The sequence below is a fragment of the Candidatus Pantoea persica genome (assembly GCF_013753875.1).
In the GTDB taxonomy this organism is placed as follows: domain Bacteria; phylum Pseudomonadota; class Gammaproteobacteria; order Enterobacterales; family Enterobacteriaceae; genus Pantoea; species Pantoea persica.
In genome coordinates, this window is sequence record NZ_SMDS01000010.1 from 228,351 (window position 1) to 286,021 (window position 57,671).

The window sequence follows — 57,671 nt, forward strand, 5'->3', positions numbered from 1 at the left end:
GATATTCCTGGTCTGGTGATGGACGGCGTGGTGGACCTCGGCATCATCGGCGAGAACGTGCTGGAAGAAGAGCTGCTGACGCGCCGCGCGCAGGGCGAAGATCCGCGCTACCTGACGCTGCGCCGTCTCGACTTCGGCGGCTGCCGCCTGTCGCTGGCGATGCCGGTGGATGAAGAGTATAGCGGCCCGCAGTGCCTGAATAACGCCCGCATCGCCACCTCCTATCCTCACCTGCTGAAACAGTACCTCGACAAAAAAGGCCTTAACTTCAAACCCTGCATGCTGAACGGCTCAGTGGAAGTCGCGCCGCGCGCCGGCCTGGCGGACGCGATTTGCGACTTGGTCTCTACCGGCGCCACGCTGGAGGCCAACGGCCTGCGCGAAGTGGAAGTGATCTACCGCTCCAAAGCGGTGCTGATCCAGCGCGACGGCGAAATGGCGGTGGAGAAGCAGGAGCTGATCGACAAGCTGATGACCCGTATTCAGGGCGTTATCAAGGCGTGCGAATCCAAATACATCATGATGCACGCGCCGAGCGAGCGTCTGGAAGAGGTGATCCAGCTGCTGCCGGGCGCGGAGCGCCCAACCGTGCTGCCGCTGGCGGGCGATCAGAGCCGCATGGCGATGCACATGGTGAGCAGCGAAACCCTGTTCTGGGAAATCATGGAAAAACTGAAAGCGCTGGGCGCCAGCTCGATTCTGGTGCTGCCCATTGAAAAGATGATGGAGTAAACCATGTCATTAATGACCCCCGTCAACTGGCAGAAGTGCAGCGAGGCGCAGCGGCAGGCGCTGCTGCAGCGCCCGGCCATCGCGGCCTCTGAAACCATCGCCGCCACGGTGCGCGACGTGCTGGACCAGGTGAAGTCGCGCGGCGACGCGGCGCTGCGCGACTTCAGCGCGCGCTTTGACAAGGCGCAAATCGATGCGCTGCGCGTCACGCCCGCGCAAATCGCTGCCGCCGGCGCGCGGCTGAGCAACGATTTGAAAAAGGCGATGGCCGTCGCCGTCGCCAATATCGAAATCTTCCACAACGCGCAGCAGCTGTCGACGGTGGATGTCGAGACGCAGCCCGGCGTGCGCTGCCAGCAGATCACCCGTCCGGTGCGGTCGGTCGGGCTCTACATTCCCGGCGGCTCCGCTCCGCTCTTCTCCACTGTGCTGATGCTGGCCACCCCGGCGCGCATCGCCGACTGCGGCCGTGTGGCGCTCTGCTCGCCGCCGCCGATTGCCAATGAGATCCTCTATGCAGCCCAGCTGTGCGGCGTCGAAGAGGTGTTCCAGGTGGGCGGCGCGCAGGCGATCGCCGCCCTCGCCTTCGGCACCGAGAGCGTGCCGAAAGTGGACAAAATTTTCGGGCCGGGCAACGCCTGGGTCACCGAGGCGAAGCGCCAGGTGAGCCAGCGTCTCGACGGTGCGGCGATCGATATGCCCGCTGGTCCGTCGGAAGTGCTGGTGATCGCCGACGCGGGCGCGACGCCCGCCTTTGTCGCCTCGGACCTGCTGTCGCAGGCGGAACACGGCCCCGACTCGCAGGTGATCCTGCTGACGCCGTCCGCTGAGCTGGCGCAGGGCGTCGCCGAGGCGGTCGAGGCGCAGCTGCAGGCGCTGACGCGCGCCGCCACCGCGCGTCAGGCACTGGCGAGCAGCCGGTTGATCGTGACGCGCGACCTCGAGGAGTGCGTGGCGATCTCCAACCAGTACGGCCCGGAGCACCTGATTATTCAAACGCGCCAGCCGCGCGAGCTGGTGGACGCCATCACCAGCGCCGGCTCGGTGTTTCTCGGCGACTGGTCGCCGGAGTCGGGGGGCGACTACGCCTCCGGCACCAACCACGTGCTGCCGACCTACGGCTACACCGCCACCAGCTCCAGCCTCGGCGTGGCCGATTTTCAGAAACGCATGACGGTGCAGGAGCTGACGCCGCAGGGCTTCCTTAATCTCGCCGCCACCATCGAAACGCTGGCCGCCGCCGAGCAGCTGGAGGCGCATAAAAACGCCGTTACCCTGCGCGTTGCCGCGCTGAAGGAGCAAGCATGAGCTGGAATATTGAAGAGCTAGCGCGCGACAACGTGCGCGCCCTGACGCCCTATCAGTCCGCACGCCGCCTCGGCGGCAACGGCGACGTCTGGCTCAACGCCAACGAATTTCCGCTGCCGGTGCCCTTTGAGCTGTCGCAGCAGACGCTGAACCGCTACCCGGAGTGCCAGCCGAAAGTGGTGATCGCGCGCTACGCCGCTTACTCCGGGCTACAGCCGGAACAGGTGCTGGTGAGCCGCGGCGCGGACGAAGGCATCGAGCTGGTGATGCGCGCCTTCTGCGAGCCATGCAAAGACGCGATTCTGTTCTGCCCGCCGACCTACGGCATGTACAGCGTCAGCGCCGAGACCATCGGCATTGAGTACCGCACCGTGCCCACGCGGGAGAACTGGCAGCTCAATCTGCCCGCCATCGCCGATCGCCTCGACGGCGTGAAGGTGGTCTATATGTGCAGCCCCAACAACCCGACCGGCAACCTGATCGACCCGGACGATATCCGCGCCCTGCTGGAGATGACCGCCGGCAAAGCGCTGGTGGTGGCCGATGAAGCCTATATTGAATTCTGTCCGCAGGCGAAGCTGAGCGGCTGGCTGAAGGATTACCCGCACCTGGTGATCCTGCGAACGCTGTCGAAGGCGTTTGCGCTGGCTGGTCTGCGTTGCGGCTTTACCCTCGCGAACAAGCCGGTGATCGATCTGCTGATGAAGGTGATCACGCCCTATCCGCTGGCGACGCCGGTGGCTGACATTGCCGGCCAAGTGCTGAGCGATCGGGGCATTGCGCTGATGCGTCAGCACGTCGCCGAGCTGAACGCCAACCGCGCTTGGCTGCTGGAGCAGCTCTCCCGGCTCAGCCTAGTACAGCAGGTTTTTCCCAGCGAGACCAACTATATTCTGGCGCGCTTCGCCGATTCGCCTGCGGTGTTTGAATCCCTGTGGGATCAGGGCATTATTCTACGCGACCAGAACAAAAATCTGGGCCTTGCGGGATGCCTACGCATTTCTATAGGCACGCGTCAAGAGTGCGAGCACCTAGTGGCCGCACTGCAGGTTTTATCTGTGGAGAACGCATGAGTCAGAAGACCCTTTTTATCGATCGCGACGGCACCATTATCGCGGAGCCGCCGGAAGACTTTCAGGTAGACAGCCTAGAGAAGCTGGCGTTTGAGGAGAACGTGATCCCGGCGCTGCTGGCGCTGCAGAGCGCCGGCTACCGACTGGTGATGATCACCAACCAGGATGGGCTCGGCACCAGCAGCTTTCCGCAGGCGGATTTCGACGGCCCGCACAATCTGATGATGCAGGTGCTGAGCTCGCAGGGCATCCGCTTCGACGACGTCCTGATTTGCCCGCACAAGCCGGAAGATAACTGCGACTGCCGCAAGCCGAAGACCAAAATGGTCGAGGCCTGGCTGGCGGAGGGCGCCATCGATATGGCCAACAGCTACGTGATCGGCGATCGTCTGACCGATATCGCACTGGCGCAGAATATGGGGATTCAGGGCATTCGCTTCGGCCGGGAAGGCGAGGACTGGAATGCCATTCAGGCGCGCCTGACCAAACGCGATAGCCATGCGCTGATCAACCGCAACACCAAAGAGACGCAGATTCAGGTCGAGGTGTGGCTGGACCGCGAAGGCAACAGCAAAATCAACACTGGCGTCGGCTTCTTCGACCATATGTTGGATCAGATCGCAGTACACGGCGGCTTCCGCATGAATATCGAGGTGAAAGGCGATCTCTATATCGACGATCACCACACTATTGAAGATACCGGGCTGGCGCTCGGCGAGGCGCTGTGGAAGGCGCTGGGCGACAAGCGCGGCATCGGCCGCTTCGGCTTTGTGCTGCCGATGGACGAGTGTCTGGCGCGCTGCGCCCTCGATATCTCCGGCCGTCCGCACCTTGAGTTCAAGGCGGGGTTTCGCTACCAGCGCGTCGGCGATATGAGCACCGAGATGGTGGAGCACTTCTTCCGTTCGCTCTCCTACGCCATGATGAGCACCCTGCACCTGAAAACCAAAGGCAAAAACGATCATCACCGCGTCGAGAGCCTGTTCAAAGCCTTTGGCCGCACGCTGCGCCAGGCGATCCGCGTCGATGGCAATACCCTGCCCAGCTCGAAAGGAGTGCTGTAATGAACTTGGTGATCCTCGACACCGGCTGCGCCAACCTCTCGTCGGTGAAATGGGCGGTGGAGCGTCTCGGCTACGCGCCTGACGTCAGTCGCGACCCTGACGTGGTACTGCGCGCCGACAAGCTGCTTCTGCCGGGCGTCGGCACCGCGCAGGCAGCGATGAATCAGCTGGAAGAGCGCGATCTGGTCGACCTGATCAAGACCTGCACCCAGCCGGTGCTGGGCATCTGTCTCGGCATGCAGCTGCTGGGCGGCAGCAGCGAGGAGAACGGCGGTATCAACACCCTCGGCATTATCGATGCCACCTGCGGGCTGATGAATACCCAGGGACTGCCGCTGCCGCATATGGGCTGGAACCAGATTATCGCCCAGGCGGGCAGCCACTTGTTTCGCGGCATCGACGAGGAGAGCTACTTCTACTTCGTGCACAGCTACGCCATGCCGATTAACGCCAGCACCATCGCGCAGTGCGACTATGGGCAGCCCTTCACCGCCGCCGTGCAGAAAGATAATTTCTTCGGCGTGCAGTTCCACCCGGAGCGCTCCAGCAAAGCAGGCGCGCAGCTGCTGAAAAACTTCCTGGAGATGTGATGATTATCCCCGCGTTAGATTTGATTGAGGGCAAGGTGGTGCGCCTGCATCAGGGCGACTACGACCAGCAGCGCAACTACGGCAGCGATCCGCTGCCGCGCCTGCAGGATTACGCGCGCCAGGGCGCGACGGTGCTGCATCTGGTGGATCTCACCGGCGCAAAGGATCCGGCGAAGCATCAGATCGCGCTGCTGCAAACCCTGCTCAACGGCGTCGACGCCATCGTGCAGGTCGGCGGCGGTATCCGCACGCGCGACGACGTGAAAGCGCTGCTGGACGCGGGCGCCAGCCGCGTGGTCGTCGGCTCCACGGTGGTGAAAGCGCCGGAAGAAGTCAATACATGGTTCAGCGAGTTCGGCGCCGAGGCGATCGTGCTGGCGCTGGACGTGCGCATTGATGCGGCAAACCGCAAAGAGGTCGCCATTGGCGGCTGGCAGGAAGCGGCCGGCGTAACGCTGGAAGAGGTGATCGTGCAGTTTGCGCCGGTAGGGCTGAAGCATGTGCTCTGCACCGATATTTCACGCGACGGTACCCTGAGCGGCTCTAACGTCGCCCTCTATCAGGAAGTGACCGCGCGCTTTCCCGACATTGCGTTTCAGTCTTCAGGCGGCATCGGCGGCCTAGAGGATATCGCGGCGCTGCGCAGCAGCGGCGTTAAAGGCGTCATCATCGGACGCGCCCTGCTGGAAGGTAAATTCACGGTTTCGGAGGCTATCGCATGCTGGCAAAACGCATAATTCCCTGTCTTGACGTGCGCGACGGCCAGGTCGTCAAGGGCGTCCAGTTCCGCAATCACGAAATCATCGGCAATATCGTGCCGCTGGCGCGGCGCTACGCGCAAGAAGGTGCGGATGAGCTGGTGTTCTATGATATCACTGCCTCCAGCGACGGCCGCGTGGTGGACAAAAGCTGGGTGTCGCGCGTGGCGGAGGTGATCGATATTCCCTTCTGCGTGGCGGGCGGCATTAAAAGCGAGGAGGATGCGGCGCGCATTCTGGAGTTCGGCGCCGACAAGATCTCCATCAACTCGCCGGCGTTGGCCGAGCCCGGGCTGATTACCCGCCTAGCGGATCGCTTCGGCGTGCAGTGCATCGTAGTGGGCATCGATACCTGGTTCGACGAGGCGAGCGGCAAATATCACGTCAATCAGTATACCGGCGACAAAGCGCGCACCCGCGTGACCGAGTGGAAAACGCTGGCGTGGGTTGAAGAGGTGCAAAAGCGCGGCGCGGGCGAAATCGTGCTGAATATGATGAATCAGGATGGCGTGCGCAACGGCTATGACCTGACGCAGCTGCAGAAAGTGCGCGCCGTCTGCAGGGTGCCGCTGATCGCCTCCGGCGGCGCGGGCACGGTGCAGCACTTCCTCGACGCCTTTGAGCAGGCGAACGTCGACGGCGCGCTGGCCGCCTCGGTGTTCCACAAGCAAATTATCAATATCGGCGAACTGAAGAGCTTTCTGAAAGAGAACGGAGTGGAGATTCGCGCGTGCTAACTACAGAGCAACTGGCTCGCCTCGATTGGGCCAAAACAGAGGGCATGATGCCCGCTATCGTGCAGCACAGCGTCTCCGGCGAAGTGCTGATGCACGGCTATATAAATCAGGACGCGCTGGCAAAAACCCTAAGCGACGGCCGCGTCACCTTTTTCTCGCGCACCAAACAGCGTCTGTGGACCAAAGGCGAAACCTCTGGCCACTTTCTCAAAGTAGTGAGCATCACGCCCGACTGCGACAACGACACCCTGCTGATGCTGGCCGACCCCATCGGGCCGACCTGCCACCGCGGTACCTCCAGCTGCTTCTCACCTGCCGCCCCCAACTGGGTATTCTTGCACCAGCTTGAGCAGCTGCTGGCGTCGCGCAAAAGCGCCGATCCCGCCAGCTCCTATACCGCGCAGCTCTATGCCAGCGGCACCAAGCGCATTGCGCAGAAGGTGGGCGAAGAAGGCGTGGAGACCGCACTGGCGGCCACGGTCAACGACCGCCAAGAGCTAACCAACGAGGCGTCCGATCTGCTTTATCACCTGCTGGTGCTGCTGCAGGATCAGGATCTCGACCTCAGTGCCATTATCAATAATCTACGCGCGCGGCATAAGTAGCAGCGCGCCATGCTGCTCAACGTCGGAAAGCGAACAAGATGTTGAGCGGCACGGTTCTTCTGTTCGCTTCAGGACCCGGCTATGACCACTTATGACAAACTGATCGCCCTGCTAGATCAGCATCAGGCGCGCTATCGCCTGATGGCGCATGACGTGATCGGTAAGTGCGAGGCGGTGGCGGCTATGCGAGGCACGGCGTTGGTGTGTCACGCCAAAGGCAACGGTGAGAAACAGCATGTGCTGGCGGTACTGCCAGCGGATCGGTAGGCGGATTTAGGCAAAGTGGCGGAAGCGGTCGGCGGCCGACGCGCCTCGCTCGCCAGCCCTGCAGAAGTCGATATGCTGACCGGCTGCGTGTTCGGTGCCATTCCGCCCCTCTCGTTTCATCCCGATCTGACGCTGGTGGTCGATCCGCTGCTGTTCGTGCGCTATGAGGAGATCGCCTTTAACGCCGGCCGGCTGGATCGGTCGGTCATCGTGAATACTGAGGACTACCGCCGCCTCTGTAATTCTAAATTATTGAAAATAAAACATTAATTTTCATAACTAGCGCAGGCAGGTACTTTGCTTATTCAACATCACGATAAAAGAAGAGACTATAGCCACTCCTGTTTTCTAACGTCTGCGTACCGCGCTGATGACCGCCGTACTGGCAGGCTGCGCCTTTGGCTCGCAGGCAAAAATCGCTCAGGTACGTTTCGCGGTCGATCCGACCTATCCCCCTTTTGAGTCCAAAACCCCGCAGGGCAAGCTGGTGGGCTTTGATATCGACCTGGGCAACGCGCTGTGCGCGCAGATGCAGGTGAAATGCGTCTGGGTGGAAAGCCAGTTCGACGGCATGATCCCGGCGCTGAAGGCGCGCAAGTTCGGCGCCATTCTCTCCGATATGGATATTACCGAAGAGCGCCTGAAGCAGATCGACTTTACCATGCCGCTCTATGACACCCATACCCAGCTGATTGCGCGCAAAGGCTCCGGCCTGCAGCCGACCGCCGAGTCGCTGAAGGGCAAAACCGTGGGCGAGGAGCAAGGCACGGTGCAGGAGCGCCATGTGCGCGCCAATTGGCAGCCGTACGGCGTGACTATGGTGCCCTACGGCGATCAGGCGCAGGTTGAGAGCGATCTGATCTCCGGTCGTCTCGATGTGGTGTTTACCGATGCGGCGCAGGCGGCCAACGGTTTTCTGAAGCATCCGCAAGGCAAAGATTTCGAGCTAACCGGCCCGATAGTGCAGACCCGATTATCGGTCCGGGAACAGCCATCGGCCTGCGTAAGGGCGATAGCGAACTGAAAACCGCGCTGGACAGCGCCTTCGCCGAAATCAAAAAGAACGGCACCTTCGACGCGATTCAGAAGAAGTATTTCGCGACCGATATCTCTATTCAGCAGTAACCCTGAGGCGACCTAAGTGGCCGCCTGCTTTGATTCGGCACGATACTTTTCTTCATTTTCTGGTCGCAACCTGCGCCCTATTCTAATGACAGGACAATCAGCGCCCCATGCATCAACAACATCATTCCCTAATCAGCGCCTCGCTGGGCACCCAGCGCGAGATCATCAGCTTCCACTTCGGCGAAGAAAAATATAAGCAGGTCTATATTCAGACTGCTCTGCACGGCGACGAGATCCCCGGCATGGCGGTCTCCTGGTATCTGAAACAGAAGCTAATGGCGCTTGAGTCCGCAGGCCGGCTGCGTGCGGGCTTTACGCTAGTGCCGGTGGCCAACCCGCTGGCGCTGAGCCAGCACTGGCAAGGCACACATCTGGGCCGCTTTCACAGCGAGTCCGGCCAGGATTTCAACCGCCGCTTCCCCTCGCTGGGTGAGAAGCTGGCGGCGGAGCTGGATGGTTCTCTGACGCCGAACGAAAGTGAAAACAAGCGTCTGATCCGTGACGCCATCGATCGCCACTATCACGACGTGATCGCCCGAACCGAGCTGGAGGCGCAGCGCTTTACCCTGATGCGCATGGCAAGTCAGGCGGACCTGATGATCGATCATCAGCGCGCTGCGAGCGCGGCGGAAGAGCCGGCGATTTCAGCCGAGGTGGCGGCGCCGGTTATCGGCGGCGACGAGCTGGCGCTGGTCACGGCGAACGCCGAGGATATTGCAGCGCCGCGGCGAGAGCGCTGGAGGCGGTCGAGGTATCGAAAGAGGTCAACGTGATTACCTTGCGCCATACGGAGCATGCGCCTCTCTCCCCTGCGCTGAAAAAACCGGCGACGCCGCTGGCCGCCTGCAAATATATCCATTCGCCGGTGTCCGGTTTGATTCTGCATCGCAAAAAGCTGGGCGCGTGGATCCGTCCAGGCGAAGTGGTGGCAGAGGTGGTTGATCCGGTGACAGATTTCGTTACGCCGCTGGTGGCGGAGTATGGCGGCGTGCTCTACGCGCGGCACTGGGCGAAGTTTGCAACGGCGGGCATGCTGGTAGTGCGGCTGGCGGGAGAGGATGAGGTCAGGAGCGGGGATCTGCTGGTGGGATAAAAAAGGCTTCCTGACGGAAGCCTTTTTCATAATTAGTCCAGCCACTCGGTGTGGAATACACCGTCTTTATCAATGCGCTTATAGGTATGCGCACCGAAGTAGTCGCGCTGCGCCTGAATCAGATTGGCAGGCAGCACTTCTGAACGGTAGCTGTCGTAGTAAGCGATAGCGGCAGAGAAGGTCGGCGTCGGGATACCGTTCTGCACCGCATCGGCAACCACGTCGCGCAGCGCCTGCTGATATTCGTTAGCGATGTTCTTGAAGTAAGGCGCCAGCAGCAGGTTCGCAATGTCCGCATTTTCCGCATAAGCATCGGTAATTTTTTGCAGGAACTGTGCGCGGATGATGCAGCCAGCGCGGAAGATTTTCGCGATTTCGCCGTAGTGCAGATCCCAGCTGTACTGTTCAGAGGCGGCACGCAGCTGAGAGAAGCCCTGAGCATAGGAAACGATTTTGCCCAGATAGAGCGCACGACGCACTTTCTCTACGAATTCCGCTTTGTCTCCGGTGAACGCCTGCGCCTGCGGGCCGCTCAGCACTTTAGAGGCCGCCACGCGCTGCATCTTTAGAGAGGAGAGATAGCGGGCAAATACTGATTCAGTGATCAGTGACAGCGGCTCGCCAAGATCCAGGGAGCTCTGGCTGGTCCACTTACCGGTGCCTTTGTTCGCCGCTTCGTCCAAGATGACGTCAACCAGGTCGTTACCCTCTTCATCTTTCTTGGTGAAGATATCTTTGGTGATGTCGATCAGGTAGCTGCTCAGCTCGCCATTGTTCCACTCGGTGAAGGTTTTCGCCAGCTCTTCGTTGCTCAGACCCAGCGCGCCTTTCAGCAGCGCATAGGCTTCAGCGATCAGCTGCATATCGCCATACTCGATGCCGTTATGCACCATTTTCACATAGTGGCCAGCGCCGTCCGGACCGATATAGGTTACGCAGGCTTCGCCATCTTCCGTGCGCGCAGCGATTTTGTCCAGAATCGGGGCAACCAGTTCGTAAGCTTCTTTCTGACCGCCAGGCATGATAGACGGACCTTTCAGCGCGCCCTCTTCACCGCCGGATACGCCGGTGCCGATGAAGTTGAAGCCCTGCTCAGACAGCTCTTTGTTACGACGAATAGTGTCTTTATAGAAGGTATTACCGCCATCGATCAGGATGTCGCCTTTGTCAAGGTGCGGCGTCAGGGAAGCGATGGTTTTATCCGTCGCTTCGCCCGCCTGAACCATCAGCAGGATACGACGCGGTTTTTCTAGCGAGTCGACAAATTCTTCGATGGTGTAATAAGGCGCCAGTTTCTTGCCCGTATTTTCAGCGATAACTTCATCAGTCTTTTCGCGTGAACGGTTAAAGACAGAGACGGTGTAACCGCGGCTTTCAATATTGAGAGCCAGGTTACGGCCCATTACTGCCATACCTACAACGCCGATCTGTTGCTTGGACATTACATACTCCTGTCTGTGGTCTCGCAGAATATTACCAGTAACACCCTTCACTAAGTGGCCGATATGTTAACTCAGGATTGCCGATAAGAGGTAATGATTGGTGCGATAGCGGGTTGAAAAAATGAAAAATCATAATTATCAGTAACTTATTGATGTTATTATAGCTAGCGACCATTTTTTTAGCAGTGAAAAGCGATTCGAATCTGTTGTAAGCCGCTTCGCCATAGCTTTTTGCCTGTTCGGGATTTTGCCAGATTTCATCCATTGCCCTACATAATGCCGCCGGATCGGAGGGCGGAACGACCAGACCCGTTTCTCGGTGTATATTAATATAGGTTGTACCGGTTCCGATTTCGCTTGAGATAAGAGGCTTGGAGTAAAGCGCGCCTTCCAGCAGCGAAATGCCAAATGCCTCTGAACGCAAGTGAGACGGGAATACCAGACATGTACTTAATTGTAATAATGCTGCTTTGTTACTGTCGCCAAGCGCACCGAGAAAATGAATATTATTAACCGATAGCTTTGTTGCCTGTGCTTTCAGTTCCGTTGCAATCAGACCGGCGCCGACAACAACAATAGGGTAGCGGCTATTTTTAGCTGCCTCGATTAAAATATGTAAACCTTTATAATAGCGGAAAGTACCTATAAACAGAAAGAACCCGTGAGGGTAAATTGCTTTCCATTTTTCAAGTACCTCTGCGTCATTATTTTGATAAAAAGTCTTATCGAGACCGTAAGGAATAACATCAACTTTTTCTTTAAACTGCTGCAAGACAGGACTACTTTCAACGTGATTTGACGATGCAACAACCATGTGTTCAACTGATTTAAGAAAGCAAGTCATAAATGGTTCATAAAGTTTAAGCAAAGTCTTTTTTTAACAATATTAGAATGATAACTGACCACTGAAAGTTTTTTATATCTGCAGCAAAATGCATAAGGTGCATAAATGAATAAGGGAAATGATAGTTAATAATATCGGTAGATTGCGAAAACCTTCGAAAGGTCGGCACCGCTTTAAAAGAAAAAGGCGTTGATGCAAATTCGCAGAACGTTTTCACACGATGAATCGTATGATGGTCAAGTATTGAAACTTCCTCTTTAAAATCCGGGCTGTGGGTAAGAACGGTGGAATGTATGCCTTCTTTTACCCCACCTTCGGCAAGTTGATAGATTACCTGCTCAATGCCGCCGAATGTATCCGGATAATATGTTTTATAGCAGTGTAGAACATTGATCATATAAATTTAGCAACCTGCTCGTAAGCTTCTATTGTTTTATCTGCACAGAGTGACCATGAGAATTGCCGAGCATGAGCAAGCCCTGAGGCTATCATTGCCTGCTTTTTTCAGCATCTTCGGTCATACTCTGAAAATAAGATGTCAGCGTTTCAACATCTTCTGGCGAATGCATCAAAGCCTCATCGCCTACTACTTCTGGAAGTGAGGTAGCATTGGAACAAATAACCGGCGTACCTGACGCCATAGCTTCCAGAACCGGCAATCCAAATCCCTCATAAATTGAGGGGAACATAAAACTGGTCGCCGCGCTGTAGAGAACATGCAGATCTTTTCCTGATACAAAACCCAATTATTTCAACCACCCTTATCTTTCGCCTTTATCAAACAGGCGAAAAAGCTCTGTATTTCCCCAGCCTTTATAACCGCTTACCACAAGAAGGAAGTTGAGTTTTGTATTGCCAAGTAAACGGTCGTAGGTCTGTAACAGAGTGAGAATATTTTTTCTTGGCTCAATGGTGCTGGTATAAAGAAAAAAACGACACGACTGAAGCTGATACTGTTCAAGAACAGCTTGTGTTTCTACCTCAATGCGAGGATGAAATAACTCATTTCAAGCTAATGGAGCAACGGTAATCTTATCTTCAGACAGATCGAAGAATTCAATCAGTTAACGTTTTTTATAGTAATAGTCGGTAATTAACCTTGCCGATCGATAAACCGTTTTTCTCAACTCTTTCTGCATCAAATGGACGCGACCTGCCGGATAAAACTGTGGCTAGTGAAATACTGATAAATCATGAAATGTCGCAACGCTATGCTTTACGCCCGGAGGAAAATAACAGTTTGGACTGTGAAAAATGTGATTTTTGTAATTAGGCAGCGGCTATGGCTTCAGACGTGGGAATGTAAGACGATAAATTTAACTGACCGTTTTACTATTCTGTAGCTTCCTTTTCACGGACTGGATAGATTGTGACGATTCACTAGCAACCGCCAGTGAATCTCGCATTTTTTTACCATGAAGCCAGGTCAGCGCTACTTTTTCCTCACGCTGCTGGAGTTCATGCGCAAGTTCAAACGCGTAACGCCCAATGCCCGTTAAAGGATATTTGATGAAGTCAGTGGAAAATAAAACATTGAGCTTTACACTTCTAACATCCATTTCAGATTTTCCCTCAGTGGAATGATGCGTAATTGATGATGCGTTAATTGATTAAGCAGGCTAATATCGCCGCAAAGCTCTTTAATTTCATTTACTCTGGCAAACTGCGGATTTATTTCAATACGGATAGAGTGAACAGTAATTTCTTCGCACATATTGATAATTTCAAGCAAAGAATGCATTTTGCCAGAAGCTACGTTAGCGGTCAGGCCGAATGCGTTGGATTCAAATAAGGCTGCATAGCTTTTGACCAGGTAACGCACATCTGAAAAGTCGTGCCAGACGTCGATATTACCCAGTTCGATAATTTCTCTGCGCGATTTGAAATGGCTTACGATTTTCAGAATTAAAATTTTTCTGCCTGCCCAACAGCAGTATAATTAAATGGCTGAGCGATTATCAGCGGCAGCTTATCCTGAAAAAGTTTGGCCACATACTCCATCAGCCAGCTTGCTGACAGCATAATAGTTTGCAGGATTAGCGGGAGTAATTTCGCTGAGTTTACCTAGCGTATTATTTCCATATACGTTTGCACTACTGGCCCTCAACACGGCATTGGGTTTCTTATCCGAATCAACTAGCGCCCGAAGCAAATATCAGGATGAAAGCCCATCCCTAACTCAAGTAAAGCAGCTACTCGTCCATGAGTCGTTATGTTACCCATTGTTGGCTTCGTCGTGCCCGTTAATAATTTGCTTTTACCTGTGCCATTAATATCAACAATGCCTACCGATTCTCCTGCAGCGATATCAAAAGAGATATTTTAAAAGCCTACTTCTTTTTATGCTGTTAAGCTTTTCTTAGCAGAAATCTTTCAACGATCCTGTGCCATTTGGAAGTTTATGATTTATATAATTTTGATATATTCTGTACTGAAATACTTAAAGTCATAACTCATCTACTATATCAGCAGAATGTTTTCTGAAGAGTACCTATCCCAGCACAAGCCATATCAACGAAATCAAGGTGATTGGTATAAGCGCATACCAGTCCGGAGCATTGCCAAATAAAAAAATTATAGTGACTTTTCATTATTGTTGACATTGGATTATATTTTAATGCGTCTTGCGCCCAATCAGGATGTGTTTTGCTTACATACTATTGGGGAAAACCAAAACAGCAATAGTATGGATAGAAACTGGCTTACATCTCTTACAAATACATTCATTACACCTAAAATCACACCCAATCCAACTGTAAACAAAATTTGCATAAACAATACAGGTATAATGGTCAGTACAACCCAGACTAGGAATGTATTGATTATTACGAGAAACATTAAAAATAAAGAAAAGGTGATAGAAAAATTGATAATAGAAGATAGTGTTACGATTATTGGCAGATATATCCTTGGAAAACTAACTTTTTCAAAAAATTAGTATTTCCTAAGAATACGTTAACCAGCCCATTGAGGGTCTCCGCAAATAACCCCTATGTCAATACACCTAGTATAAGTAAATACTGTAGGCGTGTGGCATAGACATATCAGGAATGCGCGCGCGCATCAACTCTGAGAAGACTAATGTATAGACTGAAATCATGGCTACAGGTTGAAGTACTAGCCACAACGCACCTAAAAAGCTGCTTTGATAGCGCGACTTCCAGTCGCGCTTAATACTATCAAGAATAAATCCCCAATAGCGACTGATACTAGCTAGCAAACTAAAAATCATTAATTATTCGCCATTTAGTTTATCAAGCAATTCTTCCGTTTTTTCTCGCATGAGCTCGCTATCCGCTTTAGCCTCTACATTGAGCCTGACTAGTGGCTCGGTATTTGAATGCGCAGATTCAATCTCCACTCTTTATAAGCGATACTGATTCCATCATTCAGTTCGAGAGTGCATCCTTCCACCTCGTATTCATTCCTGATTTTATTGATTTTTTCGTGTGCGTTGTGAATTTTCGAGTTGATCTCACCGCTACACGGAAACGCCGTCATTCGCTCTTCAACCTGCTGAGACAGCGTCTGCCCTTTCACCGCCAGCAGCCATGGGATCATGCCGCTGTCGCAATAAGCAAAGTCACGGAAGTAATGATGCGCGCTAATTTCGCCGCCATAGACCGCATCTTCTTCGCGCATACGCTCTTTAAAGGCATGGCCGGTCTTTGACATAACGGGGATGCCACCCGCTTTGGTAAAGACGTCAACGGTGTTCCAGGTCAAAAGCGGGTCGTGAATAATCTTTTCGCCAGGCTCTTTCTTCAAAAACGCTTCCGCCAGCAAACCGACGATATAGTAGCCTTCGATAAATTCGGCGTGCTCATCAAACAGGAAGCAACGATCGAAATCACCGTCAAAAGCGATACCCATGTCAGCCTGATGGTTGCGCACCGCGTCTGAGGTATCCTTACGACACTCCAGCAGCAGTGGATTAGGGATCCTGTTCGGGAAGTTGCCATCAGCCTTATGATGAACCTTGATAAAGCTCACCGGCATATTAGCCTGCTGGAAGAGTTTTTCAATCTCGTCAATAACGTGACCAGCCGTGCCATTGCCTGAGTTGATTACCAGCTTCATCGGCTGAGTGAAATTCACCAGATCGATATAGCTCATCAGGCGGTCGACATAGGCATCCAGCACGGAAATCTGCTTATAGCTGCCACGTGCGGCCTCATGACGCTGCACATCGCGCAGGCCGGTATCGCCGCTGATAGGACGCGCGCCTTTGCGCACAAGTTTCATGCCGCTATAATTCATCGAGTTATGGCTGACGGTGACTTCAATCCCGCCGTCAATGCCCAGATGGAAAGTCGCGAAATAGATCTCTTCCGTCCCGCTCAGTCCGATATCCAGCACGTCAGTGCCTTAATCCATCAGTCCCTTTGCCAGCGCCATTTTCAACGCTTCGCTGGTGAGGCGGACATCACCGCTAACATCGCCAAGATAAGCTCCCGACTGGATTTCCAACAGTTCGAGAGGGATCTTGCCCGGGTTTTCCAGCGTATGCTGATGGCCAATCGGAATAAACGTCGACTGGTTTTCTGTCAACAACAGCGTCTTGTCCTGAATCGTGACTTTGGTGGTGCCGGAAAGGATTACCCAGTGCTCTGTACGGTGATAGTGCATTTGCAGCTTAAAGGCTTCACCAGGTTTTACCGTGATACGGTTAATGTTGAAGCGCCCGGTATTCACCACTAAATTGCAGCGGCCCCAGGGCCAGTAGGTCTCGCAGTGGCGGCGGTACTCGCTGCGACATTCGCTTTTCAAAAACTCCACGACGCGTTTCACATCCTGTATCTGATCTTTACGCGCCACCAGCACGGCATCTTATCGTGTTGACGATAATCAGATTTTCTACGCCGATCGCCGCCACCAGCTGATCTTCGCTGTTGATGTAGCAGTTTTTCGTGTTGTGCAGGAAGGTATCGCCCTTCAGGAAGTTGCCCGCAGCGTCTTTGTCATTCACTTCCCACGGCGCTGGCCAGGAGCCTACGTCGCTCCAGCCGGCATAATCCACTGACTCATCGGGACAGGCGATAAAATCGTCTTTATCGATGCTGATAAAGTCGTTGCCTTCTTTTACGTTGGCCATCGCACGACGGCAGGCTTCCAGAATATCCGGGCGGAATTTTTCAGTTTTTGCAGATAACGCTTGGCGCTGAACATAAACATGCCACTGTCCCAATAATATTCGCCTGACGCCAGATAGTCCTGCGCGGTGCTGAGGTTCGGCTTATCAATGAAGCGCTGCACGCCAAACGGCGCATCTTTCGCGCCCGGCAGCTGCTTACCACGGTGAATGTAGCTATAGCCAGTTTCGGGTCCGGTAGGCACGATACCTAAGGTAACCAGATGATGGCCCTGCTTGGCATATTTGGTTGCGGTCTTGATGGCGTCATGGGAAGCGGCGCGATTATCAATGACGTGATCGGCGGCAAGCACCAGCAGTACCGGATCGTCGCCCTGCTCCACCACATTGATCGCTGCCAGCGCAATAGCCGGCGCGGTATTGCGCCCCACCGGCTCAAGAATAATGTTATGTGACAGCTTTTTAATCTGGCGCAGCTGTTCTGCGACCAGGAAACGGTGTTCTTCGTTACAGATGACCAGTGGCGCACGCGCTTCAACGCCGGACAAACGGTTTACGATCTCCTGCAGCATGGAATGTTCTCCATGCAGACTAATGAACTGCTCGGGATAAAGTTCACGTGAAAGTGGCCACAAACGACTGCCGGTTCCTCCGGCCATGATTACGGGAAGTAACATTCCACATCCTCTAACGATTTCAGTTTGTGCTAATGCAATTCTCAGCGGGTTACTTTTTTTAGTCAAAACAGAAAATAACCACGCTATCGCCCTTGGCTTGCAGCAACCAATCTGCTGTGTGATTAAATAGCCGTCAGTTGTTCTTGTTATTAAGCGCTGATTAATGAATAATGCAGCCGCAACAGTCTCTGACCATCACAAATACCACATTTTGTGCAGCAGAATTAACATGGTTATTGGTTGATTGTTTACGCAATAAGCGCAATCGATACTTATTTGATTCTTACGCCTGGGAAAGGCAATTTAAATAGCGGCAAAACAGCATAATAGTAGGAGAAAGGTGTTTTTGCTTTGATATGCCGCACAGCGGCTTAAAACAGGCAGTTTGGTCAGAAACAGAGGCACTGGCGCGGCCAGGAAAAATCTGTTTTCGCTGGGCGCTTTATCCGCGCGCCGGGCTGGCGCGCGTCAGAGGGTTTGTTGTCTCTGTGCCATCCTAAAGCACGGTTTGGGCAAAAAAAACGGCCAAAGCCGGGTAGGTTATCGTCGCTGAACTCAGCGGAACCCGTTCGGGTTCTTACTCTGCCAGTTCCAGGTATCGCGCATCATCTCATCGATGCCGCGCGACACGCGCCAGTCCAGCTCTTTATCCGCCAAACCGGCATCGGCCCAGAACGCCGCGAGGTCGCCGTCGCGACGCGGTTTGATCTCATAAGGGATCTGCTTGCCGGAGGCGGCTTCGAACGCCTTGATCATCTCCAGCACCGAGTAGCCTTTGCCCGCGCCCAGATTATAGGCCTTGTAACCCTCAACCTGCGGTAAATGGTCCAGCGCTTTCAGGTGCCCTTCCGCCAGATCGACGACGTGGATATAGTCGCGCTGACAGGTGCCGTCCGGCGTCGGATAGTCGCCGCCGAACACGCCCAGCTGCGGCAGACGGCCAATCGCCACCTTGGCGATATAGGGCAGCAGGTTGTTGGGAATGCCCGTTGGGTCTTCGCCAATCTCGCCTGACTCATGCGCGCCAACCGGGTTGAAGTAGCGCAGCGCAATCGCCCTGAATTTAGGGTCAGCCAGGGCGAAATCGCGCATCACGAATTCAACCATCAGCTTGGAGGTGCCGTAAGGGCTGGTGGTGCCGCCGATAGGGGTGGTTTCCACATAGGGCACCGGCGCATTGGCGCCGTAGACGGTGGCGGAAGAGCTGAAGATAAAGTCACAGACGCCCGCGGCGCGCATCTCTTCCAGCAGAACCACGGTGCCGGCGACGTTGTTCTCGTAATACTCCAGCGGCATGCGGGTGGACTCGCCTACCGCCTTCAGCGCGGCGAAGTGGATCACCGCGGAGATCGGGTTGCTGGCGAACAGGTCGCGCAGGTAGGCGCGATCGCGAATATCGCCCTCGACGAAGGTCGCCTTTTTACCGGCCAGCTTCTCGACGCGGTTGATCGCCTCGCGCGAGGCGTTGCACAGGTTATCCAGTACTACAACGTCATCGCCGCGCTGCAGCAGCGCCAGCACGGTATGCGAACCGATATAGCCCGCCCCGCCCGTTACCAAAATAGCCATGTGAGCTCCTGTCAAAGCTGCCGCGACGCTGCGTAGCAAAAATCATGGGAAACGGTTATTTTGCCAGAATTTTTTCGATTGCGGCGCGGAATTCCTGACCCATGCCGTTGCTGCGCAGACCGTAGGAGACAAACACCTGCATATAGCCGAGCTTGCGTCCGCAGTCGAAGCTGCGACCGCTTCAGCAGCGCGGCGTTTACCGGCTTCTTCTAGCTCAGGCTGGCGATGGCGTCGGTCAGCTGAATACGGCCCCAGGCGCCCGGCCCGGTGCGCTCCAGTTCGCCCCAGATATCGGCGGAAAGCACATAGCGACCCACTGCAGCGAGATCGGAGTGCAGCGGCGCCGGATCTTCCGGCTTCTCAACGAAGTTGGTAATGGTGCTGACGTCGCCTGGGTTGTCCAGCGGCTGTTCGATGGTGATCACCGAGTACTCGGAGAGATCGGTGGTCGGCGTATACCGCGCCAGTACCTGCCTGTGGCCGGTCTCTTCAAAGCGCGCCACCATGGCGGCAAGGTTGTAGCGCAGGTGGTCGGCTGTGGAATCATCCAGCAGCACGTCCGGCAGCACCACCACAAACGGGTTGTCGCCGATCATCGGGCGGGCACACAGGATGGAGTGGCCGATGCCCAGCGGCTGCGCCTGAAGCACGTTCATAATGGTCACGCCCGGCGGGCAAATAGACTGCACTTCGCTCAGCAGCTGGCGCTTGACGCGCGCTTCCAGCTCATAGTTGGTGCCGAAGTGGTTTTCCACCGCATTTTGGGAAGCATGGGTGACCAGCACAATCTCTTTGATGCCTGCAGCGACGCATTCATCAACGATGTATTGAATCATCGGCTTATCAACGACAGGCAGCATCTCTTTTGGAATTACTTTCGTCGCCGGGAGCATATGCATACCGAGACCCGCAACCGGGATTACGGCTTTAAGCTTGGTCATATTTTTTCCATTTCATGAAGTGAATACGTGCTGTCGATTATGCAGGATCGGCCAGAACTGCAAGTATAATCTTTATCCGAAAAGCAGACACTAAATGCCTGTCATCTCTTAGAAATTCATCTTTTTCCCACGCTTCGCTCGCCCCATAAAGCGAGGAAAGACAAGCGCTAACCGCCGATGAAAAACGCCCTGCCGCAGCAAGGGCCGACATGGCGCAATGCCAGGCTAAAAACGAGTAGGGCGGCCTAGCGGCCGCCCGAAGAGAGGTGCACCGATCAAAGCCAGCGCGCAAACCATTCTGGCATGACGAACAGGTCGAAATGGTTCACCAGCAGGATCACCGCGACAAATACCGCCGACACCGATACCCACTGCCGCGCATTAGGGCAGAAAGCGGATGCCGATAACCGGTTTCATAAAGAACGGATGGGCGAAGGCGGAGATCAGCACCTGAGAGATAGAGAGCGTCAGCGCCACGTAGAGCACGTTGGGCCAGATAAAGGTGGTGCCCAGCACCGCCAGTACCACCAGGCTCGCCACGATGTTCCAGTAGAACTCAACGTTAGTGCGCCCGTTCGCCTGCGAAATCGCCCCGGTCAGGCCGCCCAACGGACGCAGCATGCCAAACAGCAGCATCAGCGGGATCAGGTGATAGACCTGCTCATGGGAGGCGCCGTAGAGCACGCGCACAATCACTGGCGACAGAATGCCAATCGCCAGATACATCGCGCTGCTGAACAGCATGATGACGAAGGTGCCCTTGAGGAACAGCTTTTTCAGCTGCTCAGGATCCTGCTGCTTCTCGGTGAAGCGCGGCAGCGCCAGTCGGTTGATTACCGGCGACACCAGCTTCAGCGGCTGAAGGATCAGCTCTTTCGCCAGCGAGTGGATGCCCAGCATCTCCGCGCCCATCACCTTGCCGACAATCAGCGCGTCTGCCTGGGTGCGCAGCTGGTTGATGGTCTGCGAGCCGAGCTGATAGCTGCCGTAGCGCACCGCGCCGACAAAGGTTGCCCGACCGAGCTCCCACGTCGGCCGCCATGACTTCCCGCCAAAGGCGATCATGCAGAGAATGCGGGTAAAAGGCGTTGATAAACAGCCCCAGGATCGCCGCCGCGACCGTCAGCGAGGTGAAGTAGAGCATCGCCACAGTGCAAGCGAAGGCTAACAGCTTGGTCGCCATCTCGATTTTCGCCAGCAGCACCATCCGTTTGGTTTTGATGTAGTGCGCCTGATACTGCGACAGGTGGCCCAGCACCAGGAAGTTCAGGCTGGTCAGCATAATCAGCCCCACCAGCTCCGGCAGATGGTAGAACCAGGCGATGGGATACGCGATGCCGAGCAGTATCAGGCAGGTCACCAGGCTCAGCGAGACGTTGACTCAGTAAATGGTGCTCTGCTCGCGGCGCGTAATCTCCTGCCGGTGCACAAGGTAGCTGCTCATGCCCATATCTCCTGCAGCACGGTGGCGACCGCAAGAATGGCATTGATAATCGCCAGCAGGCCCAGCTCGTGCGCCTCCAGCTTGCGCGCCAGCACGCTGAGCTGCAGCACCTGCAGCAGGGCGGCGAAACAGGTACTGCCAAACAACCATATCGCCTATGATTTCAGTCCGCTCACGCCAGCTGCTCCAGCAGTTTCGCCATAGGCGATGTGCTGGTTGAATTCCGTTTCAACTTTATGGCGCGCCGCCGTCACCACCGGCGTCATATCGACCTCGCCCTGCGACAGCTTCAGCAGCGTGTCGGCCAGCGCCTCGGCGTCATCCTCCGGCACCAGCCAGCCGGAGAAATTGTTCTCGATCAGCTTCGGGATGCCGCTGTGAAAGGTCGAGACCACCGGCAGGCCCACCGGCCATAGCCTCCATCAGCGCGACTGGAATGCCCTCCATGTCGACATCGGCGGCGGTTTTCGACGGCAGCAGGAAAATATCCGCCTCGCTGAGCGCGGTGCGGATCTCCTCCTGCGGCTTGAAGCCCGGCATGGTGACGCAATCTTCGAGGCCGGCGCGCGCGATGTGTTCGCGCATCATTTCATCCTGCTCGCCGTTGCCGATGATGGTGTACTCAAAGCGACCGCCGCGCTGCTTGAGGATCTCGCTCGCCTTCACCGCCACGTCGACACCCTTCTTTTCGGTCAGGCGCGCGACGGAGACGATTTGCAGCGGCGAATGGAACGGCTGGCGCGGCTGGAAGTTGAGCTTCTCCGGCTCGATGCCCATGCGCGTCACGTGGTTCTTCTCCAGCGGACAGCCCATCTCAATTAGCTTGCGCTCCCAGAGATGGCTAATCGGCAGCATCAGCTCGCTTTGCTCGAACAGGTTGAGGTAATCCTGCTTGTGCTCTTCCAGAATATGGCGGCGCGAAATACCCGCGCCGAGGAACACCGTCGCCTGCTTGCCCACCAGTACGCCCAGTTTGCGCAGCTTGTTGGCCAGCGCGCCGGCGTAGCCGAAGTGCACCAGGAAGACGTCGGCGGTATAGGGCTGGCTGGTATTGGCCACGATAGAGGGCAGCAGCAGCTTGCTCGACTGCGCGCCGTAGCGGCGCACGTTAAGCGAGCGGATCAGCGCCGGTTTCGCCACCTTCGGCAGCATCATCTTCAGGCGCTGGTTGAGCTTGTCGATATTCGACACCTTCTCTTCCGGCAGCTGATAGTGGGTGCGCGCCGCCAGGTGGTATTCGTCGAAGGCCGCGTGTCGGTTCACCAGGTCGCCAGGAAACACGGAAATGATCTCCACGTCGTAACCGGCATCGATAAAATGGGTCACCTGATTCAGCACGAAGGTCTCGGAGGCGACCGAGAAACGCATGATGAAGAAAGTCAGTTTCATGACATTACCCTAATCTGTTGAGGATCTCTTCTGTGATCTGGTTCCCGACTTCGCGCTCGTGCGCGACCGCCGTATCTACCTACTGCTTGATGGCGTCATACTCCGCCAGCACGTGCTTGAGCTTGTAGATAAGCGAGCCGTCCATCAAGCTTTTCACGTCTGTCGCCATCTGCAGCAGTCCCAGCTGATTCATCACGCCCATCGATTTGTGTTCGTAGTTGATGGCAACCGCCGGGGTGCCGAAGTTCATCGAAATAATCGCGGAGTGCAGGCGCGTGCCGATGGTGAGATGGCAATGGCTCAGCAGAATGCCCAGCTCCAGATCGTTGAACTCATCCATGATGACATGGTAGTGCTCAGGCTGATCGACGCGGTCGCGCAGCATCAGAGCCACCATGCGGTCATCCTTGGCATAGCTGTCGATGCCGGTACAGCTGGAGAAGGCGACCACCTGATAGCCGTCGGCGATCATGGCGTTGATCACGCGGCCAAAGGCGGCCTCATACTCTTTCTGCGTCACGCCGAGACGCTTGTCGAACGGCGCCAGTTCGCGCACGGTAATGGCGATGGTTTTGCGGCCATTGATAATGCCCTGCCATTGCAGCAGATTATGGCTCGACGGCTCGACACGGCGCGTGGTAACGCCATTTTTTTTCATCAGATCGAGGCTGACCGACTCGCGCAGCACCAGGCTGTCGACGCGGTCAAAAACAAAGTTCGCCAGCGCGTTGACGCTCGGGTTCTGGAACGGCCCGACCGAGTGGCCGATAATATAGATAGGCTTTTTCGCCATCAGCGTGCAGAGCGCATGGTCGAACATGGTCACACCGTAGAGGTCGACGAAAAAAGAGCCGCCGACTTGAATAATCGCGTCGTAGGCTTTCAGGCTGTGGTAAAGGCTTCAAGATGCGCGGGAACAGCGAAGGATTTAAACAGGCCGCCCTTACCGAGATGCACCGTAATGATATTGGGCATCAGGCGATTCGCCACCTTGCGCTTGACCGTGCCGACCAGCCCTTGGCCGATTTGCTGTTGTGCAGAAACAGGGAATCCTGCTGAATATCTTGCTGGAGCAAATACCCAGAGCTCATTGGATAACGGCTGATTACGCCAATCTCTATATCACTGCGGGCAACTTGCATAGAATCGATCAGCCCACGCAGAATCCAGAATCGCGCCATCCCCGCGATTCCCACACGTATGGTTACCCACCAATAAAATTTTCATAAAATAAAGCTCCGAAAAAATTTCTTTTAATTTTTACCCGACCTGTTATTGCGATGCGTCGGGTAAACAAGCCGTCATATCCTGAACGGACAAAGTGAACTCTGTGTAAAAAAAACCAAAACAATCTGCTGCTCCAGAGGGTCTTGCTCGCGCCCTTCCCTGCGCGCGATGATAAATAACCTTAGCCTTTCAGGGCGAAATAGGGCACTGCGCACGGCTCGCCGTTGACCACCCCACCGAAATAAAGCCCTTTGGCTGGGCGGTATCGACCTGTTCGGCGCTCAGCGCGCGCGAAGCCAGCAGAAGATCGCCCTGCTCGTTTCCGCCGATGCTCGCCTTGCCGTTGTGCAGACTAAAGCGCTGCAGCGCCGCCTGCTCCATACGGGCGTCGACGCGCGCGCAGCGGCCAGTGGCGAAGCGCTCGCGGGCGGTGCTTTTGATCAGCACCACTACCGAGGGCGTCCAGCCCGCCAGCTTGACGAAGATACGTGCGTTGGTATCGTGCGGCGCAAGATAGCGCACCTCCACTACCGGACTGCTGCCCTTCGCCGACCAGCTCGCCTCCGCGCCGTACTTTTTACGCTGCACGTGGACAACGGCGCGGCCGCCGGTCGAACGATCCTTGATCGGGTTCATCAACGCCTTGTCGGTGCTGCCGTTGCTAAACTCCGACTGGCCGAAAATCTCGATCTCCCAGCTGTCGCCCATGTCGGGCGAATAGAGCGTGCCCAACTTGAACCAGGTCTGCTGGTTGCTATTATTCACCAAGCGCCAGCGCGAGGTCAGGTAGTTGTACTTCGGGCTTCCGTCGGTGGCGACGCCGTAGGACTCCACGCGCTTCGAGCCCATCTCCCAGGCGCTAAGCAAGCGCTAGCCCTGCGCGGAGTTGTCGATCCAGCTGCCGAACTGCAGGCTGGTCTATCGCATGTTATGGGCGATCAGCGGTTTTTTGCAATCCTCGATGCTCAGCGCGTCGACGATCCACTGGCCGTTGGAGATATCGCCCGGATAGTCGCAGTGCTCGATCCAGCCGTTATCGATAATCGACTGTCCGCAGCGCGGCAGGTTAAACCCTGGCGCCGCGGCAGTTCTGCACATTGAAGTTGGAGAGTTAGATGGCGGTGCTGTGATCCTACTTGCCCTGCTTGCGGCCGGACCAGCCAGATTTGATCACATCGCCGGTACAGCGCGAGGCGTACCACTGGTCAATTTTGTAGTCGAGCGTGTCCTGCAGGCTGAGGGAGACGTCGCTGACCCGGCTGAAGAAGCGCAGGCATGCGCCGCGAAAGAACTGGCCGCCCTCACAGATATTGCTGAAGAAGCCCTGCTGGTTGGGACGCTTATCGGTGTTGCCGTTGAAGATCAGGTTGGAGAGCGCCACCCAGCGCGCGTTGACCTTGAAGACGAATTCCGACTGGCCGTCGGAGACGATGGTGGTAGCCGGAAAGTAGCCGAAGTTGACCATCGCGCCGGAGAGGCGGAAAAATCGGCGTTCCTGTTGCGAAAAGTCGATGGCCGAGACGAAAAAGGTGCCGGCGGGAAATTGCACGCAGATCGGCTGCTCCGCCTTTTCCGACCACTGATACATAACCTTGACGGCGGGCGCGGCGTCGGTTTTACCGTCGGCGATGGCGCCGAAATCGAACAGCGACAGGTGGTTGAAATCGGCAACCACGCGGCGCCAATGAAAGCCTTCGCCGGCAAAGATCACGCCGCCGTCGTCCGGCGCACTCTGGAAGCAGCCGACGAATTCGCCGCCGCCCACTTCCAGCCCATCGTGCCGGCTTTTCAGCTTGATCTTCGCCCCTTCGAACAGCGGCCGAGTTTTAAGCAGATCGTCCACCGAGGGAATTACGCCAATCAGCTGGTAGCCGCCTGGCCCGGTCGGCTGACGTCAGGGATATTAAACAGCGTGGCGCCCGACTTGTCCTTCACCCCCATGCCGTGTGCCGGATCGGCGATCAGCACGGCGTTATCGTGAATAAAACGGGCTAAGCTGCCCTTGTTCAGGGCGATCAGCTATGACAGCTTGCCGCTGGCGTCGCGCAGAAACACCGGGATCTGGTTGCGCCTGGCTAGCGTCGCTGCCCGCTTTACCAATCCACAGCTCGTCCTCAAAGGTGTGCCAGAACTGCGGCGGCATAGCAAGAGGTTTTCCGGCGTCAGAATCGGCACGTCGTCCTTCGGCAGCGCCGACGGCTCCACCGGCTTCATGGTGACGCCGCTGCTGTTCGCCGCGTAGCTGGAAAAGGCGCTCACCGAGAGCGCGGCAACAATGGAGGAGGCTGCGGTCTGCAATACTTCTCTTCTTTTCATGCATGAAATCCCGTGGTCAATAAGGCCGTCAGTGGGCCAAAACAGTTTCCCCTGAAGCAGTGTGCAATCGGCCTGTTCCTGGCCGCGGTTAAACCAGTGCCAGCCAGCTCTGCTTGATCTGCTTACCGTCGAATTTAAGAGCGGTAATTTTTGTGTTTTGACTCATGGCGTAGAAGAGCGCATCGTCGCTGGCAAGCTGATCCATGCGCGCCAGAAGTCGCCTTGTCGTTCATCGGCACCAGGAAGCCATCCAGGCCCTGATTTATGATCTCCTGCGGGCAGGTCGGGCAGTCGTAGGCCACCACCGGCAGCGACCAGGATTTTGCATCCAGCAGCACCAGCGGCAGCCCCTCATAGCGCGAGGCCATCAGCGCCATATCGCTTTCACGGTAGTAGTCGTTGATGTTGCTGACGCGTCCGACGAAGTTAACGCTGCCGCGAATGCCGAGCGCCGACGCCTGATCCTCCAGCTGCCGGTGCAGCTCGCCGTCGCCGGCGATTACCAGCGTCTATTCAGGATGGGTCTGGACGAAGTCGCGCCAGATATCGAGCAGCAGATTGAACCCCTTCTTTTGATCGAGACGGCCGACCGCCAGCGCCTGACGGCTGCGCGTGGTGCGCGCGAAGGCTTTGTAGACCACCGGATTGGGGATTTGCTTGCTCTGAATGCGCCAGCGGGAGAAGACCTGATGGTCTTTATCAATCAGAACGATCACCTGATTCGTAGTAGCGCAGCAGCAGGTACTTGGGGAGTTTGATCGGCTTGCTGAAGGAGTTTGATGGCGAGATGGCGATGTGTTCGCAGGCATAGGCCTTGAAGCGCTTCTTCTTGCCGGAGAGCAGGCTCCAGAAGGCGAACATCACGCTCAGGCGGCCCATACTGATTAAAACACACTGTCGACCTCTTCGCTGTGAATGTGTCTGACGATGCTTTTAATCGAATTGCTGTGCCCTTCAAAGCTGACGATGCTCTTTACGCGTTCAAAGGGATAGAAAGGTTCGCCGCTGCCTTCCAGCGAGTAAACCGTGACGTCGTGCGTTTCGCCCAGACACTCCGACATAAAGTTGCAGATGTTTTCGGTGCCAACAGTAAGAGTAGGCATCTTTGATCACTAGGACCATTTTTTCATGTAAAGCTACCCACCTCAAAAGAGTAAAAAGACCATCCGGTTATCGATGCTTAAGGGTAAACAGCACGCCGTTCACCATGTACCAGCCGTAATAGTAATAGATTTTTAACGGATTGTTTTTATAGATAATTCTTAATAATTACAGGTGCCATTTCGCCGCTTTATTCTTGTTACGCGAAAGGGAATCGCCTAATTCGTAATGCTAGAAGAAAATGCCCTGCGGCGGACGGCGGAAGAGGAGAAGCAGACGCGATACTGCTTCTTGACGAAGTTTTCCTGCTGCAGGTAAGGCTTGCTGTAGGTGATGTCGTGATCGGCGTTTTTGGTTTTGTAGTGATATTCGGTGATCACGAAGTCGTCGCCTGCGGCGATGGCGGCGGCCTGCTGCGCCAGCTTGTCGACGTGCCATTCGTCATCGCTGTCGAGAAAGGCGATGATCTCCTCTTTCGCCGCGCGCAGCCCAATGTTGCGCGTCTCTGTCGCGCCGAGATTCACCTCATTGTCGAGAATGGTGATGCGCGGGTCCTGGCAGTGCTCGCGCACCAGCGCCAGCGAATCGTCGGTGGATTTGTCGTTGATCAGGTAAAGGTGCCAGTCCGGCCAAGCCTGGTTCATCACCGACTATACGGCGCAAAGTACCATCTGACGTGCGTTATACATCGGCATCACAATGCCTACGGTACCCGAGACCGCGAATGCCGCCAAAGATAATCAGCGTGGTGGCGCCGATGCAGAGCAGATAGGTCAGGATATGGGGGTGGTGCGGTCATCTTTTTTCAGCAGAATTTCCACGATCGACACCAGCACACGATCGACACCAGCAGAAGAAACCCTGATACATACCAATATGGAGCCATAGTGTGATTCCTTAATTCCACACCTCGTCCGCTCAACAGGCTTCTGCGCCACGCGCGGTGAAAGCGGCGTCGAGGCGCGCATGCCCTGTTGCTGAAGCATTCTGTTACGGGCACCCGCCCGGTTATACGTTTTATGCGTGGCGTCTGGCGCAAAACACAGAATCACCTGTGTCTATCGTTGCGTGTTGTCTCTGAGCGACGATAAAAAGGGGCGGTCTGACCGCACCGTTATCATCAAACCTTAGCTTTTGGTCGGCTTGCCATATTCATAGTCGTAGCCATAACCGTAAGCGTTCGCTGCCTTACGCACCACGGCGTTGAGGATTACGCCTTTGATTTCAATGCCGTTCTGCGCAAAGCGCTTGAAGCTGACGTCGATCTCTTTGGTGGTGTTGGTTTCGAAGCGCGCCACCATCAGCGAGGTGCCCGCCAGTTTGCCGATGATCGAGGCGTCAGTCACCGCCAGAATCGGCGGGGTATCGATCAGCACCAGATCGTAGTTCTTGCTTGCCCATGCAGCGGTGCATCAGCAGCTCCAACGGGGTTGGTGGCACCTGACCGCGCGGCAGGAAGTCGAAGCCATACACGTCGCGCTGGATCCGCGCCGGGCTGAACTCGGTTTTGCTCGACAGCACATTAGAGAGACCCGATTTGTTCTCGGCAACAATCAGCTCGTGGGTGATGACGATCCGGCGGAGATTATGGCGTGCCTCAACCACAACCAGCATACGCGGCTGCTGATTACCGACCAGCGCAACGAGCTGCTGAGGGTCGTGTACGCTATCGATCTGCTGCATCAGTCGCTGCACAGGCAGTCGCTCGATCTGCGCGCCCTGATCCGCCAGCCGCTGGTATTCCCAGAGCACCTGACGCTACTACAGGCGCTGGAGCAGTTCCGCCAGGGGCGCACCCACTTTGCCTTTGTGGTGGATGAATTCGGCTCGGTGGCGGGGATCGTTACGCTCAGCGATCTGATGGAGACCATCGCGGGCAACCTGCCGCTGGCGGGCGAGGAGATCAACGCGCACTACGATGTACAGGCGCAGGAGGAGGAAGGCCTCTGGATTGTCAACGGCCAGATTCCGCTGGAGGATCCGGCGCTGTAAGTCAGGCTGCCGCTTGACGAGCGCCGCAATTACCATACACTGGCGGGCCTGCTAATGGACACTCTGCAGCGCGTGCCCGGAGCAGGCGAAACCCTGCACATCGGCCACTATATGCTGCGCGTCCTGCAGGTAGAGCACCACCGCGTGCAGAAGGTGGAGCCTGCAACAGCCGCAGGATCTCGATTACGAGGTGTGAGTTACGGGCGGAGCAGCTTGCGCAGGCTGTCGCTTTCGTTGTTTTTCGGCTGGCGATCCAGCCACTCGTTGAGACGCGACTTCGCTTCGCTCTGCAGCTGCTGGCGCAGCACCTGATCCACCGGCAGCGAATACTGCACGTTGTCCCAGCTGCCGTAAATACGCAGCGGAATCGCCTGCTGCGAAAGCAGGCTCACCAGCTGCTCATCCCCTTGCCAGCCGCTCAGCTTCAGGCCCACCGCCACATCCAGCTGGTGCTGCGGCATATTCACCTCGCCGGCACTCTGTAGCTGCAGGCGATCGCCCTTGCCCTGCAGATCCGCGACGCGCAGCACGCCGTCGAGCCAGCGAATGCCCTGATCGCCGCTCTGGTCGCTGCTGACGCGGTCGCTGGCCTGCACGCGCGCCGAGCCTTGCCACTGGCGCTTCGCCGCCAGCGACAGATCGTCCTGCAGCGTCTGCGGCAGTTCAAGGGCGGCGAGCAGCGGCTGTATGGCGACATTCTCCAGCACCGGCTGCAGCGCGACGCGCGTCTCGGGCTGACAGATATCTACCGTGCCCAGCGGCGAGAAGGTGCCGTCGCCGAGTTTGCTGCGCAGCGCGTTGAGCGGTGAATCGGCGTTGCTTTGCAGGCGCCTGCGGCGCGTTGGTCATCAGGTTGTCGAGGTTAAGCTGGGTGGCGTGCAGCCTGAGAGAGAACTGCTGCGGCAGGCTCAGCATGCCGCTCGCCTCGCCGGTCAGCGCACTGTCGTTGACGGTCAGCTGCAGCTGGGTCGGCGCTCAGCTTGCCTTTGATGCCCTGAGGCGGAATATTCGCGCCGCTCAGCGCGTGGTTGAGTTCGTCAATTTTGCTGCTTAAGCGGTGTGGGTACTGCGCGGCGCCAAGCTGCCCCTTTAAGGAGATAGTGGCGTTGCGCTGGTTGCGCGTCAGGCTGGCGCTGAGTTCGATGCTCGCCTGATGGCGCGCATCCTGATTGAGGCTGAGGTTGAAGTTGCGGAAGTTATACTCGTCGCCGCCCGGCTCGCGCCAGATCAGCAAACTGTCAGCGACGCGCAGCTGCCCGATGTCGAACGACCAGCCGCTGCCCGGCTCGCTCGCGTCGCTGCGCGCCGGCGCGACCGGCGCGCTTTCCGGCGTGGCGCGCACCACCGCATTGCTCAACATTACCTAGCTGATGCTGAGCTGGTGTGACAGCAGCGGCCAGAGATTGACGTCCAGCCGCATATTTTTGGCCGTCACCAGCAGCTGCGGCGCGGTCAGGCTCATGCGCCCGGCAAGGATGCTGAGTTTGGGCCAGACGTGCCAGCGCAGATCGCAGTCCACCTCCAGCCGATAACCACAGCGCTGCTCGACCTGCTTTACCATATAGGCGCGGAAATCGTTTGGGTTCACCAGCAGCACCAGCGCGGTCATGCCCGCAACTACGACCACCAGCAAAATGGCCAGAGTGGTTATCACTCTCTTCATCACATCCCCATGTTCGCGTTTTAATCTTTATCGATACGACTGGCGACAGCGCCCTGCTGCCCGCGATATTTGGCGTCTTCGCGACGGTTGTAGGGCCGCACCGCCGGGCCGGAAAGCGGCTCAAAGCTCAGCGCGCCGATCAGCATGCCGGGACGCAGCGCCAGCGGCAGCTTACCGGAATTATAGAACTCCAGCACGATGCGTCCCTGCCAGCCGGGATCAATGCGGTGCGCGGTAACGTGCACCATCAGGCCGAGGCGCGCCAGTGAAGAGCGACCGTCGAGCCAGCCCACCAGATCGTCCGGGATGGTGACCGACTCAAAGGTCACCGCCAGCGCCAGCTCGCCGGGATGCAGGAAAAAGGCTTCCCCTTCCGGCAGCACTATCTCGTCGCTCATCACGCGCTCCAGCGCGGCGCTCACTTCATCTTTCGGGCCGCTTAAATCGATAAAGGGCGCGGTGTGTCCCCGAAAGGTGCGGAACTGGTTGCCCAGACGCACGTCCACGGTGGCGCCGTTGATGCGTTCTACCGGCGGGCGCGGATCGATGGCCAGCCTGCCGTTGTCCAGCCAGGCTTCAATATCGCGGTCGCATAATTTCATTGCGGTAACTCCATGACATAAGTGTAGCGAACAGCCTGCAACGCGCGTGTCAGGCGGCTCGCCGCGCGTCAGACCCGACGCAGATTATTCAAAAAACTGATTGATTTTGGCCTTGAAGATATCAATGACGATGTGGTTTTTTCCACCGCGCGGCACGATAATATCCGCGTACGGCTTCGACGGCTCGATAAACTGCAGGAACATCGGGCGCACCGTTTTCTGGTACTGGCTCATCACCAAGTCCATTAGAGCGGCCGCGCTCGTTAACGTCGCGCTTCATGAGGCGCATCAGGCAGATATCCAGCCGGGTATCGACGAAAATCGAGAAGTTCAGTTCCTGGCGCAGACGGGCGTCGGTCAGCAGCAGGATCCCTTCAAGGATAATCACCTTTTTCGGCTTCAGGTGAATGCTGTCGCGCGTGCGGGTATGCTCGACGTAGCTGTAGACCGGCAGGTCGATATCCTGGCCCGCCTTCAGCGCCTGCAGATGCTGCAGCAGCAGGTCATGATCCATGGAGCTAGGATGGTCGTAGTTGGTTTTCGCCCTCTCTTCCATGGTGAGGTGACTCTGGTCCTTATAATAGGCGTTTCCCGGGACCCCGATATGCGCGTCACCGACTTGGTCGCGGATTTCACGGTAGGGCGTGCTGGCGATTAAACTTTTTCCGGATGCGGAGGCACCGGCAATGCCCACAATCACGCACTGATGAAACTTGTCAGTCATACTTCTTAAAGACCTAATACTGGAGCCTGCGCTGTACGCGGATAAGGCGTTTTGACGCAGGACGGAATAGGAGGGTTTAGTCGGCGCCAAGTATAGGGATTTCAGCCTGTTGATGCCAGAGAAAAGCCGTTATCGGGATTTCAGAATTTCCCCTTTTCAAACCCGGCCCTTTCCCCGATAAACTGTATCCTGTTCTGTCTTCATCTGTGCGGCCGGCGCAGCGACGCAGAGGATGGCGTGGCGTCCGCGACAGCGCGGGCGCTCTCCGCCAGGCAGCCATTAAGGAAAACTATGCACTGGAGAACCCTGACCTACTTTGGCGACAGCATGCTGCTGATCCTGCCATGGAAAAGCGATAACCGCTGCACGGTGTGGTACTGGCTGATCGCCTTTGGTCTGGCGGGCCTGCTGGTCAGCTTGTCGAAGATCCTTTTTCTCGGCTTCGGCATTGGCTGCGCCCGCTTTAACTTTACCGGCTTCAGCGGCCACAGCGCGATGTCCGCTACGCTCTGGCCGGTGATGCTGTGGCTGGTGTCCGGCCGCTGGCCGGCGCTGTGGCGCGGCGTCACTATCGGCGTCGGCTATGTCATCCCGCTGATGGTGAGCTTTTCGCGCCTAGTGATCCAAGCCCATTCCCCCCAGCGAGGTCGCCGCTGGCCTGCTGCTGGGCTTCACGCTGAGCAGCGCCTTTCTGCTCAGCCAACGCCGCACCGCGCTGAAGGGCTTTAGCTGGCCGCAGGTTGGCGCCGCCTTTCTGGTGCCGCTGCTGCTGCTGAGTCACGGCCGCGTGGCGACGACTCAACAGTTTCTTGAACGTTTTTCTGCCGATCTCGCCGGACTGGAAAAGCCTTACACCCGCGCCAATCTGTTCCGCCGCTGCCCCTCACTGCGTCCTGCTGCACGGCGGCAATATACCCGTTAATCCGTTGAATAACGCCCAGATTCTATTTAACAGATGCACGACGACGCCGATGTGCTAGCATGCCAGATAGAGAATGACTGGCGCATTTTTCGTCGTTTAGACGCCGTGCGCATTGCCGAGTTAGTGAATGGGTGTTGAACTGTTATCTTTGTCGGCTACGCCGTCAGCCCGCCTGCTGAGCGCCCTGCTGCTGGGCGTGACCGCCTTTTTACTGACGCTGTTTTGTCTGGAGCTGATCGTGTTCAGCGGCCTGATCTCGCAGCTCTGGTTCGCCACCGCGCTGATGACGGTGGTGGCGTTTCGCACGCCGTCGCACCAAGCGCCGCTGCTGGGCTGTGCGGCGGGCACCGCCCTGGCCAACACACTGATCCTCGAGCCGGAACCGGCTAACCTGAAATTCACCCTGATCAATCTGCTGCAGGCGATTGCCGGCTCCGTTCTGCTGCGCCAGCTGTTACGGTGCCACGCCCCGCTTAACACGCTGCTCGACTGGCTGCGCTTCATGCTCTCGGTCGGCGTGCTCATCCCGCGGCTCGGTGGGCTGTTGGCGGTCTGGATGATGCACATTCGCGGCGAGAGCACCCTCTCTTTCCTTTTTACTTGGGTGATTGCGGAAAGCATCTGCATGCTGGGGCTGGTGAGGCTGGAGACGCACGGCAGCGCCTCGGCGCAGATCGTCACCTAGCTGCCCTTTCTGCTGGTGCTGATACCCAGCCATATTATGGCGCTGGTCATGGACGCCTCCCGGCGCGAAAAGCACCACATCAGCGAAAGCGAGACCCGCTTTCGCCACGCGATGGAGTACTCCGCCATCGGCATGGCGCTGCTCTTGCCGCAGGGCACCTGGCTGCAGGTGAACTATTCGCTCTGCCAGACGCTGGGCTTTCCCTCCGCCGAGCTGAAGAAGCTCACCTTCCAGCAAATGACTCACCATGACGATCTGGAAAACGATCTGCAGCACGTTGACATGCTGCTGCGCGGCGAGAGCGACGCTACACCATCGAAAAGCGCTATTTCCGCAAAAGCGGCGAGATCGTCTGGGCACGCCTGACCGTTTCGCTAGTGTGCGACGGCAGCCACAGTCTGCTCTACTTTATCACGCAGATTGTCGATATCTCCGAGCTAAAGCAGAGCGAGCGGGTCAACCGTCACCTGATGGAGCGCATCACGCTGGCCAACGAGGCGGGAGAAATCGGCGTCTACGAATGGAAACTGATGAGCAATGAGACGATGTGAGAACGGTGCATGTACACGCTGTTCGGCCTCTCCGCCCACCAGCAGCCCAGCCGCGAGCTGTGGCGCAGCCGGGTGCACCCGGCGGATCGCGACCGGCTCGATCAGGCGCTGCTGCAAACGTCGCCGCGCGCTGGCGCCTTTGAGATGGAGTACCGTATTCTGCATTCTGACGGTATCCGCACCTTGCGCACCCAAGCGAACCGCTTTTTCAGCCACGACGGCCACATTGAGCGCATGCTCGGCATCTGTCAGGACGTGACCCAGCTGTGCAACCTCACCGACGCGCTGTTCGAGGAGAAAGAGCGTATGGCGATCACCCTCGACGTCATTGGCGAGGCGGTGATCAGCACCGACAGCGATATGCGCGTCACCTTTATGACCCCCGTGGCGGAGAAGATACTCGGCTGGCGGCTGGCGGCGGCGGGTAGGCAGCTGAGCGAGCTGCTGCACATCACCTATAGCCGCCACGGCGCGCCGCTGGAAAACCTGCTGCTGCGCCGCCTGCCGGTGGAGAAAACCACCCCGGCGCTGGATGACGAGCTGGTGCTACACGGCGCCGACGGCGGCGAAGTGGAGATTCACTACAGTATTACGCCGCTGCACACGCTGGAGGGCGAGGAGATCGGCGCGGAGAATGATTATCGCTTCAGCTGGCAAGGCGGCCTCTATCAGGTCGGCGCCGAGCTGCTTTCGCAGGCTGATATCGCCTGCTACGACGCCAAAAACGCCGGACGCGGACGGCTGGCGGTCTAGGCGTCGCCGGAGGACTGAGCCGCTTGCCAGCCCCGACAAGCTGCGCTAAAGTTGCCCCCTTTTTTTCAGGGAGGGGCATCCAATGTTCATTGGTTTCGCTTACGGTACGGCGAACTGTCCCATTGCCGTGCGCGACAGCAGCGCGCCGCGCCTGCTTACGCTGGAAAATGGGCAGCGCCTGCTGCCCTCAATGATTGCCGCTCCCACGCGCGAAGCCGCGAGCGAATGGCTCTACCGCCATCATCAGGTGGCGACGCCGGACGCGGAAACCACGGCGCTGCAGCACTATATGGTCGATCCGGAAAAGACCTGGTTCGTTAAATCCCCTAAATCCTTTCTCGGCGCCAGCGGGCTGAAGCCGCAGCAGATCGCGCTGTTCGAAGATCTGGTGTGCGCCATGATGCGCCATATCCACGCGCAGGGCGAAGCGCAGCTCGACGGCACTATCGACCAGGCGGTGAGCAGGCGCAGGGCATTCTGCTACGTGCCGCGAATCGCACCGGCTTCCGCGACGTAGAGTTTCAGTTTGAGCCGGTCGCGGCGGGGCTGGAGTTTGAAGCGACGCTGGAGAAAGAGACGCGCGTGCTGGTGAGCGATATCGGCGGCGGCACCACCGACTGCTCTATGCTGCTGATAGGGCCAGAGTGGTGCAACCTGTCGGACCGGCGTCAGGGCCTGCTTGGCCACAAAGGCACCGCGCTGCCGTGGTGGAACGCGGTGGCGATCAACGATGTGCCGGCGCAGAGCGAATTCTACTCCACCGCCTGCGGCAAGCTGCTGCGCGATCTGGTGCGCGATGCTGAACAGGGTGACGTGGTGGCGCGTTTGCTGAAGGTGTGGCAGCAGAAGTTGGGCTACCGGCTGGTGCGCGCAGCGGAGGAGAGCAAGATCTCCCTGTCCGAACGCGACGCGTTTGACGCCAGCCTGGCGTTTATCGCGCCGCAGCTGCACGCCACCATCAACGACACCATGCTGGAGGAGGCGATCAACCAGCCGCTGGAGCGGATTCTCGAGCAGGTACAGCTGGCGCTCGCCAGCTGCACGGCCAAACCGGAAGTGATCTATCTGACGGGCGGCAGCGCGCGTTCGCCGGTGCTGCGCGACGCGCTGCAGCAGGCGCTGCCGGAGACGCCGATCGCCAGCGGCGATGACTTTGGCTCGGTCACGGCCGGTCTGGCGCGCTGGCAGAGTTAATGTTTCGTTAAGAAGCTCGCATAGACGGGTTTTACAGCAGCTGAGATGTTCAGAAAGTGGAAGGCTGGGGCCGAAGAGCAAAGCGTCCCGCGATAGGGACAAAAACGCTGGGAGCGTTTTTGAACAACGCAGCGCGTTGGCCCGGCTAAGGGCGCACCACAGGGATGAGGTGCGTATTTGCGCGGGCCGAGCGCGCAGGGATGCCTTGAGCAACTTTGTGATCGGTCCCTGCCTTGAGCGACCGCACCCTGACTACAGCATTAAGCGGCCCATAACAGGCCGCTTTGAGCCGCTGTCAGAAGTTGATATTGGCGCTGATGCCGCCGACAAAGGCATCCTTCACTTCGCTTACCGCGCCCGGCGCGACGATATATTGCAGATTCGGACGCACCTGCAGCCATTTCGCCAGCTTCACGTTGTAATAAAGCTCGTAGTTATACTCCGAACCTTCCTGTAATCGGCAGATAGATCGGGCTGTCGAAGTCCGTTTCGTCGTTGGCGGCGTTCTGCTGACGCAGCGCGCGGGTGTAGTCGCTGTTCACGTGGATGCGCGCCGCGGCGATGCCGAACTCATCTTCAGGACGCGCGTCGAACGGTCCGGCACAGGTAAAGGCGGTCGACTGATAGTTGTCGGTCTTCGAGGTCTTGTAGTCGTTCATTACCGCCTGAACGGTCACGCCGAGGCCGCGGCTTACGTCGCCGCCCTGCGCGGTCAGCTGCTGCTGCAACAGCACATAGCCGCCATAGGAGTGATCTTTGTCCTGATAGGCGCCGTCGCGCCAGCTGCCGTACACGTCTCCGTTGGCAGAGGAGTAGTAGTAGCCGATGCGGTAATTACCCGGCAGTTTGTCGGGACCCAGCGTCGGCTGCCAGCCCAGCTCCACCGGCACCAGATTGCCCTCGAAGTTGCTGGTATCGAGGCAGAAACCGTCGCCACGATCGTCGTTGGCACGGTTCTGGTTATAGAAGCCGACCTGGAAGAAGACCTCCGGGGTGATATTCAGCTTCACGCGGCCGCCCCACTGCGACACCGGCCAGTTGAACCAGCGGTCGCCGCGCCAGTTGCCTGCCTGGCCGCTGCCAAACGCCAGGTTCTGGAACTTGCTGTTGAAATTATCGAAGTCCTCGCCCACGGTGACGCGGCCCGCCTTCAGGTTGACCACGTCATCAAACAGCCCTTTGCTCAGCCAGAACTGGATCAGACGCTAGGTCTGGCCGCGGCCGTATACCTCCTGCACCTAGGAGAGCATGCCGGTGCGGCGATCCGCCACCTGATCGAAAATATTGCGGCCGTCACGGTTGGTGATGGTCGCCTAGAACTGCTTATCCTGCCAGCCGAGCAGTTTTTCCAGATCGAGATTGGCGCCGAACGCCCACTGACCGCTGCAGCGCATCGACGTATTGGTATCGGCGCCGCCGACGAGGTTAGAGGCGCTTTCCATGGTGTAGTTGACGTCAAATTTAACACCGTCATTTTCCAGCTGCGTGCGCGAACCGTCCCAGTCGCCAAACATATAGGGCGAGTCGTAGCTGAAGGCGTCTGCGGCTACCGCAGAGGCGCTCAGCATAGCGAACATCAGGGAGCCGGCTGCGAGGCGCAGCGGGAACTGCCGCACTGCTTTTTTCTGTTCATAATCGCTCTTCTTATCTGATTAGGGCTCGTTGCAGAGCAGAGGATAGTGCTGGCAAAAATTCAACTTTTGTAAAGATGTGCGCACGAATCGGCAAAGAGGCATTTTTTTCAAACATTTGTGAGGGAGATAGCTGAACAGAAACGTGTCAGCGGCTTGACGTTCAGGCTGAAGGGGGTCGCCGAGGCGGCGCCTTGCCTCGTCTGAGACATCAGGCGCTGGCCTGCGCCAGTTTTTCGAATTCTTCCGGCGCCAGCCGCAGCCGCATGGCGCCCACTAGATCCTCCACCTGTGTCGGAGTTACGCCGTGCGCGTGCGCGATCTCATCCAGCGAGGCGAGAATAGCCAGCCCGCGTGGATTGAGGTATTTCTCCACCACGCCCTGCCCGCGCGCTCTTGCCGGCATCCTCTGCGCGGCGATATTTGCCGCTGAGAAAGCCGCTCGCCAGCGAATAGTAGTTAATGACGCCCAGCCCGTGCTGCATCGCCACCTGCTCCAGCGCCGCCTCATAGCCTGCGCGGTCGTAGAGGTTGTACTCGGGCTGCAGCGTCTCATAGCGCGCCAAGCCGCGTGCGCTTCGCTGATCGCCAGCGCCTCATGCAGGCGCGGCGCGCTGTAGTTGGAGGCGCCGATAGCGCGTACCTTGCCCTCTTTGATCAGCGAATCGAACGCGGCGAGGCTCTCTGCCAGCGGCGTCTCCTCGTCATCGCGGTGTGCCTGGTAGAGATCGATATAATCGGTCTGCAGGCGGCGCAGCGACGCCTCTACAGCCTGGAGGATATATTGCGGCTTCAGGCCGGCTTTCTCCGGCGACAGCGCCATGCCGACCTTGTCGCCAGCACGATGCGGTCGCGCTTGCCGCTCTTTTTCAGCCAGTTGCCGATAATGGTCTCCGACTCGCCGCCCTTATTGCCCAGCGCGAATAGACATCGGCGGTATCGATGAACCATAGCCCCTGGTCCACCAGCGCGTCCAGCAGCGAGAAGGATCCCGCTTCATCCAGGGTCCAGCCGAATACGTTGCCGCCGAAGGCCAGCGGCGGCACCTGGATGCCGCTGTCGCCGAGCTGGCGGGTTTCAACCTGACGCTATTGTTTTCTCCTTTTCTTTCATACCCTGCCAAAAAAGCATAGCAAACCGCCAGCTGCCCTTTTATGTGTCTTTGCGCGATAAGTTTGTGCTAAAAGGGATACTTACGTCGGACTGACAGATATCCTTAATTCCTTCAACTTCTGCCCGCTTTGCGAGTCTACACTCTGCTATTTGCAGGCTACCGCGTTTCAGCCTGCGTTTTGGGAACGGCAATACAGCTGGAGAGCAAACAATAAGATGAACCGACCTTCCTTGTTGAAAAAAGGCCTGATTTTCCTGACGCTGGCGGTCGCCGCAGCGGGCACCTACTACTGGTGGCAGCATCCGGCGTAGCCCGACAGTGATACCCAGAGCAGCGCCCGACCGCACCGCGGCAAAGGCGCCGGTGCAGGCCGTCACCGCCGCCAATACCGTCACGGTGCGCAGCCGCGTCGACGGCGAGCTGATGGCGATCCACTTTCAGGGGGCGAGCAGGTCAAGGCGGGACAGCTGCTGGCGGAGATCGATCCGCGCCCCTATCAGGTGGCACTGACCCAAGCGCAGGGCCAGCTGGCGAAAGATCAGGCGACGCTGGCCAACGCGCGTCGCGATCTGGCGCGCTTTGAGAAGCTGGCGAAAACCTCGCTGGTGTCGCAGCAGGAGCTGGATACCCAGCGCTCGCTGATCAGCGAAACCCTGGGTACCCTAAAGGCGGACGAGGGCAGCGTCGCCAGCGCCGAGCTCAACCTCACCTACAGCCGCATCACCTCACCGATTGACGGCCGCGTCGGCCTGAAGCAGGTGGACGTGGGCAACTATATTACCAGCGGCGACACCAACGGGCTGGTGGTGATCACCCAGCCCCACCCTGTCGACGTGGTGTTCAGCCTGGCGGAAAAGAACCTAGCCGAGATTATGCAGACGCAGAAACAGGGCGCGCCGCTGGTGGTCGAGGCCTGGGATCGCAGCAACCAGACGCGGCTGACGCAGGAAACGCTGCTCAGCATCGACAACCAGATCGACGTCACCACCGGCACCATCAAGATGAAGGTGCGCTTCGATAATCAGGACGACAAGCTCTTTCCCAACCAGTTCGTCAACGTGCGGCTGAAGGTCAACACCCTGCAGGATGCGATTGTGATCCTCACCGCCGCACTGCAGATGGGCAACGAGGGCCACTTTGTCTGGGTGGTCAACAGCGACGACAAGGTCAGCAAAAAAAAGCGTGACCGCTGGGCTGAACGCGGGCGAGCGTGTGATAACCGACGGGCTGGATCGCCTGACGGAAGGGGTGAAGGTGGAAGTGGTTGCGCCGCAAAGCACCGCGCTGAAAAGCAGCCGCGCCGCGCAGCCGGCCATGACGCTGGCGGTCACCACCAGCAGCATGCTGCTGACGCAGGTGCAGGTGCAGGATATGGTGGAGACGCGCATCGCGCAGAAAATCTCCCAGGTTTCCGGCGTCGAGCTGGTGACGCTCTCCGGCGGCCAGCGGCCAGCGGTGCGCGTGCAGATGAACGTGCAGGCGCTGGGGCTGACCAGCGAGCAGGTGCGCACGGCCATCAGCGACGCCAACGTCAACTCGGCGAAAGGCAGCCTCGACGGCCCGGAGCGCGCCATCACCCTGTCCGCGAACGATCAGATGAAGTCGGCGGAGGATTACCGCCAGCTGATTATCAGCTACAACAACGGCGCGCCGGTGCGGCTGGGCGACGTCGCCACCATAGAACAGGGCGCGGAGAACCGCTGGCTGGGCGCCTGGGCGAACCGCGAGCCAGCCATTGTGATGAACGTGCAGCGCCAGCCGGGCGCCAATATCATCGCCACCGCCGACGCTATCCGCGCGCTGCTGCCGTCGCTGACCGATCGCACCACCAATATCCGCGCCTCGGTCACCGATACCCAGCACGAGCTGATGCTGGCGATCGCGCTGGTAGTGATGATTATCTACCTGTTCCTGCGCAACGTGCCGGCAACCATTATCCCTGCCGTCGCCGTGCCGCTGTCGCTGGTGGGTACCTTCGCCGTGATCTATTTCCTCGGCTTCTCTATCAACAACCTGACGCTGACCATCGCCACCGGCTTCGTGGTGGATGACGCCATCGTGGTGCTGGAGGAATATTGCGCACCACGTCGAGGCGGGCATGAAGCCGCTGCAGGCGGCGCTGAACGGCGTGCGCGAGGTGGGCTTTACCGTGCTGTCGATGAGCCTGTCGCTGATTGCGGTCTTTTTGCCGCTGCTGATGACCGGCGGGCTGATCGGCCGCTTCTTCTCGGAGTTCGCCGTTACGCTCTCGGTGGCGATCGCTATCTCGATGGTGATCTCGCTTATCCTGACGCCGATGATGTGCGCCTACCTGCTGAAGCCGAACGCGGCGCGCAGCCAGCCGCGCCGGCGCGGGCCGGCTGCTGCCGGCGATCCAGCTGGGTTACGGCCGCTCGCTGGGCTGGGTGCTGAACCACGCGCGCTGGGTGCTGCTGCTGTTCGGCACCGTCGTGCTCACCGAGTGGCTGTTTATCCCGGTGCCGAAAACCTTTATGCTGGAGCAGGATACCGGCCGCCTCTCCGGCTTTATCTCCGCTGACCAGAGCATCTCGTTTCAGGCGATGCGGCAGAAGCTGCCGTACTTTATGGTGATCGTAAAAGCCGAGCCGGCGGTGGAAAGCGTGGTGGGCTTTACCGGCGGGATGCGCACCAACAGCGGCTCGATGTTTGTCTCGCTGAGGCCGCTCGCGGAGCGCAATGAAAGCGCCCTGGCGGTGATCGCCCGGCTGCGCGCGAAGCTGGCGAAGGAGCCGGGCGCCAATCTCTACCTTAACGCGGTGCAGGATCTGCGCGTCGGCCGCCGCGAGTCAAGCGCCAGCTATCAGTATTCGCAGCTGTCGGACGATCTGGCGGCGCTGCGCGAATGGGAGCCGAAAATCCGTCAGGCCTTCGCCGCCCTGCCGCAGCTGGCGGACGTCAACTCCGATCAGCAGGACAAGGGCAGCAAAATGGCGCTGATCTACGATCGCGAAAGCATGGCGCACCTCGGTATCGACGTCGCCGACGCCAACACACTTCTCAACAACGCCTTCGAATAGCGGCAGATCTCCACCATCTATCAGCCGCTGAACCAGTATAAAGTGGTGATGGAGGTCGATCCGCGCTATACTCAGGATATCAGCGTGCTGGATCAGATGTTCGTGATCAACGAGAGAGGGCAAGGCGATTCCGCTGTCGTGGTTCGCCCGCTGTCAGCCCGCCAACGCGCCTCTCTCGGTAAACCATGAGGGGCTTTCCGCCTCCTCGACCATCTCCTTCAACCTGCCGGAAGGCGCCTCGCTGTTAGAAGCCTTGGCGGTCATCGACCGTACTATGACCGCTATCGGCGTGCCCACCAGCGTGCGCGGCAGCTTCGCCGGCACCGCGCAGGTATTTCAGCAGTCGCAGAGCAGCCGGCTCTGGCTGATGCTCGCCGCCATCGGCGACGTCTATATCGTGCTGGAGATGCTCTACGAAAGCTATGTGCATCCGCTGAACATTCTCTCCACGCTGCCCTCGGCGGGCGTCGGCGCGCTGCTGGCTCTGACGCTGTTTGATACACCTTTTAGCCTGATAGCCCTGATCGGCATTCTGCTGCTGATCGGCATAGTGAAGAAGAACGCCATTATGATGTAGGATTTCGCCCTTGAGGCGCAGCACAGCGGCGGCCTGAGCCCGCGCGACGCCATTTTCCAGGCCTGCCTGCTGAGCTTTCGCCCGATCCTGATGACCACGCTGGCCGCGCTGTTCGGCGCGCTGCCGTTGGTGATCACCAGCGGTGACGGCACGGAGCTGCGGCGCAGGCAAGAGCGTCGCGGACTGGCGCGCGAGTAGTTGCTCTACACTTTTACTATAGAGCATAATGCTCAACGATTAACCACCTTATAAAGGAGGCGTTTTATGTCGCAAGGCACCATTTTTACCAGTAATCGCACGCAAAACGTTCGTATTCCCGCAGACGTGCGCTTTCCGGAAAACGTAAAAAACGTGACCGTTCGGGCGGTGGGCAATGAACGCATTATCGCGCCGGTTGAGCATGCCTGGGCCAGTTTTTTCCTGAGCGAGCAGCGCGTCAGCGACGACTTTATGTCGGAGCGAACCACGCCGCCAGCCGATGAGCGGGAAGCGTTGTGATGCATCGTTATATGCTGGATACCAACATTGTTATCTATGTGATAAAGCGTCGGCCCATAGAGATGCTGAACAAGTTCAACGCGCAGCTGGGCCGCATGGTGATCTCTTCAATTACGCTGGCGGAACTCTATTACGGCGCCGAGAAAAGTCAGTTCCCCAATCGTAATTTACGCGTCGTTGAGGATTTTGTTTCGCGCCTCGACGTGCTGAGCTACGACGCCAGGGCCGCCTTTCATTACGGCGCTATTCGCGCCGATCTTGAACGTAAAGGGACGCCAGATCGTGGCGAACGATCTGCATATCGCCGCGCATGCGCGCAGCGCGGGCCTGACATCTGCGCCGTAAGCTGGAAGCGCTCGACACCGACCAGCCCTTTATCCGTGCCGTTTACGGCATGGGCTACCTCTGGGAAGTGGATCCGCGTCAGTTGATTTAGATCAATTAACTTCCCCGCATCACCGCCTACAATTCCGCACCTTTTGCCAGGCCGCCTGTGCGGCCGCGGCACGGGCCGCGCTAGGCGGCATGCTGACCTGACATCAGTGAGACAACCATGAAACCCGAACTGCTTTCCCCGGCGGGCAAGTTGAAAAATATGTGTTACGCCTTCGCCTACAGCGCAGACGCGATCTATGCCGGACAGCCGCGCTACAGCCTACGCGTGCGCAATAATGAATTTACCCATGACAACCTTGCCAAAGGGATCGCCGAGGCGCACGCGCTGGGCAAGAAGTTCTACGTGGTGGTCAATATCGCGCCGCACAACGCCAAGCTGAAAACCTTTATTCGCGACCTGACGCCGGTGGTGGAGATGCCGCCGGACGCCCTGATCATGTCCGACCCCGGCCTGATTATGCTGGTGCGCGAGGCGTTTCCGCAGATGCCGGTGCACCTTTCGGTTCAGGCCAACGCGGTTAACTGGGCGACGGTGAAGTTATGGCAGCAGATGGGGCTGACGCGCGAGCTGTCGCTGGAGGAGATTGCCGAAATCTGCCGGCAGGTGCCGGATGCCGGAGATAGAGCTGGAGGTGTTCTCGTGCACGGCTCGCTCTGCATGGCTTACTCCGGCCGCTGCCTGCTTTCCGGTTATCTCAACAAGCGCGACCCGAATCAGGGCACCTGCACCAACGCCTGCCGCTGGGAGTACAAGGTCGCCGAGGGGCAGCAGGATTAAGCGGGCAATATCGTCGCGCACCATCACCCTGCGCCGCAGGCGATTATCCCGACGCTCGGCGTCGGCCAGCCCACTAACAAGGTGTTCCTGCTGGAAGAGAAGATGAAGCCGGGCGAGAGGTGATGAGCGCCTTTGAGAATAAGCACAGCAACCTACATTATGAACTCAAAGAATCTGCGCGCGGTGGCGCACGTTGAGCGCCTGAGCGAGATGGGGGTGCACTCGCTGAAGATCGAGGGGCGCACCAAATCGTTCTACTACTGCGCACGCACCGCGCAGGTCTATTGCCGCCGCCGGCAAACCCTTCAATCCGCAGCTGCTGACCACGCTTGGAAGGGCTGGCGCGCCGCGGCAGCTGGGCAGAGGTGGCGGAGAAGAATAAGTTTTCCCTCGGAGACACGCTGGAGATCATGACGCCGCAGGGCAATCTCAACTGCAGCCTGGCGGCGATGCAGGATGGACGCGGTGCGGCGGTCGAGGTAGCGCCGGGCGACGGCCATCGCGTCTGGATCGCAGTGCCCGAAGCGGTGAGCCTTGCCTTCGCCCTGCTGCTACGCAATTTTCCCGATGGCAGCAGCACGCGTGATCCCCACGGAAAATTACTCACGGTCTGAAAGTAAACCAGGGACGTTAGAACAGGATCACAGACCGCCGCTGCGCGCTCCTTTATAGTCGCGCCTGCTGCGAACAAGTAACAACTAATAGCTGCTGTACTAGGAACCACCTCATTCACCCGCCCGGCTCCCCCGTGCGGGTTTTCTTTTTCCCGCTTTTCTCCCCTAAGTTTTTCGCCCTGACTATGCTATAAGCACAGCTCATTGTGGGTTTTCAAGGAACGGATAATGGAAAAACAACCGCTTACTCTGCTCATCCTGAATGGTAAAGGTAAAGGCGCCGGCAATGAAGAGCTATGTAGCGCGATAAACCAGCTGCGCGACGAGGGCTTTGCCATCGCGGTACGCGTCACCTGGGAGAAAGGCGACGGCAAGCGCTACGTCGAGGAGGCGATGCGGCTGGGCGCCGATACGGTGGTCGCCGGCGGCGGCGACGGCACCATCAACGAGATCGCCACCGCGCTGACCGCCGTGCCAGCCGCGCAACGGCCGGTGCTCGGCATTATTCCGCTCGGTACCGCGAACGATTTCGCCACCAGCGTCGGCATTCCGGCAGAGATAGAGCGGGCGCTATGTCTCGCCCTGCAGGGCAAAGCACATATTATCGATCTGGCGCGCGTCAATCAGGATCGCTATTTCGTCAATATGGCGACCGGCGGCTTCGGCACGCGTATCACCACCGAAACGCCGGAAAAGCTGAAGTCGGCGCTGGGCGGCGTCTCCTACTTCATTCACGGCCTGATGCGCATGGATACGCTGAAGCCCGACAGCTGCACCATTTCTGGCCCTGGCTTCCACTGGCAGGGCGACGCCCTAGCGATCGGCATCGGCAACGGCCGACAGGCGGGCGGCGGACAGCGCCTCTGTCCATCTGCGCTGATCAACGACGGGCTGCTCGACCTGAGCATCGTAACCGCGCAGGAGCTGCTGCCGACTCTGCTGCACTCGCTGACCAGCAACGATGACAATTCTAATATTGTGACGGCGAAGCTGCAGTCGCTGCGTATCGTTTCGCCGAACGAGATGACCTTCAACCTGGATGGCGAGCCGCTGTCCGGCTACGAGTTCACCATTGAGATGCTGCCAGGCGCGCTCAGCTGTCGCCTGCCATCGCAGTGCGCGCTGCTGGCCTGAGGTAGCACCTCGCTGTGAGGTCAGCGTTAACGATAAATTTTGTGCTGACGCACACAGCATGGCCTATGGCAAAGTGGCAAAAGCGGCATCTCTGCCGGCGCGGCCTGTGCCGATACGCACCTCAGGGATGAGGTGCGTCCGTAAACGACCCCACGCGCTGCGTTGTTCCAAAATGCCCCGGCGTTTTCTCCCTGGCGCGAGACACGTTGCGCCTCGGGCCAAGCTGCGCGCGTTTTAACGTGAATGCAACCTGTAAGCGTCAGCTAGCGCTGGTTGCCGACCGCTGGCAGAGCTCAACTTTCTCTCTGTGATTTTCTTCACAACTCTGCATCGCACCTTATGTAGTAGCGTAATTGCGCGTACTTTTTTAGCATTGCTTACTGAATAAAAGCTACAAGAGATGAAAATTATTAACGCTGAAGTGTTTGTCACCTGCGCAGGCAGGAACTTCATCACGCTGAAAATCACCACCGATGACGGCCTCACTGGTATCGGCGACGCGACGCTTAACGGCCGCGAGCTGCCGGTGGCCTCCTACCTGAAAGACCATATCTGTCCGCAGCTGAGCGGCCGCAACGCCCATCAGATTGAGGATATCTGGCAGTACTTCTATAAAGGTGCCTACTGGCGTCGCGGTCCGGTCACCATGTCGGCTATCTCGGCGGTGGATATAGCGCTGTGGGATATCAAAGGCAAGGCCGCCAACATGCCGCTCTATCAGCTGCTGGGCGGCGCATCGCACACCGGCGTGATGATTTACTGCCACACCACCGGCCACACCATCGACAAAGTGATAGACGACTACGCAAATCATAAAGAGATGGGCTTTAAGGCGATCCGCGCGCAGTGCGGCGTGCCGGGCATGAAAACTACCTACAGCATGGCGAAAGGCAAAGGGCTAGCGTATGAGCCGGCGACCAAAGGCGACTGGCAGGAAGAGCAGCTATGGTCGACGGAAAAGTACCTCGACTTTACGCCGAAGCTGTTTGAGGCCATTCGCGATAAATTCGGCTTCAACGAGCACCTGCTGCACGATATGGCATTACCGCCTGACACCGATTGAAGCGGCGCGCTTCGGCAAAAGCGTCGAGGATTACCGCCTGTTCTGGATGGAGGATCCAACGCCGGCTGAAAATCAGGAATGCTTTCGCCTGATCCGCCAGCATACCGTCACGCCAATCGCGGTGGGCGAGGTGTTCAACAGCATCTGGGACTGAAAACAGTTGATCGAAGAGCAGCTGATCGACTATATCCGCACCACCATTACCCACGCGGGCGGGCGGCATCACCGGCATGCGCCGCATCGCCTCGCTCTATCAGGTGCGCACCGGCTCGAACGGCCCGTCGGATCTCTCGCCAGTCTGCATGGCGGCGGCGCTGCACTTACTTTCTGCTGCACTACATCGAGCGCGCCATGACCCTGTTCGAAAAAGATCCACGAACCTGCTGTAAGGTCGTGCTAACAACGTAGCAGCGCAACCCCACCAGGGATTCCGTCGGCAGCGCGCTGCCGACGTCATATCACTATAAAAAAGCGTTGGAGACCCTATGTTTAAAAATCTGCGCTGGACAATCGTACTACTGCTTTTTCTGGTTTAATGATCAACTACCTCGATCGTGTCGCCCTCTCTCTTACCCTGCCTCTGGTGGAAAAAGATCTGGCGATCAACGCCGAGCAGTTCGGCATGATCTTCGGCAGATTCTTTTTTGGTTACGCCCTGTTTAACTTCGTCGGCGGCGTCGCTACCGACCGCTTTGGGCCGAAAATCGTGCTCGGCATCGCGGTCGGCATGTGGTCGCTGTTCTGCGGCATGACCGCGCTGGCCACCGGCTTCTGGTCGATGCTAATCCTGCGTGTGCTGTTCGGCATGGCGGAAGGCCCGATCTGCGCCTCGGCCAACAAGGCGATTAACGGCTGGTTCCCGAAGAAACAGGCCGCCACCGCCATGGGCCTGCTCAGCGCTGGCTCGCCGCTGGGCGGCGCCGTCGCCGGTCCGATTATCGGCTATCTCGCCCTCGCCTTCGGCTGGCGTCCCGCGTTCGTCATCATCTGCCTGATCGGGCTGGTGTGGATGGCGATCTGGCTGTTCGTCTCGGCGGATAACCCGGCTAAAAGCAAGCTGGTGTCGCCGCAGGAGCGAGCGCTGGTTGAGAAGCTGAAAGAGGAGCAGCCTGGCGAAGAGGCGGATCTGGTGCACGCGTCGCACGGCTTTGGCTACTATCTGCGCCAGCCGATTATCCTAGTCACCGCCTTCGCCTTCTTCTGCTACAACTACATTCTGTTCTTTTCCTGAGCTGGTTCCTGGCCTATCTGGTGCAGGCGCACGGCCTCGACATCAAATCAATGTCTATCACCACCATGATCCCGTGGATCGTCGGCCTGGCGCTCGGGGGCTGGATTTTGGACAAGATTTTCAATATCACCGGCAAGTTGTTGTTGCCGCCCAAAATTGTGCTGGTGGTCTCACTGTTCGCCGCCGTTTGTATGGCGCTGGCGGGTACGGTAAAGAGGTCAATTCTGCGGTAATGATGATGTCGGTGTCGATTTTCTTCCTCTACATCACCGGCGCGATCTAGATCTACTGGGCGATTATTCAGGATGTGGTGCACAAAAGCCGCGTTGGCAGCATCAGCGGCTTTATCCACCTTGTCGGCAGCCTGTCGGGCATTATCGGCCCCATTGTCACCGGCTTTATCGTGCAGCACACCGGCAAATTCGACAGCGCCTTTGTGCTGGCTGGCGCGGTTGCCGCCATCGGTGCCTTCTTAGTGTTGTTTGTCATCCGTAGCCCGAAAGCGAGCAGCAAGCCGGTTTCGGCGTAAGTAACGCGTTTTACATGACTGAATCACGGAGTGCAGGACGCCCCGTATGCCATAAGGACGGATTATGTTAGAGATCGATCGCCTTCCCTCCGACGTACTCCGCCCGCGCTACGACCGCAGCAAACTGAAAACCCGGAAGGTGCATATCGGCTTCGGCGCCTTCCACCGCGCGCATCAGGCGCTGTGTAGTGACAAACTGGCGGAACAGGGCATCGACTGGGGCTACTGCGAAGTCAACCTCAACAGCGGCGAGCTGATTCAGGCGCTGCGCCAGCAGGATCACCTGTATACCCTTACCGAGATGGCCGACGACGCGCTGCATACACGGGTGATCGGCGTTATCACCTAGGCGCTGCACGGCAAAGGCGATAACATCGAGGCGTTGATCGCCGCCATGAGCCAGCCGGACGTAGCGATCGTGACGGAGACGGAGAAAGGTTACTGTCACCATCCCGCCAACGGCGATCTCAATCCCCAGCATCCCGATATCCTGCACGATATCGCCCATCCCGACGCGCCGTGTTCGCTGCCGGGCCGATCCTTGCGGCGCTCCGCCGCCGCGACGCGGACCTGCCACCGTTCAGCATGATGTCCTGCGACAATATGCCAGAAAACGGCCACGTGACACGCAACGTTATCGTCCAGCTGGCGCAGCGGCAGGATGAGGCGCTGGCGAGCGATATTCAGCAGCAGGTCACCTTCCCCTCTAATGGTGGATCGCATCGTTCCAGCGATGACCGACGAGGCCTTCACCCGGCTGGAGGCGCGGCTGGGCAGCAGCGATCCGGTTGCGGTGGAAGCGGAGCCGTTTTTCCAGTGGGTGATCGAGGACAATTTCGTCAGCGGCCGCCCGGCGTGGGAAAACGCAGGCGCGGAGCTGGTGGCAGACGTGCTGCCGTTCGAAGAGATGAAGCTGCGCATGCTGAACGGCAGCCACTCGTTTCTGGCCTATCTCGGCTTCCTCGCCGGCTATGAGCACATCAGCGACTGCATGGCCGACGCCAGTCTGCGCACCGCCGCGCGCCGGCTGATGCTGGAGCAGCAGGCGCCGACGTTGCGCACCCAGGGCGTGGATTTAACCGCCTACGCCGACTCGCTGATTGCCCGCTATGAAAACCGCGCCATCAAGCATCGCACCTATCAAATCGCCACCGACGGCACGCAGAAGCTGCCGCAGCGTCTGCTGGACAGCGTGCGCTGGCATCTGCGCAACGGCAGCAACTGCGATCTGCTGCTGCTGGGAATGGCCGACTGGATGAGCAAGGCGCGCCGATCGCCATCCGCGATCCGCAGCAGGCGGAGCTGGCGCAGCACGTGGCCAACAGCTCGGAAGGCGAAGCGCGCGTCCGGGCGCTGCTGGAGATGAAAGCGGTGTTTGGCGAGGATCTGGCGCGCAACGAAACGGTGGTGGCGACGCTGACGCGCTTCTGGCTGCAGCTGCGCAAACAGGGCGCGCGCGCCACTGTCGCGCAGGTCGTCAACTCGCTGTAATTGTTCAGTATTAAAAGCGCTGGCGCAGTAAAAGCATGCTGATTAGACTGACACTTTCCCAACGGGCTGGCTGCGGCCAGCCGTCACGACAGCCAGGAGTTCCTCAGTCTCGACGATGAGTTTCATCGCCTGATTTCCGAGAGCATCGACTGCGCGCTGGCGTGGGAGACGGTGGAAAATATCAAAGCGGCGATGGACCGGGTGCGCTTTCTGACGCTGAGCGAGGTTTCGCCGTCGGAGAGCCTGATTGAGCAGCATGAAGAGATCCTGTCGGCACTGAAAAATCACGATGCCGATGCGGCGAAGCGGCGATACGCCGCCATCTGCAGAAGATGATTTTTTCGATTACGCCCATCGCCGAGCGCAACAGCGAGTGGTTCGAGTCGCCCAGATCCCGCAAGCGTAGCAGACAGAAAAAGACCAGCGCTCTGCTGGCCTTTTTTTATGACGCTCCGGCGAGCAAGCCCGCTGAATCCGTCGACAAATACGCAGTTAAACCACCACTAGGCCCGTCATATGCCTGTCGACAAACACACCAGATTAAGCCGTCGGCGGCGAAGCCAGCTCGCGCACGGCCAGCGCGCAGGGCCTGGGAGCAGGCCCGAGTATGTGAACCAAGACCGAGCACTGCCAGTGCGGGAAATGGCGAGCAAGCCAGGCTTAATCAGGCAATGGTGATCTCTTTGGCCAGATAAACATCCTGCACCGCATTGATTAGCGCCACGCCATCCTTCAGCGATTTTTTAAACGCCTTGCGCCCCAGAATCAGCCCTATGCCGCCCGCATGCTTGTTGATAACCGCAGTGCGCACCGACTCGGCGATATCCGTCTCCCCTGCCGAGGCGCCGCCGGAGTTGATCAGCCCGGCGCGCTCCATATAGTAGTTCGCCAGCTGGTAGCGTACAAGATCGATCGGATTGTCGCTGGTCAGCGTGCTGTAGACGCGCTCGTCGGTATGGCCGAACTTCACCGCCTTGTAGCCGCCGTTGTTGTCCGCCAGATTCTGCTTGACGATATCCGCGCCCATGGTCGCGGCCAGATGGTTGGCCTGCCCCGTGAGGTCGGCGCTGACATGATAGTCCATGCCCTCTTTTTAAAGTCGCTGGTAGCCGGTGCCGGCAAGGCGGCCGGTATTGTACAGCGTCTGCATATTGCGCAGCAGCGCCATGCAGCGGTGTTGAAGCAGCACGTCTGCGTCCTGGCCCAGCAACAGTACGATATCCGTCATGTTAACTCCTGTCAGAATGGGGAAATGAACCGGCGCGCACCGGTTCGCACCCCCTCATCCTGGACATCTCAGGATCGCGATGCAAATTGCTGACTCCATTTTTCAGACGGATCCACAGCAGAATGTCGCGCCCGCCCACCGGATGCCCTACCACCAGCGGTGAAAATGGTGCACCGGCCCAATCCCCTTGCCCACTTCAAGCGTATCGGCCTGTATCAGCGCCTGCTGCAGCCAGGCTTTGGCCTCGCGCAGCGTCTGCGCCCAGTCGGCATGACGCGGCCGCAGCGCGGCCAGCGCGGCGGAGAGCGAGCAGCCGGTGCCGTGGGTATGGCGCGTATTGACGCGCGGCGCGGTAAAGCGCGTCGCGCCGTCGCGCGTGATCAGCCAGTCCGGGCTTTCGCTGTCGCCGAGGTGGCCGCCTTTTATCAGCACCGCCTGACAGCCGAGCGCCAGCAGTGCTTCGCCCTGCGTCAGCATGGCGTCTTCGCTGCGCGCCGGGGCGCAGTCGAGCAGCGCCGCCGCTTCCGGCAGGTTGGGCGTGATCAGCGACACCTGCGGCAGCAGCCGCTCGCGCACGCTGGCAACCGCGTCTGGCGACAGCAGCGGGTCGCCGCTCTTCGCCACCATTACCGTATCCAGAACCACAAACGGGATGTCGGCTCGTTTCAGTTGCTGTGCCACCATATCTACGATAGCGGTTTCCGCCAGCATGCCGATTTTCGCCGTATCGATGCGCACGTCGCTGAGCACCGAATCGAGCTGCGCGCCGACGAAGTCAGGATCGATGCGGTAAACCGACTGCAAGCCGCAGGTGTTTTGCGCCACCAACGCGGTAATCACGCTGGTGCCGTAGGCGCCGAGCGCCGAGAAGGCCTTGAGATCCGCCTGGATCCCGGCGCCGCCACTGGGATCAGTGCCGGCAATGGTTAAGGCGTTGATGCGATTCATGCGCGCGCCTCCTGTGCCTGCTGCCACAGGGCATCGATCAGCAGCGTGGCGAAGCTGCCCGGCGCGTCCGTCTGCGCGGCGGCGCGTTCGCCCGCGCCCCCCATCACGCGACAGGCGCTGGCGACGTTGCTCAGCCGATCGCCCGGCAAACTGCAAAAGGCGGCCGTCACGGCGGAGAGCGCGCAGCCGGTGCCCACCACGCGCGTCATCAGCGCACTGCCGCCCGCCACGCTCAGCGTGCGCTGCCCGTCGGTGACGTAATCGACCTCGCCGCTGACCGCCACGATGGTCTGGTGCGCCTGCGCCAGTGCGCGCGCCGCATCCAGCGCCGCCTCCGCCTGGTGACGCGTATCGACGCCGCGCCCGCCTGCGTCCCGCTGGGCCAGTGCCAGGATTTCCGAGGCGTTGCCGCGCACCGCGGCCGGCCGGCGCGCCAGCAGCTGCTGGCAGAACGCGCTGCGCAGCCGCAGCGCACCTACCGCCACCGGATCGAGCACCCAGGGCGTCTGCGCTGACTCGGCGGCCTGTACCGCCGCCAGCATCGCGTCGCGACGGTCGCGCGTCAGGGTACCGATGTTGATCAGCAGCGCGTCGGCGACAGCGGCGAACTGCGCCGCTTCCTCGGGATCGATCACCATGGCGGGCGAGGCGTGTAGCGCCAGCAAAACGTTGGCGGTGAGGTTCTGTACCACATCGTTGGTCATGCAGTGCACCAGCGGCTGGCGCTGAACGAAGCGGGCGAGAAGGGGCGCGAAGTGCGCGTCGGAAAAGCGTTGAGGTTGAAGGATCATTATCACTCCCAACCGGCGAACAAGAAGGCGAATGCGGTCAGGCATCTGACTTCCCTACGCTGGCATTATCCAGATCAGGTAATACGGGTATTTCTCAGCCTTCACGCAGAAGGGCACCCCGAGTCGTGTGTTACGCCAGCAGCATAGGAGAGGCGGACGCTGAAAGCAACTCCCCAACCCCGAAAGAGAGGTATTACCAGTTAGTGCCCGTCTGCATGATCTCGATCAACCAGCACGCGGTGAAAAAAAGGCCTAATGCTGCGGGTTTAACGTTCAGCGGATAACGACACAACAACTTATATTATATCGATAGCAAAGAACTGAGCCAAGAGATGCGCCGCCCCTTCAGCGAACGAAACGCCCGTCTCCACACCAGCGGTGCCTGAGCACCGCTTGCCCGTGCTATCGCGACGTATCCCGTGAATTTCACGGCGTTTTAACGTTTTACTCACCTCTACCCGTAGCAGAGGAGCCCGATAAAATTTTTCTCGCTTATCCCACACCGTCACCGCTGGCAGGATATTCATATCGCACGCGCCAGCGCCCAGCGGCCGGTGCTACTTTTCCACCTTTGTTTCCGCCCGCTGCCGCACCTGCTATGCCGTTATCCATCGCGTCTACTATCGCGATATTAGCGATACGCAGGCGCGATGCTGGCTGGGCTAGAGGCGCCGGTTAATTAGACGCAGGCGGGTGACGGTTCTGACGTCAACATGTTAAGTTGATGTTATCTAACCCAGACTCTGTGTTCACCATGTCCAGCCTGCTTGGTACCCTTACGCATCAGATTTACCTTTCCGCTCCGCTGTTTGTGCTAATTTTTCTTGGCTACGCGCTGACGCGGTTCGGCAAGTGGCCGGTCACTATCAGCGAAGGGATGAACCGCTTTGTCTTTAACGTCGCCCTGCCCTGCATGCTGTTTCGCGTAATGAGTGACTTCTACAAAAGCCCGCCGGTGGATATACGGCTGCTGCTGGCTGCTGATTTTTATTCTTGGGCGCGTGCTGGCCGCGCGCCTGCTCAGGCTCGACGGCGTTGCCGGCACGGCTTTTGCCCTCGGCGGCATCTTTTCCTATAACGTAATGCTCGGCATTCAGGTGGCGACGGTGCTGCTCGGCCCGCAGGCGCTGCCCTCGGTGGCGCTGGTGCTGGTGTTCAACAGCCTGATCCTCTGGACGCTGCTGACGCTGTCGGTGGTGTGGGCGAAACAGGGCAGCGTTTCGCTGCAGGGCATCGGCGGCACCCTGCTCGGCGTGGCAAAAAGTCCGCTGATTATCGGCATCCTCAGCGGCACCGCCTGGAGCGTGTTAAAGCAGCCGCTGCCGACTATCGCCGCCGAGCCGCTGCGCATGCTGGGAACTATCGCCGCGCAGCTGTCGCTGGTGACGCTCGGCATGAGCCTAGCGCACTACCGCATGCGCGACGGGCTGCGCGAAAGCTATACCATCCGTTTGCTGAAGCTGTTTCTGCAGCCGATGACCGTCTGCGCCATTGCCTGGCTGGTGCGTTTGCCGCCGCCGGAGAGTCGAGTAGTGGTGCTGCTGGGATCGATGGCGGTGGGCGTCAACGTCTACCTGATATCGCTAGAAGTTCAACGTGCTGACCGGCCCGGCGGCGGCCAGCATGCTGTTTTCAACGCTGTTTGCGGCGGTCACTACGCTGCTGTGGATGCTGCTGATGACGCTGGCGGGCTACTAAAAAACCGCCCTGGGACAGCGGTCCCGGGGCGGTTTTCAGCCGGTTTGGTGCGGATCAGGTAATCAAAGGCGCTGAGCGAGGCTTTGGCGCCTTCGCCGCTGGCGATGATGTCTTCTTATAGGGCACTGTGGTGCAGTCGCCAGCAGCGAACACAGCCTTTCAGGCTGGTTTCGCATTTGGCGTCGATGAGGATTTCGCTCATCCATCTTGTTGAGCTCTACCGCGCCTTCCAGCCCGTTGGTGTTCGGCAGCAGACCAATCTGCACGAAGATACCGCTCAGCGCGATATCGTGCGCCGTCTGGTTGGTGCGATCGATATAGGCTAGACCGGTGACTTTGCTGCCGTCGCCTTTCACTTCAGTGTTCTGCGCGTTCAGGATCGCGTCAACGTTTCTCAGGCTGCGCAGCTTGTTCTGCAGCACCTGGTCGGCGCGTATTTCGCCGGCGAATTCCAGCAGGGTCACGTGCTCGACGATGCCCGCCAGGTCAATTGCCGCTTCCACGCCGGAGTTGCCGCCGCCGATAACTGCGACGCGCTTGCCTTTAAACAACGGGCCGTCACAGTGCAGGCAGTAGGTAACGCCCTTTGTGCAATACTGCTCTTCGCCCGGCACGCCCATGTTACGCCAGCGCGCGCCGGTGGCGATGCTGCTGCTGCGTGATTTTAGCACTGTGCCTGATGCAGTTTCCAGCGTGTGCAGGCCGCCCTCTTTCGCCGCCGGAATCAGCTTGATGGCGCTCTGGGTGTCGATCACATCGACGTTATAGTCGTCAATGTGTACGCGCAGCGCGTCAGCCAAGCTTGGCGCCTTCGGTTTTCTGCACGGAGATATAGTTTTCAATGTCTACGGTGTCGAGCACCTGACCGCCGAAACGCTCGCCCATCAGGCCGGTGGCGGATGCCTTTACGCGCCGAGTAGATCGCCGCCGCCGCGCCCGCCGGGCCGCTGCCGACGATCAGCACTTTATAGGCGTCGCGCTTGTTCAGCTCTTCCGCCGCGCGCTTCTCGGCGTTGGTGTCGACCTTACCGCCGATCTCAGCGAGGCTCATGCGGCCCTGACCGAACTCTTTGTCGTTCAGGTAGACCGCCGGCACGCCCATTACGTTGCGCTCGGTAATTTCATTCTGGAACATGCCGCCGTCGATCGTAGTGTGCGAGACGCACGGGTTGATAATCGCCATAAGGTTCAGCGCCTGCACCACGTCGGGGCAGTTGTGGCATGAAAGCAAGTAATAAGTCTCGAAATGCAGGTCGCTGTCGAGCGACGCGACCTAGTCCAGCAGGCTCTGCGCTTCTTTCGATGGATGACCGCCGGTTTGCAGCAGCGCCAGCACCAGCGAGGTAAATTCATGACCCATCGGCGAACCGGCAAAGCGCGGACCGCTGTGCGAGCCAGGGTTAGTAATCAGAAAAGAGGGCTTGCGCACCGGACGATCGTTCTCTTCGCGGAAGCTGACTTTATCAGACAGGCTTGCGACATCCGCCAGTAAATCGCGGATCTCCGCTTACTTTGGCGCCATCATCCAGGGTGGAGATCAACTCAACAGGCTTGGTTAATTTCTCAAGATAGGCCTTGAGCTGAGTTTTTAAGTTAGTGTCGAGCATAGTGAGTTCCTGTCAGAAGAAATCGGGTACCGCAGCACCCGATTGAGAAAGATCGAAAAGCCAGTACGGAAATTAGATTTTGCCGACCAGGTCCAGAGATGGAGCCAGGGTGGCGTCGCCTTCTTTCCATTTAGCCGGGCAAACTTCGCCTGGGTGAGCAGCAACGTACTGTGCCGCTTTCACTTTACGCAGCAGGTCAGACGCGTCGCGACCAATGCCTTCAGCGGTGATTTCGATCGCCTGGATGATGCCTTCCGGGTCAACGATAAAGGTACCGCGATCCGCCAGACCTTCCGCTTCGCGCATGATTTCGAAGTTGCGGGTCAGCGCGCCAGTCGGGTCGCCGATCATCGCGTACTGGATTTTCGCGATGGTGTTAGAAGAACCGTGCCAAGCTTTGTGGGTAAAGTGGGTGTCGGTAGAGACAGAGTAGATATCTACGCCCAGTTTCTGGAATTCTTCGTAGTGGTCAGCCACGTCGCCCAGTTCAGTCGGGCAAACAAAGGTGAAGTCAGCTGGATAAAAGAAGAAAACACTCCATTTACCTTCAACATCTTTCTCAGTTACTGAGATAAACTCGCCGTTTTTAAACGCAGCGTTTTTGAACGGTTTGATTTTGGTATCAATGATAGACATCTGAAGTCCTCCGCTAAAAGTTGCGGTCTACCTTACAGTATTTTCGGGCTAACTTCTAATACGCAGAAGTTATCAATCAGATAATGAAAGCTATCAAAGTAGTGAAACGCGCCGCCAGAGGCGCCGACCGCGCATTTTACACGCAAAGCACCTTAATTTAACGCGGTTTATCTTTTCCCGACAGAGCTG

General features: G+C 58.1%; 26 protein-coding genes, 36 pseudogenes and 1 riboswitch (1 of these 63 only partly in view). Of the genes and pseudogenes, 30 read left to right on the forward strand and 32 right to left on the reverse strand.

What is annotated here, in order from left to right; translation table 11 throughout:
* The 11 genes and pseudogenes from hisG to EIO60_RS03420 form a co-directional block, all read left to right on the forward strand.
* Positions 1 to 732: the 3' portion of an ATP phosphoribosyltransferase gene (gene hisG, locus EIO60_RS03370; RefSeq protein ID WP_258575902.1), read on the forward strand. The gene continues 168 nt to the left of window position 1, outside the view; the window shows 732 of its 900 coding nt (coding positions 169-900); its start codon lies off the left edge, out of view; its stop codon occupies positions 730 to 732.
* Positions 733 to 735: 3 nt separating this feature from the next.
* Positions 736 to 2,040, forward strand: coding sequence for a histidinol dehydrogenase (gene hisD / locus EIO60_RS03375; protein WP_258575903.1), 1,305 nt, complete (start codon positions 736 to 738; stop codon positions 2,038 to 2,040).
* Positions 2,037 to 3,113 carry a histidinol-phosphate transaminase gene (gene hisC / locus EIO60_RS03380; RefSeq protein WP_258575904.1) on the forward strand — a complete coding sequence of 359 codons (1,077 nt, stop codon included), beginning with the start codon at positions 2,037 to 2,039 and terminating at the stop codon, positions 3,111 to 3,113. Before hisD ends, hisC begins: the two co-directional genes overlap by 4 nt.
* Positions 3,110 to 4,177 carry a bifunctional histidinol-phosphatase/imidazoleglycerol-phosphate dehydratase HisB gene (gene hisB / locus EIO60_RS03385; protein ID WP_258575905.1) on the forward strand — a complete coding sequence of 356 codons (1,068 nt, stop codon included), beginning with the start codon at positions 3,110 to 3,112 and terminating at the stop codon, positions 4,175 to 4,177. The genes hisC and hisB overlap by 4 nt, the downstream gene beginning before the upstream one ends.
* On the forward strand, positions 4,177 to 4,767 hold the full coding sequence (hisH, locus tag EIO60_RS03390) for an imidazole glycerol phosphate synthase subunit HisH (protein WP_258575906.1): 591 nt from the start codon (positions 4,177 to 4,179) through the stop codon (positions 4,765 to 4,767). Before hisB ends, hisH begins: the two co-directional genes overlap by 1 nt.
* Positions 4,767 to 5,504, forward strand: coding sequence for a 1-(5-phosphoribosyl)-5-[(5-phosphoribosylamino)methylideneamino]imidazole-4-carboxamide isomerase (gene hisA, locus EIO60_RS03395; RefSeq protein WP_258576054.1), 738 nt, complete (start codon positions 4,767 to 4,769; stop codon positions 5,502 to 5,504). The genes hisH and hisA overlap by 1 nt, the downstream gene beginning before the upstream one ends.
* A complete protein-coding gene (gene hisF / locus EIO60_RS03400; protein ID WP_258575907.1) occupies positions 5,486 to 6,262 on the forward strand; it encodes an imidazole glycerol phosphate synthase subunit HisF in 777 nt (258 codons plus the stop codon). Before hisA ends, hisF begins: the two co-directional genes overlap by 19 nt.
* Positions 6,256 to 6,867 carry a bifunctional phosphoribosyl-AMP cyclohydrolase/phosphoribosyl-ATP diphosphatase HisIE gene (gene hisIE, locus EIO60_RS03405; protein ID WP_258575908.1) on the forward strand — a complete coding sequence of 204 codons (612 nt, stop codon included), beginning with the start codon at positions 6,256 to 6,258 and terminating at the stop codon, positions 6,865 to 6,867. The genes hisF and hisIE overlap by 7 nt, the downstream gene beginning before the upstream one ends.
* An 81-nt stretch (positions 6,868 to 6,948) precedes the next feature.
* A pseudogene (locus tag EIO60_RS03410) lies at positions 6,949 to 7,404 on the forward strand (YbaK/EbsC family protein).
* 100 nt (positions 7,405 to 7,504) lie between these two features.
* A pseudogene (locus EIO60_RS03415) lies at positions 7,505 to 8,259 on the forward strand (ABC transporter substrate-binding protein).
* Positions 8,260 to 8,366: 107 nt separating this feature from the next.
* Positions 8,367 to 9,352: pseudogene (locus EIO60_RS03420) on the forward strand (M14 family metallopeptidase).
* Positions 9,353 to 9,384: 32 nt separating this feature from the next.
* Here the strand turns inward: EIO60_RS03420 and gnd are convergent.
* The 21 genes and pseudogenes from gnd to EIO60_RS03510 form a co-directional block, all read right to left on the reverse strand.
* The gene (gene gnd, locus EIO60_RS03425; protein ID WP_258575909.1) at positions 9,385 to 10,794 is read right to left on the reverse strand and encodes an NADP-dependent phosphogluconate dehydrogenase; all 1,410 of its coding nucleotides are present in this window, start codon (positions 10,792 to 10,794) and stop codon (positions 9,385 to 9,387) included.
* 31 nt (positions 10,795 to 10,825) lie between these two features.
* Positions 10,826 to 11,608, reverse strand: a complete 783-nt coding sequence (locus EIO60_RS16020; RefSeq protein WP_309484674.1) for a glycosyltransferase — start codon at positions 11,606 to 11,608, stop codon at positions 10,826 to 10,828.
* 46 nt (positions 11,609 to 11,654) lie between these two features.
* Positions 11,655 to 12,035 (reverse strand): glycosyltransferase, encoded by a 381-nt coding sequence (locus EIO60_RS16025; protein ID WP_309484675.1) that lies wholly within the window; start codon positions 12,033 to 12,035, stop codon positions 11,655 to 11,657.
* A 91-nt stretch (positions 12,036 to 12,126) separates the two neighbouring features.
* A complete protein-coding gene (locus EIO60_RS03435) occupies positions 12,127 to 12,327 on the reverse strand; it encodes a glycosyltransferase (RefSeq protein WP_258575910.1) in 201 nt (66 codons plus the stop codon).
* Positions 12,328 to 13,178: 851 nt separating this feature from the next.
* On the reverse strand, positions 13,179 to 13,460 hold the full coding sequence (locus tag EIO60_RS03440) for a Rossmann-fold NAD(P)-binding domain-containing protein (protein WP_258575911.1): 282 nt from the start codon (positions 13,458 to 13,460) through the stop codon (positions 13,179 to 13,181).
* 147 nt (positions 13,461 to 13,607) lie between these two features.
* Positions 13,608 to 13,790 carry a GDP-mannose 4,6-dehydratase gene (locus EIO60_RS16030; RefSeq protein WP_374058112.1) on the reverse strand — a complete coding sequence of 61 codons (183 nt, stop codon included), beginning with the start codon at positions 13,788 to 13,790 and terminating at the stop codon, positions 13,608 to 13,610.
* Between the two features lie 2 nt (positions 13,791 to 13,792).
* Positions 13,793 to 13,942 (reverse strand): annotated as a pseudogene (locus EIO60_RS16035) (ABC transporter ATP-binding protein); the annotation flags it as partial.
* A gap of 187 nt (positions 13,943 to 14,129) precedes the next feature.
* Positions 14,130 to 14,858, reverse strand: a pseudogene (locus EIO60_RS03450) (ABC transporter permease).
* 15 nt (positions 14,859 to 14,873) lie between these two features.
* Positions 14,874 to 16,075 (reverse strand): annotated as a pseudogene (locus tag EIO60_RS03455) (phosphohexomutase domain-containing protein); the annotation flags it as partial.
* A pseudogene (locus tag EIO60_RS03460) lies at positions 16,076 to 17,407 on the reverse strand (mannose-1-phosphate guanylyltransferase/mannose-6-phosphate isomerase); the annotation flags it as partial.
* Between the two features lie 555 nt (positions 17,408 to 17,962).
* Positions 17,963 to 18,976, reverse strand: coding sequence for a UDP-glucose 4-epimerase GalE (gene galE / locus EIO60_RS03465; RefSeq protein WP_258575912.1), 1,014 nt, complete (start codon positions 18,974 to 18,976; stop codon positions 17,963 to 17,965).
* Positions 18,977 to 19,031: 55 nt separating this feature from the next.
* Positions 19,032 to 19,917 (reverse strand): annotated as a pseudogene (gene galF / locus EIO60_RS03470) (UTP--glucose-1-phosphate uridylyltransferase GalF).
* 275 nt (positions 19,918 to 20,192) lie between these two features.
* Positions 20,193 to 21,513 (reverse strand): annotated as a pseudogene (locus EIO60_RS03475) (lipopolysaccharide biosynthesis protein).
* A gap of 3 nt (positions 21,514 to 21,516) precedes the next feature.
* On the reverse strand, positions 21,517 to 21,768 hold the full coding sequence (locus EIO60_RS17230) for a glycosyltransferase (RefSeq protein ID WP_508278733.1): 252 nt from the start codon (positions 21,766 to 21,768) through the stop codon (positions 21,517 to 21,519).
* Entirely contained in the window at positions 21,680 to 22,750 is a 1,071-nt protein-coding gene (locus EIO60_RS03480) for a glycosyltransferase (RefSeq protein WP_508278739.1), read from the reverse strand. The genes EIO60_RS17230 and EIO60_RS03480 overlap by 89 nt, the downstream gene beginning before the upstream one ends.
* 4 nt (positions 22,751 to 22,754) lie before the next feature.
* A pseudogene (wcaK, locus tag EIO60_RS03485) lies at positions 22,755 to 23,977 on the reverse strand (colanic acid biosynthesis pyruvyl transferase WcaK).
* 181 nt (positions 23,978 to 24,158) lie between these two features.
* A pseudogene (locus EIO60_RS03490) lies at positions 24,159 to 26,293 on the reverse strand (putative phage tail protein).
* An 88-nt stretch (positions 26,294 to 26,381) separates the two neighbouring features.
* A pseudogene (locus tag EIO60_RS03495) lies at positions 26,382 to 27,415 on the reverse strand (glycosyltransferase).
* A gap of 48 nt (positions 27,416 to 27,463) precedes the next feature.
* A pseudogene (locus EIO60_RS03500) lies at positions 27,464 to 28,038 on the reverse strand (glycosyltransferase family 2 protein).
* A gap of 67 nt (positions 28,039 to 28,105) precedes the next feature.
* A pseudogene (locus EIO60_RS03505) lies at positions 28,106 to 28,280 on the reverse strand (EpsG family protein); the annotation flags it as partial.
* 241 nt (positions 28,281 to 28,521) lie between these two features.
* A pseudogene (locus EIO60_RS03510) lies at positions 28,522 to 28,960 on the reverse strand (tyrosine-protein kinase); the annotation flags it as partial.
* Between the two features lie 3 nt (positions 28,961 to 28,963).
* Between EIO60_RS03510 and EIO60_RS03515 the strand changes: the two are divergent.
* Positions 28,964 to 29,582 (forward strand): annotated as a pseudogene (locus EIO60_RS03515) (transporter associated domain-containing protein); the annotation flags it as partial.
* Between the two features lie 286 nt (positions 29,583 to 29,868).
* Here EIO60_RS03515 and EIO60_RS03520 read toward each other — a convergent pair.
* The 3 genes and pseudogenes from EIO60_RS03520 to udk form a co-directional block, all read right to left on the reverse strand.
* Positions 29,869 to 31,049, reverse strand: a pseudogene (locus EIO60_RS03520) (AsmA family protein); the annotation flags it as partial.
* Between the two features lie 20 nt (positions 31,050 to 31,069).
* Entirely contained in the window at positions 31,070 to 31,651 is a 582-nt protein-coding gene (dcd, locus tag EIO60_RS03525) for a dCTP deaminase (protein WP_258575913.1), read from the reverse strand.
* An 84-nt stretch (positions 31,652 to 31,735) separates the two neighbouring features.
* Positions 31,736 to 32,375 (reverse strand): annotated as a pseudogene (gene udk / locus EIO60_RS03530) (uridine kinase).
* 291 nt (positions 32,376 to 32,666) lie between these two features.
* Here udk and EIO60_RS03535 point away from each other — a divergent pair.
* The 3 pseudogenes from EIO60_RS03535 (at position 32,667) to EIO60_RS03555 (ending at position 36,491) form a co-directional block, all read left to right on the forward strand.
* Positions 32,667 to 33,297: pseudogene (locus EIO60_RS03535) on the forward strand (phosphatase PAP2 family protein).
* Positions 33,298 to 33,424: 127 nt separating this feature from the next.
* Positions 33,425 to 35,163, forward strand: a pseudogene (locus tag EIO60_RS17090) (PAS domain S-box protein); the annotation flags it as partial.
* 205 nt (positions 35,164 to 35,368) lie between these two features.
* Positions 35,369 to 36,491, forward strand: a pseudogene (locus EIO60_RS03555) (Hsp70 family protein).
* Positions 36,492 to 36,775: 284 nt separating this feature from the next.
* Here the strand turns inward: EIO60_RS03555 and EIO60_RS03560 are convergent.
* Both EIO60_RS03560 and EIO60_RS03565 read right to left on the reverse strand, forming a co-directional pair.
* Positions 36,776 to 38,057, reverse strand: a pseudogene (locus EIO60_RS03560) (carbohydrate porin).
* A 265-nt stretch (positions 38,058 to 38,322) separates the two neighbouring features.
* A pseudogene (locus EIO60_RS03565) lies at positions 38,323 to 39,163 on the reverse strand (aldo/keto reductase).
* Positions 39,164 to 39,588: 425 nt separating this feature from the next.
* Between EIO60_RS03565 and EIO60_RS17235 the strand changes: the two are divergent.
* From EIO60_RS17235 to EIO60_RS03640, 14 genes and pseudogenes are all read left to right on the forward strand, one after another.
* Positions 39,589 to 39,735 carry a hypothetical protein gene (locus EIO60_RS17235; RefSeq protein WP_508278734.1) on the forward strand — a complete coding sequence of 49 codons (147 nt, stop codon included), beginning with the start codon at positions 39,589 to 39,591 and terminating at the stop codon, positions 39,733 to 39,735.
* A pseudogene (locus EIO60_RS17240) lies at positions 39,726 to 40,361 on the forward strand (efflux RND transporter periplasmic adaptor subunit); the annotation flags it as partial. The gene EIO60_RS17235 and the pseudogene EIO60_RS17240, both read left to right, overlap by 10 nt.
* A 46-nt stretch (positions 40,362 to 40,407) precedes the next feature.
* Positions 40,408 to 42,230, forward strand: a pseudogene (locus EIO60_RS17245) (efflux RND transporter permease subunit); the annotation flags it as partial.
* A gap of 78 nt (positions 42,231 to 42,308) precedes the next feature.
* The gene (locus EIO60_RS03590; RefSeq protein WP_258575917.1) at positions 42,309 to 42,452 is read left to right on the forward strand and encodes a hypothetical protein; all 144 of its coding nucleotides are present in this window, start codon (positions 42,309 to 42,311) and stop codon (positions 42,450 to 42,452) included.
* Positions 42,397 to 43,038, forward strand: a pseudogene (locus EIO60_RS03595) (efflux RND transporter permease subunit). The gene EIO60_RS03590 and the pseudogene EIO60_RS03595 overlap by 56 nt, the downstream one beginning before the upstream one ends.
* Before the next feature lie 66 nt (positions 43,039 to 43,104).
* On the forward strand, positions 43,105 to 43,338 hold the full coding sequence (gene vapB, locus EIO60_RS03600; protein WP_258575918.1) for a type II toxin-antitoxin system VapB family antitoxin: 234 nt from the start codon (positions 43,105 to 43,107) through the stop codon (positions 43,336 to 43,338).
* Positions 43,339 to 43,400: 62 nt separating this feature from the next.
* Positions 43,401 to 43,559, forward strand: a pseudogene (locus tag EIO60_RS03605) (PIN domain-containing protein); the annotation flags it as partial.
* 110 nt (positions 43,560 to 43,669) lie between these two features.
* A pseudogene (locus EIO60_RS03610) lies at positions 43,670 to 43,774 on the forward strand (two-component system response regulator BaeR); the annotation flags it as partial.
* A gap of 117 nt (positions 43,775 to 43,891) precedes the next feature.
* Positions 43,892 to 45,126 (forward strand): annotated as a pseudogene (trhP, locus tag EIO60_RS03615) (prephenate-dependent tRNA uridine(34) hydroxylase TrhP).
* Positions 45,127 to 45,354: 228 nt separating this feature from the next.
* Complete coding sequence (gene yegS, locus EIO60_RS03620) at positions 45,355 to 46,260, forward strand: lipid kinase YegS (RefSeq protein WP_258575919.1); 906 nt, start codon at positions 45,355 to 45,357, stop codon at positions 46,258 to 46,260.
* A 400-nt stretch (positions 46,261 to 46,660) separates the two neighbouring features.
* Positions 46,661 to 47,643 (forward strand): annotated as a pseudogene (gene manD, locus EIO60_RS03625) (D-mannonate dehydratase ManD); the annotation flags it as partial.
* Positions 47,644 to 47,808: 165 nt separating this feature from the next.
* Positions 47,809 to 49,083, forward strand: a pseudogene (locus EIO60_RS03630) (MFS transporter).
* Positions 49,084 to 49,147: 64 nt separating this feature from the next.
* A pseudogene (locus EIO60_RS03635) lies at positions 49,148 to 50,574 on the forward strand (mannitol dehydrogenase family protein).
* A gap of 72 nt (positions 50,575 to 50,646) precedes the next feature.
* Positions 50,647 to 50,957 (forward strand): annotated as a pseudogene (locus tag EIO60_RS03640) (FCD domain-containing protein); the annotation flags it as partial.
* 281 nt (positions 50,958 to 51,238) lie between these two features.
* Here the strand turns inward: EIO60_RS03640 and EIO60_RS03645 are convergent.
* The 4 genes and pseudogenes from EIO60_RS03645 to thiM all read right to left on the reverse strand — a co-directional run.
* Positions 51,239 to 51,667, reverse strand: a pseudogene (locus EIO60_RS03645) (beta/alpha barrel domain-containing protein); the annotation flags it as partial.
* Complete coding sequence (locus tag EIO60_RS16475) at positions 51,668 to 51,802, reverse strand: hypothetical protein (RefSeq protein WP_374058114.1); 135 nt, start codon at positions 51,800 to 51,802, stop codon at positions 51,668 to 51,670.
* A gap of 147 nt (positions 51,803 to 51,949) precedes the next feature.
* Positions 51,950 to 52,750 (reverse strand): bifunctional hydroxymethylpyrimidine kinase/phosphomethylpyrimidine kinase, encoded by an 801-nt coding sequence (gene thiD / locus EIO60_RS03650; protein WP_258575920.1) that lies wholly within the window; start codon positions 52,748 to 52,750, stop codon positions 51,950 to 51,952.
* Positions 52,747 to 53,541, reverse strand: coding sequence for a hydroxyethylthiazole kinase (gene thiM, locus EIO60_RS03655; RefSeq protein ID WP_258575921.1), 795 nt, complete (start codon positions 53,539 to 53,541; stop codon positions 52,747 to 52,749). Before thiM ends, thiD begins: the two co-directional genes overlap by 4 nt.
* 34 nt (positions 53,542 to 53,575) lie before the next feature.
* Positions 53,576 to 53,672, reverse strand: a riboswitch (TPP riboswitch).
* 623 nt (positions 53,673 to 54,295) lie between these two features.
* Between thiM and EIO60_RS03660 the strand changes: the two are divergent.
* Positions 54,296 to 55,239, forward strand: a pseudogene (locus tag EIO60_RS03660) (AEC family transporter).
* Between the two features lie 37 nt (positions 55,240 to 55,276).
* Here EIO60_RS03660 and ahpF read toward each other — a convergent pair.
* Both ahpF and ahpC read right to left on the reverse strand, forming a co-directional pair.
* A pseudogene (ahpF, locus tag EIO60_RS03665) lies at positions 55,277 to 56,846 on the reverse strand (alkyl hydroperoxide reductase subunit F); the annotation flags it as partial.
* Positions 56,847 to 56,918: 72 nt separating this feature from the next.
* Positions 56,919 to 57,482, reverse strand: a complete 564-nt coding sequence (ahpC, locus tag EIO60_RS03670; RefSeq protein WP_258575922.1) for an alkyl hydroperoxide reductase subunit C — start codon at positions 57,480 to 57,482, stop codon at positions 56,919 to 56,921.
* Positions 57,483 to 57,671: the final 189 nt, after the last annotated feature.

Excerpts from the sequence above, each read along its gene's own strand:
- hisD (WP_258575903.1), top strand. The coding sequence starts at position 736 with ATGTCATTAATGACCCCCGTCAACTGGCAGAAGTGCAGCGAGGCGCAG.
- hisC (WP_258575904.1), top strand. The coding sequence starts at position 2,037 with ATGAGCTGGAATATTGAAGAGCTAGCGCGCGACAACGTGCGCGCCCTG.
- hisB (WP_258575905.1), top strand. The coding sequence starts at position 3,110 with ATGAGTCAGAAGACCCTTTTTATCGATCGCGACGGCACCATTATCGCG.
- hisH (WP_258575906.1), top strand. The coding sequence starts at position 4,177 with ATGAACTTGGTGATCCTCGACACCGGCTGCGCCAACCTCTCGTCGGTG.
- hisA (WP_258576054.1), top strand. The coding sequence starts at position 4,767 with ATGATTATCCCCGCGTTAGATTTGATTGAGGGCAAGGTGGTGCGCCTG.
- hisF (WP_258575907.1), top strand. The coding sequence starts at position 5,486 with ATGCTGGCAAAACGCATAATTCCCTGTCTTGACGTGCGCGACGGCCAG.
- gnd (WP_258575909.1), bottom strand. The coding sequence starts at position 10,794 with ATGTCCAAGCAACAGATCGGCGTTGTAGGTATGGCAGTAATGGGCCGT.
- EIO60_RS16020 (WP_309484674.1), bottom strand. The coding sequence starts at position 11,608 with ATGGTTGTTGCATCGTCAAATCACGTTGAAAGTAGTCCTGTCTTGCAG.
- EIO60_RS16025 (WP_309484675.1), bottom strand. The coding sequence starts at position 12,035 with ATGATCAATGTTCTACACTGCTATAAAACATATTATCCGGATACATTC.
- EIO60_RS03435 (WP_258575910.1), bottom strand. The coding sequence starts at position 12,327 with ATGTTCCCCTCAATTTATGAGGGATTTGGATTGCCGGTTCTGGAAGCT.
- galE (WP_258575912.1), bottom strand. The coding sequence starts at position 18,976 with ATGGCTATTTTGGTAACGGGCGGGGCGGGCTATATCGGTTCGCATACC.
- EIO60_RS03480 (WP_508278739.1), bottom strand. The coding sequence starts at position 22,750 with ATGAAACTGACTTTCTTCATCATGCGTTTCTCGGTCGCCTCCGAGACC.
- dcd (WP_258575913.1), bottom strand. The coding sequence starts at position 31,651 with ATGAAATTATGCGACCGCGATATTGAAGCCTGGCTGGACAACGGCAGG.
- vapB (WP_258575918.1), top strand. The coding sequence starts at position 43,105 with ATGTCGCAAGGCACCATTTTTACCAGTAATCGCACGCAAAACGTTCGT.
- yegS (WP_258575919.1), top strand. The coding sequence starts at position 45,355 with ATGGAAAAACAACCGCTTACTCTGCTCATCCTGAATGGTAAAGGTAAA.
- EIO60_RS16475 (WP_374058114.1), bottom strand. The coding sequence starts at position 51,802 with ATGACGGATATCGTACTGTTGCTGGGCCAGGACGCAGACGTGCTGCTT.
- thiD (WP_258575920.1), bottom strand. The coding sequence starts at position 52,750 with ATGAATCGCATCAACGCCTTAACCATTGCCGGCACTGATCCCAGTGGC.
- thiM (WP_258575921.1), bottom strand. The coding sequence starts at position 53,541 with ATGATCCTTCAACCTCAACGCTTTTCCGACGCGCACTTCGCGCCCCTT.
- ahpC (WP_258575922.1), bottom strand. The coding sequence starts at position 57,482 with ATGTCTATCATTGATACCAAAATCAAACCGTTCAAAAACGCTGCGTTT.